The sequence below is a fragment of the Nocardia brasiliensis genome, assembly GCF_011801125.1.
Lineage (GTDB): Bacteria > Actinomycetota > Actinomycetes > Mycobacteriales > Mycobacteriaceae > Nocardia > Nocardia brasiliensis_C.
In genome coordinates, this window is record NZ_CP046171.1 from 341,293 (window position 1) to 398,963 (window position 57,671).

Annotated in this window: 47 protein-coding genes (2 of these 47 only partly in view); 19 read left to right on the forward strand and 28 right to left on the reverse strand. The window is 68.9% G+C overall.

The window, feature by feature from the left end:
• The 6 genes from F5X71_RS01620 to F5X71_RS01645 all read right to left on the reverse strand — a co-directional run.
• On the reverse strand, window positions 1-967 hold the 5' portion of the coding sequence (locus F5X71_RS01620; protein ID WP_167460335.1) for an ROK family transcriptional regulator. It extends 323 nt beyond the left edge of the window; the window shows 967 of its 1,290 coding nt (coding positions 1-967); the start codon lies at window positions 965-967; its stop codon lies beyond the left edge, outside the window.
• 380 nt (window positions 968-1,347) lie between these two features.
• Entirely contained in the window at window positions 1,348-2,055 is a 708-nt protein-coding gene (locus tag F5X71_RS01625; RefSeq protein WP_167460336.1) for a hypothetical protein, read from the reverse strand.
• Window positions 2,056-2,159: 104 nt separating this feature from the next.
• On the reverse strand, window positions 2,160-2,837 hold the full coding sequence (locus F5X71_RS01630; RefSeq protein WP_167460337.1) for a TetR/AcrR family transcriptional regulator: 678 nt from the start codon (window positions 2,835-2,837) through the stop codon (window positions 2,160-2,162).
• The gene (locus F5X71_RS01635; RefSeq protein WP_167460338.1) at window positions 2,834-5,116 is read right to left on the reverse strand and encodes an MMPL family transporter; all 2,283 of its coding nucleotides are present in this window, start codon (window positions 5,114-5,116) and stop codon (window positions 2,834-2,836) included. Before F5X71_RS01635 ends, F5X71_RS01630 begins: the two co-directional genes overlap by 4 nt.
• Window positions 5,117-5,202: 86 nt before the next feature.
• Complete coding sequence (locus F5X71_RS01640) at window positions 5,203-6,507, reverse strand: ammonium transporter (RefSeq protein ID WP_167460339.1); 1,305 nt, start codon at window positions 6,505-6,507, stop codon at window positions 5,203-5,205.
• Between the two features lie 152 nt (window positions 6,508-6,659).
• Entirely contained in the window at window positions 6,660-7,514 is an 855-nt protein-coding gene (locus F5X71_RS01645) for a hypothetical protein (RefSeq protein ID WP_238815677.1), read from the reverse strand.
• A 443-nt stretch (window positions 7,515-7,957) separates the two neighbouring features.
• Between F5X71_RS01645 and F5X71_RS36785 the strand changes: the two genes are divergently transcribed.
• From F5X71_RS36785 to F5X71_RS01665, 4 genes are all read left to right on the forward strand, one after another.
• Window positions 7,958-11,227: a DNA polymerase III subunit gamma and tau gene (locus F5X71_RS36785; protein ID WP_238815678.1), complete on the forward strand. Its 3,270-nt coding sequence runs from the start codon at window positions 7,958-7,960 to the stop codon at window positions 11,225-11,227.
• 291 nt (window positions 11,228-11,518) lie between these two features.
• Window positions 11,519-12,733 (forward strand): acetyl-CoA C-acetyltransferase, encoded by a 1,215-nt coding sequence (locus F5X71_RS01655; RefSeq protein WP_167460341.1) that lies wholly within the window; start codon window positions 11,519-11,521, stop codon window positions 12,731-12,733.
• A 60-nt stretch (window positions 12,734-12,793) separates the two neighbouring features.
• Window positions 12,794-14,929, forward strand: a complete 2,136-nt coding sequence (locus F5X71_RS01660) for a 3-hydroxyacyl-CoA dehydrogenase NAD-binding domain-containing protein (protein WP_167466124.1) — start codon at window positions 12,794-12,796, stop codon at window positions 14,927-14,929.
• Between the two features lie 184 nt (window positions 14,930-15,113).
• A complete protein-coding gene (locus tag F5X71_RS01665) occupies window positions 15,114-16,217 on the forward strand; it encodes an esterase-like activity of phytase family protein (RefSeq protein WP_238815679.1) in 1,104 nt (367 codons plus the stop codon).
• 27 nt (window positions 16,218-16,244) lie between these two features.
• Here F5X71_RS01665 and F5X71_RS01670 read toward each other — a convergent pair whose 3' ends face one another.
• Complete coding sequence (locus tag F5X71_RS01670) at window positions 16,245-16,700, reverse strand: MarR family winged helix-turn-helix transcriptional regulator (RefSeq protein ID WP_203218254.1); 456 nt, start codon at window positions 16,698-16,700, stop codon at window positions 16,245-16,247.
• Window positions 16,701-16,792: 92 nt separating this feature from the next.
• Between F5X71_RS01670 and F5X71_RS01675 the strand changes: the two genes are divergently transcribed.
• Window positions 16,793-17,254: an SgcJ/EcaC family oxidoreductase gene (locus tag F5X71_RS01675; protein ID WP_167460342.1), complete on the forward strand. Its 462-nt coding sequence runs from the start codon at window positions 16,793-16,795 to the stop codon at window positions 17,252-17,254.
• A 466-nt stretch (window positions 17,255-17,720) separates the two neighbouring features.
• A complete protein-coding gene (locus F5X71_RS01680) occupies window positions 17,721-21,278 on the forward strand; it encodes a serine/threonine-protein kinase (RefSeq protein ID WP_167460343.1) in 3,558 nt (1,185 codons plus the stop codon).
• A 20-nt stretch (window positions 21,279-21,298) separates the two neighbouring features.
• On the opposite strand, the gene F5X71_RS01685 is transcribed toward F5X71_RS01680, so the two are convergent.
• Together F5X71_RS01685 and F5X71_RS01690 are read right to left on the reverse strand one after the other, a co-directional pair.
• On the reverse strand, window positions 21,299-22,615 hold the full coding sequence (locus F5X71_RS01685) for a class I SAM-dependent methyltransferase (RefSeq protein ID WP_167460344.1): 1,317 nt from the start codon (window positions 22,613-22,615) through the stop codon (window positions 21,299-21,301).
• Window positions 22,612-24,045 (reverse strand): FAD-binding oxidoreductase, encoded by a 1,434-nt coding sequence (locus F5X71_RS01690; protein ID WP_167466127.1) that lies wholly within the window; start codon window positions 24,043-24,045, stop codon window positions 22,612-22,614. Before F5X71_RS01690 ends, F5X71_RS01685 begins: the two co-directional genes overlap by 4 nt.
• A 217-nt stretch (window positions 24,046-24,262) precedes the next feature.
• On the opposite strand from F5X71_RS01690, the gene F5X71_RS01695 reads away from it, so the two are divergent.
• Entirely contained in the window at window positions 24,263-24,697 is a 435-nt protein-coding gene (locus tag F5X71_RS01695) for an SRPBCC family protein (RefSeq protein WP_167460345.1), read from the forward strand.
• 65 nt (window positions 24,698-24,762) lie between these two features.
• Here the strand turns inward: F5X71_RS01695 and F5X71_RS01700 are convergent, their stop codons facing one another.
• The 7 genes from F5X71_RS01700 to F5X71_RS01730 form a co-directional block, all read right to left on the reverse strand.
• Complete coding sequence (locus tag F5X71_RS01700) at window positions 24,763-25,113, reverse strand: VOC family protein (RefSeq protein ID WP_167460346.1); 351 nt, start codon at window positions 25,111-25,113, stop codon at window positions 24,763-24,765.
• A 15-nt stretch (window positions 25,114-25,128) separates the two neighbouring features.
• The gene (locus F5X71_RS01705; protein WP_167460347.1) at window positions 25,129-25,944 is read right to left on the reverse strand and encodes a MerR family transcriptional regulator; all 816 of its coding nucleotides are present in this window, start codon (window positions 25,942-25,944) and stop codon (window positions 25,129-25,131) included.
• 218 nt (window positions 25,945-26,162) lie between these two features.
• Window positions 26,163-26,309: a hypothetical protein gene (locus F5X71_RS01710; RefSeq protein WP_167460348.1), complete on the reverse strand. Its 147-nt coding sequence runs from the start codon at window positions 26,307-26,309 to the stop codon at window positions 26,163-26,165.
• Window positions 26,293-26,847 (reverse strand): transposase family protein, encoded by a 555-nt coding sequence (locus tag F5X71_RS01715; protein WP_275106763.1) that lies wholly within the window; start codon window positions 26,845-26,847, stop codon window positions 26,293-26,295. The genes F5X71_RS01710 and F5X71_RS01715 overlap by 17 nt, the downstream gene beginning before the upstream one ends.
• Before the next feature lie 152 nt (window positions 26,848-26,999).
• Entirely contained in the window at window positions 27,000-27,431 is a 432-nt protein-coding gene (locus F5X71_RS01720; RefSeq protein ID WP_167460350.1) for a hypothetical protein, read from the reverse strand.
• 110 nt (window positions 27,432-27,541) lie between these two features.
• Window positions 27,542-28,033, reverse strand: a complete 492-nt coding sequence (locus F5X71_RS01725) for an SMI1/KNR4 family protein (protein ID WP_167460351.1) — start codon at window positions 28,031-28,033, stop codon at window positions 27,542-27,544.
• A 324-nt stretch (window positions 28,034-28,357) separates the two neighbouring features.
• Window positions 28,358-28,939 (reverse strand): hypothetical protein, encoded by a 582-nt coding sequence (locus F5X71_RS01730; RefSeq protein WP_167460352.1) that lies wholly within the window; start codon window positions 28,937-28,939, stop codon window positions 28,358-28,360.
• A gap of 187 nt (window positions 28,940-29,126) precedes the next feature.
• Here F5X71_RS01730 and F5X71_RS01735 point away from each other — a divergent pair, with 187 nt between their 5' ends.
• From F5X71_RS01735 to F5X71_RS01745, 3 genes are all read left to right on the forward strand, one after another.
• On the forward strand, window positions 29,127-29,456 hold the full coding sequence (locus tag F5X71_RS01735; RefSeq protein WP_167460353.1) for a YbaB/EbfC family nucleoid-associated protein: 330 nt from the start codon (window positions 29,127-29,129) through the stop codon (window positions 29,454-29,456).
• 41 nt (window positions 29,457-29,497) lie between these two features.
• The gene (recR, locus tag F5X71_RS01740) at window positions 29,498-30,106 is read left to right on the forward strand and encodes a recombination mediator RecR (protein WP_014981114.1); all 609 of its coding nucleotides are present in this window, start codon (window positions 29,498-29,500) and stop codon (window positions 30,104-30,106) included.
• 90 nt (window positions 30,107-30,196) lie between these two features.
• A complete protein-coding gene (locus F5X71_RS01745; protein ID WP_167460354.1) occupies window positions 30,197-30,814 on the forward strand; it encodes a LysE family translocator in 618 nt (205 codons plus the stop codon).
• On the opposite strand, the gene F5X71_RS01750 is transcribed toward F5X71_RS01745, so the two are convergent.
• Both F5X71_RS01750 and F5X71_RS01755 read right to left on the reverse strand, forming a co-directional pair.
• Window positions 30,815-31,459, reverse strand: coding sequence for a hypothetical protein (locus F5X71_RS01750; protein ID WP_167460355.1), 645 nt, complete (start codon window positions 31,457-31,459; stop codon window positions 30,815-30,817).
• A gap of 21 nt (window positions 31,460-31,480) precedes the next feature.
• Window positions 31,481-31,687: a hypothetical protein gene (locus F5X71_RS01755; RefSeq protein WP_167460356.1), complete on the reverse strand. Its 207-nt coding sequence runs from the start codon at window positions 31,685-31,687 to the stop codon at window positions 31,481-31,483.
• A gap of 172 nt (window positions 31,688-31,859) precedes the next feature.
• Between F5X71_RS01755 and F5X71_RS01760 the strand changes: the two genes are divergently transcribed.
• Genes F5X71_RS01760 through F5X71_RS01775 form a run of 4 tightly spaced genes read left to right on the forward strand, consistent with a single transcriptional unit; the run spans window position 31,860 to window position 40,485 of the window.
• Window positions 31,860-35,471 carry a DUF2126 domain-containing protein gene (locus F5X71_RS01760; RefSeq protein WP_167460357.1) on the forward strand — a complete coding sequence of 1,204 codons (3,612 nt, stop codon included), beginning with the start codon at window positions 31,860-31,862 and terminating at the stop codon, window positions 35,469-35,471.
• A gap of 38 nt (window positions 35,472-35,509) precedes the next feature.
• Window positions 35,510-38,476 (forward strand): circularly permuted type 2 ATP-grasp protein, encoded by a 2,967-nt coding sequence (locus tag F5X71_RS01765; RefSeq protein ID WP_167466128.1) that lies wholly within the window; start codon window positions 35,510-35,512, stop codon window positions 38,474-38,476.
• A complete protein-coding gene (locus tag F5X71_RS01770) occupies window positions 38,473-39,408 on the forward strand; it encodes a transglutaminase family protein (RefSeq protein ID WP_167460358.1) in 936 nt (311 codons plus the stop codon). The genes F5X71_RS01765 and F5X71_RS01770 overlap by 4 nt, the downstream gene beginning before the upstream one ends.
• A 6-nt stretch (window positions 39,409-39,414) precedes the next feature.
• A complete protein-coding gene (locus tag F5X71_RS01775) occupies window positions 39,415-40,485 on the forward strand; it encodes a zinc-binding metallopeptidase family protein (protein ID WP_167460359.1) in 1,071 nt (356 codons plus the stop codon).
• Between the two features lie 16 nt (window positions 40,486-40,501).
• Here F5X71_RS01775 and F5X71_RS01780 read toward each other — a convergent pair whose 3' ends face one another.
• The 8 genes from F5X71_RS01780 to F5X71_RS01815 form a co-directional block, all read right to left on the reverse strand.
• Entirely contained in the window at window positions 40,502-41,302 is an 801-nt protein-coding gene (locus F5X71_RS01780; protein WP_167460360.1) for an ABC transporter ATP-binding protein, read from the reverse strand.
• Window positions 41,299-42,354, reverse strand: coding sequence for an ABC transporter substrate-binding protein (locus tag F5X71_RS01785; RefSeq protein ID WP_238815680.1), 1,056 nt, complete (start codon window positions 42,352-42,354; stop codon window positions 41,299-41,301). Before F5X71_RS01785 ends, F5X71_RS01780 begins: the two co-directional genes overlap by 4 nt.
• Before the next feature lie 8 nt (window positions 42,355-42,362).
• Entirely contained in the window at window positions 42,363-43,250 is an 888-nt protein-coding gene (locus F5X71_RS01790) for an ABC transporter permease (RefSeq protein ID WP_167460362.1), read from the reverse strand.
• Window positions 43,251-43,378: 128 nt separating this feature from the next.
• Window positions 43,379-44,089: a type 1 glutamine amidotransferase gene (locus F5X71_RS01795; RefSeq protein ID WP_167460363.1), complete on the reverse strand. Its 711-nt coding sequence runs from the start codon at window positions 44,087-44,089 to the stop codon at window positions 43,379-43,381.
• Window positions 44,086-45,357, reverse strand: coding sequence for a MurT ligase domain-containing protein (locus F5X71_RS01800; protein ID WP_167460364.1), 1,272 nt, complete (start codon window positions 45,355-45,357; stop codon window positions 44,086-44,088). The genes F5X71_RS01795 and F5X71_RS01800 overlap by 4 nt, the downstream gene beginning before the upstream one ends.
• A gap of 66 nt (window positions 45,358-45,423) precedes the next feature.
• Window positions 45,424-46,059 carry a pyridoxamine 5'-phosphate oxidase family protein gene (locus F5X71_RS01805; RefSeq protein WP_167460365.1) on the reverse strand — a complete coding sequence of 212 codons (636 nt, stop codon included), beginning with the start codon at window positions 46,057-46,059 and terminating at the stop codon, window positions 45,424-45,426.
• A gap of 61 nt (window positions 46,060-46,120) precedes the next feature.
• Window positions 46,121-47,896, reverse strand: coding sequence for a hydroxysqualene dehydroxylase (locus F5X71_RS01810; protein WP_428981439.1), 1,776 nt, complete (start codon window positions 47,894-47,896; stop codon window positions 46,121-46,123).
• Between the two features lie 211 nt (window positions 47,897-48,107).
• The gene (locus F5X71_RS01815; RefSeq protein ID WP_238815682.1) at window positions 48,108-49,061 is read right to left on the reverse strand and encodes an EamA family transporter; all 954 of its coding nucleotides are present in this window, start codon (window positions 49,059-49,061) and stop codon (window positions 48,108-48,110) included.
• A 136-nt stretch (window positions 49,062-49,197) separates the two neighbouring features.
• On the opposite strand from F5X71_RS01815, the gene F5X71_RS01820 reads away from it, so the two are divergent.
• Window positions 49,198-50,118: a LysR family transcriptional regulator gene (locus F5X71_RS01820; protein WP_167466130.1), complete on the forward strand. Its 921-nt coding sequence runs from the start codon at window positions 49,198-49,200 to the stop codon at window positions 50,116-50,118.
• 365 nt (window positions 50,119-50,483) lie between these two features.
• Window positions 50,484-51,743 (forward strand): KasA/KasB family beta-ketoacyl-ACP synthase, encoded by a 1,260-nt coding sequence (locus F5X71_RS01825; RefSeq protein ID WP_167460368.1) that lies wholly within the window; start codon window positions 50,484-50,486, stop codon window positions 51,741-51,743.
• A gap of 61 nt (window positions 51,744-51,804) precedes the next feature.
• On the opposite strand, the gene F5X71_RS01830 is transcribed toward F5X71_RS01825, so the two are convergent.
• Complete coding sequence (locus F5X71_RS01830) at window positions 51,805-53,418, reverse strand: MinD/ParA family ATP-binding protein (protein WP_167460369.1); 1,614 nt, start codon at window positions 53,416-53,418, stop codon at window positions 51,805-51,807.
• 201 nt (window positions 53,419-53,619) lie between these two features.
• Here F5X71_RS01830 and F5X71_RS37360 point away from each other — a divergent pair, with 201 nt between their 5' ends.
• Window positions 53,620-53,742 carry a hypothetical protein gene (locus F5X71_RS37360; RefSeq protein ID WP_275106764.1) on the forward strand — a complete coding sequence of 41 codons (123 nt, stop codon included), beginning with the start codon at window positions 53,620-53,622 and terminating at the stop codon, window positions 53,740-53,742.
• Window positions 53,743-53,772: 30 nt separating this feature from the next.
• Here F5X71_RS37360 and leuA read toward each other — a convergent pair whose 3' ends face one another.
• Window positions 53,773-55,566 (reverse strand): 2-isopropylmalate synthase, encoded by a 1,794-nt coding sequence (gene leuA, locus F5X71_RS01835; RefSeq protein WP_167460370.1) that lies wholly within the window; start codon window positions 55,564-55,566, stop codon window positions 53,773-53,775.
• Between the two features lie 238 nt (window positions 55,567-55,804).
• Here leuA and F5X71_RS01840 point away from each other — a divergent pair, with 238 nt between their 5' ends.
• Both F5X71_RS01840 and F5X71_RS01845 read left to right on the forward strand, forming a co-directional pair.
• Complete coding sequence (locus F5X71_RS01840) at window positions 55,805-56,572, forward strand: sulfite exporter TauE/SafE family protein (RefSeq protein WP_167460371.1); 768 nt, start codon at window positions 55,805-55,807, stop codon at window positions 56,570-56,572.
• 84 nt (window positions 56,573-56,656) lie between these two features.
• Window positions 56,657-57,671: the 5' portion of an alpha/beta hydrolase gene (locus F5X71_RS01845; RefSeq protein ID WP_167460372.1), read on the forward strand. 611 nt of this gene lie beyond the right edge of the window; 1,015 of the gene's 1,626 nt are visible here — the first part of the coding sequence; it begins with the start codon at window positions 56,657-56,659; its stop codon lies beyond the right edge, outside the window.

The following is a 57,671-nucleotide window of genomic DNA, read 5'->3' on the forward strand; positions in this document are numbered from 1 at the left end:
ACAGGTCGGCGATGGTCGAGCCCGCGGTTCCGTTGTGCGCGGGGATGATTCCGCGCCCGACGGCCCGTGAGTGCAGCGCGCGATCGCCGACGGTGACCTCGAGGCAGCCGCGCCTGCCGCAGGTGCATTCGACATCGGAGCCGGTCGGCAAGTGCGCGATCGAGCCGGGACCGTTGCTCGGGGTGTGTACGCGACCATCCAAAGTCACTGCGACACCGGCGGTTTCCCGGACATAGAAGTAGAGGCTGCTGCCGCGCTCGGGGCCCGCGGCACGACCGGACCCCGCGTCGCGCGATTCGATGGTGGGCAGCAACAACTCCGAGGCCGCCATCGCCTCGACGTGCGGCGCCACCGACACCGGCAGTTCGAGCACCTCGCCGAGCACGGCACCGATCTGCGCGCCCTGCCATTCCAGCTTAGGGTGGTCGACCACACCGGTGACCGGGTCGACCCGGCCGCCGATGGCGACGCCCGCCCACAGCGGCTTGCGGCGATGCCACCGCTGCAGGAAGGCCTTGGCGCTGCGGGCCACCGTGGTGGTGGCGAATTCCTGACCGGTCTGCGGGGTGGCGATGGCGAGCCCGCCGAGGATGCGGCCGCGCAGATCGGCCGCCACGATCTTGGTCACCGCGGCGCCGATGTGCACGCCGAGGGTGAGATACGCCTCGTGATCGATCTCGAAGGGCACCCGGGGCCGGCCGACCGCGCCGGAGGCGGTCAGATCGGGCCGTTCGCGCAGCAGGCCGGCGGCGAGCAGCGCGGACACCTGACGGTTGACCGTCGCGATGCTCAAACCTGTTGTGCGCGCGGCATTGTCGCGGGAAACGGGACCGCCGGTCGCGGCCCGGAGTACCGCGGCCGCCGGGTTGTCACCGAGGCGCAGTTCGGGCGCGACGACGGGGCGCTGGATTCGAACACGACCGTTGGTGACCCTGGCGGTCGAGCGTTCGAGGGTAGGGAGGGACATAGTGCGGATTCCTTGCCGAGGTCCCGCGGCGAAGCGGGATGTGCCTACGTGGGCGACTGGGCAGTAAGCAGGCCGAAAAGGCCGCTCAGCTGCAGCAAGGGCGACAACACAGTTCGCGCGTCAAGGGCAGCCGGAGCCCGAGCGCGGCGGTCACATAGGTGACCCGCAGTGCGGTCGGTCGGCTGGCAGACATGTAAAAGAAATTAACACCGCGCACCACGACTCACCAAGCCTCAAACCGCCGTTGTGTTCTCCCACACACCGTTTTCGCAGGTCACATCGGTGCATCGCACAGTAGGGGTCGGCGTCGGTTGTCCGATACGAACAAACCCCGCTCAGCACGGGGCGGCTGGGTGGGGTCTGCGCGAAGGGGCTGTGGACTACTTCGGCGGGGCCACGAACGGCTGATTGATCGTGGTGAAGTACTGGATGGCCGCGCCGACGGCGACCGGAGCGGTCACGAAGATCTGTCCGGCGACCGTGCCGAGAGCGCCGACGGCGATGACGCCGCCGAGGCAGCCGATGGCGGCGGCGGGAATGAAGGGGCCGAACAGGCCGACGATGGTGGCCGAGGCCGCGGTGGCGCCGAGAATGCCGCCGAGCACGCAGCCGACGGCCGCGCCGCCGAGACCGCCGACGAGCGTGCCGATGGTGGCGCCGGCACTGATGGTGCTGGTCAGCCTGCTCCACGCGGCCTGTTCCCGGTCATATTCGGTCTTCCACGGCGCCTTGTCCTCGAACGGCAGGGCCACCGGCTTGTAGACGGCGTGCGCCTCGTCGATCTGCGGGGTGAGCGTCGCGGTGCGCTGCGAGATCTGGGCGGCGATCGGGAACTCGAAGTCGTCGATGCGCAGCGTCAGCGGGGTGGCGGCGACGGTGGTGCCATCGGCGGCCTTGACCTTGAAGGCCCCGTCCTCGACCACGAGCGAGCCGGCGTCGGTCTCGATGATCGACGACGTGTCGGTGGCACGGGCGGTGAAATTCACCGGCCCCTCGGCGGTTTCGGGCGCGGCGACGGCGGTGCCCGCGGCCACCCCGGTCGCCATGGTCACCAGTGCCGCGACGACGGCCAGCTTCCTCATCCTCATCTACTGCATTCCCTCGATCTCGATGTGCGTTTCAGAGGCAAAGCATCGAGGAGAAACCGCAGGAGAACGAGGAAATAACGCAGGCAGATTCCAACCAGGCGGCCTCAGCCCGCGTCGCGTTGCCCGGCCACCCAAGCCATCAGGTCGGCAGGCGCCGGATCATCGCCGATCAGGTCGACCACCACGTGGCCGACGCAGGCCGCGCGCAGCACCCGATTGGCCACCGCCTCGGTATCGCCCCACGGGATGAACGGTTTGGCGATCAGCAGCGAGGCGATGCCGTGTGCGGCCGCCCACAGGTCGAGCACCACCGGCAGGGTGTCGCCGGGCGCGAACACGCCCGCGTCCATGCAGTCCTGCACGGTCTGCGAAAAGTGTTGGAACGCACCGCTGGTCATCACCTGATCGATCGCGCTGCTCGACTCGGTGGGCAGGGTTGCCAGCCGGTACTGCTCGGGATGTTCGCGGGCGAAGCGGACGTAGGCCAGTCCCTGCTGCTGCATTCGGATGAGCGGTGGGTCGGTGGGATCGGTAGCGGCCACGATCGCGGCGTCCAGATTCTCGAAGACCCGCACGACGACGGCCTCGATGAGCTCGTCCTTGTCGGCGAAGTGCCGGTAGATCGATGGCGCGCTGACCCCGACCCGCTGGCCGATGGCCCGGATCGATACCGCGTCCGCGTGGCCGGTGCGGCTCAGCAATTCCGTTGCAGCGTCCAGGATCTCGGTGCGCAGCTGGGCGCCGGTACCGCGAGCCGAACGGGATCGGCCTGCACCGATCATTTGCGCCCGGCCAGCACGGGTTCGGCCGGGCCGGGATCGCTTTGCTCGCGTAGGCCGATCCGGGCGTGCAGCCGGGCCAGCGGCTTGGGCGCCCACCAGTTCGCGGTGCCCATCAGCTTCATCAGCGCGGGCGCGAGCATGGTGCGGATCAGGGTGGCGTCGGCGAGCACGGTCAAGGTCAGGCCGAGGCCCATCAACTGGATGAACGACACCTTCGAGGTGACCATCGCGCTCATCACGATGGCCATGAGAAGCGCTGCGGCCGTGTAGATCCGGCCGGTGCGCGCGATGCCGACCGCGAGCGCGTGCACGTTGTCCTTCGCGGTGCGCACGACGACGCCGTCGACGACCCGGCCGGTGGCCAGCCACTCCTCCCGGATCCGGGACAGCAGGAACACCTCGTAGTCCATCGACATGCCGAAGGCGAGGCAGAACATCAGAATCGGGGTCGTCGGCGTCAGATAGCCCACCGCGGTGAAACCGAGTAGCTCCGAAAGATGCCCGTCCTGGAAGATCCAGACCATCGCGCCGAACGCGGCGGCCAGCGAAAGCGTATTCAGGGCAAGGGCTTTCAGCGGCAGTAGCACGCTACCGGTGAACAGGAACAGCACGACGAAGGTGGCCAGCGCGATGAGGATGACCGCGGGCACCATCCGTTTGGTCAGCGAGTCGAGCGCGTCGGCGTTCACCGCGGCGGCGCCGCCGAACAGGGTCGGCCCGGGGGCGGGCACGTCACGCAGTTCGAGCAACTGCGCCTTGCCCGCCGGGGAGAACGGGTCCGGTCGGGTCGCGACGCTCAGGTATTCGCCGGTGGCGTTGGCCATTCCGGGCGGGCCCGCTGCCACGCGCGCGCCCTTGATGTAGATGCCCGCACTGGACAGCACCGCCGAGACGCCGTCCACCCGCGACAAGCCGGTGGCGTACGCGCCGATCGGCTCTGGCCCGCCGTGGAATCCGTCCAATACGATGGTGGTGTTGTTGCCGGAGTTGGCCGCCGGGAATTCCGCCCGCAGCACATCGCCGACCTGACGGCTCGGTGCCGAGGTCGGCAGCACCCGGTCGTCGGGGTAGCCGAATTTCACCGAAAGGAACGGTGATCCGAGCGCGAGGAACAGTGCGACCAGCAGCACGGCCACCGGCACCGAATGCCGGGTCACCCAGGTCACCGTGCGGTACCACAGGCTCTGTTGCGGGTCTTGGGCGTGCAGCGGGTCGGGTGCGGACCGACCGAACATGCGGCGCAACGGGATTCGAATGTCCAGCGCGTTCACCCGATGGCCGAGCAGCACGAGCGCGGCGGGCAGGATCACGATGGCCGCGGCCGCGGCGGCGGCGACCACCGCGACACCGGCATAGGCGAACGAGCGCAGGAAGTAGATGTCGAAGATGCTCAGTACGGACAGCGAAAGCGCCACGGTCAGCGCGGAATACAGCACCGTGCGGCCCGCGGTCCGCACCGCTCGGATGGTGGCGGGGATCGGGTCGAGGCCGTTGGCGAGTTCTTCGCGGTACCGGCTGACGATGAACAGGCTGTAGTCGATCGCCAACGCCAGGCCCATCGCGGTGGTCATGTTCAGCGCGTAGATGGAGACATCGGTGAACAGCGTGCACATCCGCAGGATGGCCAGGGTGGTGAGGATCGCGAAGATGCCGACCGCCAGCGGCAGCCCGGCGGCGATCACGCTGCCGAACACCAGCACCAGCACGATCAGCGAGATCGGGATCGCCACCCCCTCCGCCACGGCGAGGTCGTGGGTGATCTGCTTGTTCACATCGTGGAAGACCGACGCGATGCCGCTCTGCCGGACCGTGATGCCGTCGGTGCTGCCCGCGAGTTGTTCGGTGAGTTCGCCCGCGGTGCGCTGGGCCTCGGTGTCGTCGCCGGTCAGGTAGGCGAGCACGAGCGCTTCCTTGCCGCTGGTGCTGCGCAGCGCGGAGCCCACCGCGGGTGGCGCGGTCCAATACGACTGCACGCCTCTGACATCGGGACGGGCCCGCAGCGTGTCCACCAGCCGGGTGCCGACCGCACGGGTGACCGGTGCGTCGGCGCCCGCGTCGGAGCTGACCAGCAGGATGTAGTTCGGCGCGGCGCCGTCGAAGTTGTCCGCGAGCAGGCGGGTGACCTCGGAGGAGTCGGCGTCGGGCGAGGTGAAGCCCGCCGACTTCAGGTGCGCGGGCGCGGTCGCGCCGAACGCGCCGCAGGCGATCGCGAGCGCGGCCGCCGCGATCAGGATGGCGCGCGGATATCGAGTGACCAGCTGTGCGATCCGGACCAGCATGCGCGGCTCCCTTGCTCGGCGCAGTGAGCTAACGGCGTTAGCGTAACGCCGTTAGCCGCGCGTCGATAGAGCCTGCGTGCCGCAGATCAGTGATCCCGGTCACCCGCGTTGCCGTGGCCGAAGTGGCCACCCTCGCCGAACCGGCGCGGCGCGTGACCGTGCACGCCCTCGGCGTAGGCGGTCTCGGCGTGCAGCGCGAAGTCGATGCCCGCCGTCTCGTCCTCTTTGCTCACCCGGAAGCCCATGACCCGGTCGATCAGCTTGCCGAGCGCGAAGCTCACCAGGAAGGCGTAGGCCGCGACCGCGAGCACGCCGACCAGTTGCTTGCCGAGCTGGGCGAGGCCGCCGCCAAAGAAGAGCCCGTCGACGCCGCCGGTCATCACCTGGGTGGCGAGCAGGCCGATCAGCACCGTGCCCACGACGCCGCCGACGAAGTGCACGCCCACCACGTCGAGCGAATCGTCATAGCCCGCCTTGAATTTCCAGCCGACCGCGAACGAGCACAGCACGCCCGCCGCGAGCCCGACGAGCAACGCGCCGAGCGTGTTCACCGACCCGCAGGACGGGGTGATCGCGACCAGGCCTGCCACCACGCCGGAGGCCGCGCCGAAGGTCGTCGGCCTGCCGTCGCGCACCTGCTCGACCGCGAGCCAGCCGAGCATGCCCAGGCAGCCGGCCACCAGCGTGTTCAAGAAGACCGCTGCCGCAATCCCGTTCGCGGACAACGCGGACCCGGCGTTGAAGCCGAACCAGCCGAACCAGAGCAGGCCGGCGCCGAGCAGGACGAAGGGCAGGTTGTGCGGGCGCATCGCGTCGATCTTGAAGCCGACGCGCGGGCCGAGCACCAGGGCGAGCGCGAGTGCCGAAGCGCCGGAAGCGATTTCGACGACCAACCCGCCCGCGTAGTCCAGCGCGCCGAACGAGGCCAGCCAGCCGTCGGGCCCCCACACCCAGTGCGCGATCGGCGCGTACACCGCCAGCGCCCACACCGGCACGAAGACCATCCACGCGGCGAACTTCGCCCGATCCGCGATCGCGCCGCTGACCAGTGCCGCGGTCAGGATCGCGAAGGTCAGTTGGAAGGTGGCGAACAGCAGCTCCGGCACCGCGCCGTGCACGGTGCCCGGATCGATGTTCGCCATCGCGAAGTGGTCCAGGTCGCCGATCAGGCCGCCGCCCGCGTCGTCGCTGAACACCATGCTGTAGCCGAACAGCAGCCAGGCCACGGTGACCAGCGGGATCGCGATGAAGTTCATCATCAGCATGTTGAGCACGCCGGTAGAGCGCACCATGCCGCCGTAGAACAGCGCGAGCGCCGGGGTCATCAGCAGCACGAGGGCGGTGCTGACGAGCAGCCAGGCGGTGGCCGCGGGATCGAGGGGTGTCGGCACGGTAGCTCCTTCCACGCAGGATGCGTTGCAGGGAAACTACCGAACCTTCGTTACGGGATATGCGCTGGTCCGCGTAGTGCGAGCGATTCTGGACATGGGATGTTTCGCCCGGAATGTGGGATCGGGGCGTTTTCGCTACCTGCCGGTAGGGCTCAGCAGGCGCGGGCTTTGCGCGCGATCGCCCGCAGGCCGCGCTTGCCGGGAATGGGCAGCTCGTCCTCCAGTGCGACCCAGTCCGCGGTGGTCAGCCAGAGCTCCTGGGCACGGGCGTCGGCGGTGTTGTGGAAGACCCGGCGGCCGCGATCGTCGCGCAGCTCCTGGGCGACGGTGGACCAGCGCGGCGGGCGGCCGTGCTCGGTCCGGTAGTCGGCGAGGTAGCTCGCGACGGCGGTGCCGATGGTGTTGACCGGCCGCAGCGACACCCGGTTGCCGTACTGATCGGCGTGGAAACGCCGGCCCGCGCACAGCGATCCCGGGTTGGCGTTGGAGGCGATCCAGCCCGCCCGCTGCGCGCGCTCGATCAACCACAGATGTTTGACGGCCGTGGGGGCGATATCGCCGATCCTGGACCGGATCAGGGCCATGACCTCGTCGGAGCACAGTACGTCACGCCGTGTCGGGCCGATGCCGTGTGCGCGCCAGTGCGCGTCGGCCAGCACGGCCAGCGCCCGGCCGAAATCGTCGATGCTGCGCTGGGCGCGACGGCCGAGACGCTCGATGCGCTCGGCCTCGCGGCGCATCTCGTTCTGCGCGGTGAGCGTGCGGATCGCGGCCATCGTCGGCACCTGGCCGCGTTCGAGCAGCTCCAGGATGGCGGTGGAGGTGGCGGGATCGGCCGCGGCGGTCACCGGGAGCGAGTCGCGTTTGATCGCGAAGTCCTGGGGGCTGATCGCGCGACTCAACAGGTCGACAGCGGAGCGATTGCCGGCGAAATCGGTGCTGGACAGCAGCGCGGCGGCGATGTCGTCGGGCGACACGGTGAGAAGTTCCTCCGATGGACGTGGCACTCGGTGGCACTGGAACTTTTGGGTGCTGAGCTGGTGCACTTCGGTTGTGCCCCGGTCGGGATGAGGGACCGGCCGGGGCAACCAACCTGATGAAGGTTTGGCTACCGAAGTTGCCGACTGCCACGGTAGCCAGACGATTGCGTCGATGTCATCCCCGTTGACGCTTTCGTTATCTCCATAAACCTGCGGCAAACCGGGGTATGAGTTTTATTTTCTGCTCTACTTGGGGGAATTGGGCGGCAGTTTCCCCGCTCCGACCGGAGTCGCTTCCGTGATTGCCGGTACGTTGCCCATACTGTCGCGGGTCGACGGGGTGTAATGGGGGACTCGGAATCATGTGAGTTGAATCACAGTTGTTGTGCGGTCTTGCCGGGTTTCCACCGCGCCGCACACCACGACGAGCGCGAATGTTCTTTGTCGGTGCACGCCGGTAACCTCTGCCCGTGGCTCTGTACCGGAAGTACCGACCGGCAACGTTCGCTGAGGTAGTGGGTCAGGAGCACGTCACCGACCCGCTGAGCACCGCCCTCGACACCGGGCGGATCAGTCATGCCTATCTGTTCTCCGGCCCGCGCGGCTGCGGTAAGACCTCCTCGGCCCGCATCCTCGCGCGCTCGCTGAACTGCGCGGACGGTCCGACCTCCACCCCGTGCGGCACCTGCCCGTCCTGTATCGCGCTCGGGCCGGGCGGTCCGGGCAATCTGGACGTGATCGAGCTCGACGCCGCCAGCCACGGCGGTGTCGACGACACCAGGGAACTACGCGACCGCGCCTTCTATGCCCCCGCCGAATCCCGATACCGGGTGTTCATCGTCGACGAGGCGCACATGGTCACCACGGCGGGCTTCAACGCGCTGCTGAAGATCGTCGAGGAGCCGCCCGCTCACCTCATCTTCATCTTCGCCACCACCGAGCCGGACAAGGTGCTGCCCACCATCCGCTCGCGCACCCACCACTATCCGTTCCGGTTGCTGCCGCCCGCCACCATGCGCGGGCTGCTCGGCAAGATCTGCGACCAGGAGCAGGTGCCGGTCGAAGAAGCGGTGTACCCGTTGGTGATTCGCGCGGGTGGCGGTTCACCCCGCGACAGCCTCAGCGTGCTCGACCAGCTGCTGGCCGGCGCGGGCCCCGAGGGCGTCACCTACTCCAGGGCGGTCTCGCTGCTCGGCGTCACCGACGTCGCGCTGATCGACGACGCGATCGGCGCGCTCGCCGGCGACGACGGTGCCGCGCTGTTCGGCACGGTGGATCGGGTGGTGGAGGCCGGTCACGATCCGCGCCGCTTCGCCGTCGACCTGCTCGAGCGTCTGCGTGACCTGATCCTGATGCGCGCAGTCCCCGACGCGGTGGACCGCGGCCTGGTCTCCGGACCCGGCGATGTGCTCGACCGCATGCGCGAGCAAGCCGAACGGCTCGGTCCCGCCACCCTGACCCGCTACGCCGAACTCCTGCACGAGGCGCTCGGCGAGATGCGCGGCGCCACCTCCCCGCGCCTGCTGCTCGAGGTCGTCTGCGCCCGCATGCTGCTGCCCTCGGTCTCCGACGCCGAATCGGCCACCCTGCAACGTCTCGAACGCCTCGAGCGCGGCTTCGCCGGCGGCGCCGTCCCGCCCGCCGCACCCGCCACCAGCGCTGCCCCCGCCGCAGCGGCAACCCCGGCCCCCGCGCCCGCCGCTGCCGCCGACCCGAACCGCCGCCGCGGCGCCGAGGCCCTCGCGGCCATCCGCCGCGAAGCCGCGGGCAAGGGCGGTACCGCGGGCGGACGCGGTGAGCCCGTCGGCGCGCCTGCCGCGGCACCGGCGCGGGGTGCAGTGGGCGCGCACGCCGCCGGGCCGGGCGACAGCGGTGCTTCCGGCAGCCCGGCATCGAGTGGTGCCCTACACCAGGAGGCCGCAGGCTCGCGAGACGTAGCGTCCACCCAGGCCTCCGCTGGTGCGAGCGGCGATGCGGCGCTCGGTGACGCGGCCGCACACGGTTCCGCTGCCGGTGTGGCACAGGGGCTTCCCGGTGGTGTTCCAGCGGGATCGGCCGCGGCGTCCGACTCGGCGACCGCAAGCGCGACGCCCGGCCGAGATGCGGATTCCCGTGGTGCCCAAGGGGAGCCCGGCACGGCGAGTGGTGGCCGACAGGCCGCCGCACCCGCTCCGGCCCAGCGGGGCGAGGCGGCAGCTCAGCAGGTTGCGGGTTCCGCTGCTGGGGCTGCGACAGTGCGTCCCGGGCAACCGGACGATCGGGCCAGCGCAGGCGAGGCTGCGCCGCGTCAGGCAGTCGGCGGCGACAGCGGTGCGGCTGCGGGTGCTGGTGCCGAACCTGAAGTGGTGCAGTCGGTTTCCTCGTCGGCGCCCTCGAGTTCAGCGCAGTCCGCGGCGGTGCGGACATCCGGGGTGGCGCAGCCGGAATCGGTGCGGTCCGGAGTGGCGCAGTCCTCTGCTGAGGTGCCTGGATCGGCGCAGTCGCCCGCGGCGGAGGCGCAGTCCGCGTCGGTGCCGTCCGCTGTGGAAGCGCAGTCCGATGCGGCAGCGAAGTCCGAACTGGCGCAGCCTCTTTCGTCGCAGCCTGACCAGGCGCCTGCCGCAGCGCATGGCCAACCGGTGCGGTCCGGAGCGGTGCGGGACCCTGCGGCGGTGCAACCTGAATCGGTGCGGTCGCATGCGCAGGCGCGGTCCTCCGCTGCGGCGGAGCCGGAGCAGGCCCAGCCTCCTGTGGTGACGCAGCCTGAGGCGGTGCAACCCGCTGCGGCGGTGCAGGCGGGCCAAGTGCGGTCTGACGCCGCGACGCAGGCTGAGTCGGCGCAACGTGCCGCGATCGCGCAACCGGACCAGGCGCAGCCAGCTGCCGCGGGGCAGGTCGAATCGACGCAGCCGGCTGTTGTGGCGCCGGTCGAACAGGCGCAGCCTCCTGTTGCGGCGCAGGTCGAATCGGTGCAACCCCCCGCAGCGGCGCAGGTCGACCAGGTGCAGCCAGCTGCCGCGGTGCAGGCTGAGTCCGGGCAGGAGGGGGATCTGCTGCGGGAGGTGGAGGCCGCTTGGGGGGATATTCGGGCGAAGGTGCGGGAGTTCGGGGCGGCGGTGCAGGCGATGCTGGCCGGGGCCTCCGTGGCGCGGATCGAGGGCGAGGTCATCGTGTTCGCGCATCAGCACGCGCCGCTGGCCCAGCGGCTGTCCGATCCGCGCAACGTGACGGCGGTGCGTTCCGCGGTGCGTGCGGTGCTGGGACGGGAGCTGGATGTGCGCTGGGAGGCCGGGGGCGCCGCGAGCAGGCCCGCGGCCGCGCAGCGGGCATCGACACAGGCGAAGCCGCAGCGGGCGGCGGGTCAACCGGCCGGGCGCGAAGCGGGCAACGCGGGTGGCCGCGGGCCGGACGCGCCGCCGCCGCCGCGGTTCTCGCGGCCGAGCCAGGCCAAGAACGCCGCCGTTAACAAGCCGCGGGCCTTCGGTGACGACGATATTCCGCCGCCGGACTACCCGGATCTACCGGATGATCCCGGCCCTTTTGACGGTGCGCCGGCCGAGTCGGCGCAGCCCTCGGCCGGAAGCGACGCGGGTAGCGGCTGGTCCGCGGACCGGCCCGTGCCGGTGGATACACCCGAGGACGAAGAGGAGATGATCCGCGCCGCCGCGGTGCCGGTGGCGCCCGAGGATCGGCGCGACCCGGACGAGGTCGCCCTCGAATTGCTGAAGAGTGAGCTGGGGGCCACACGCCTGAGTGGTTGACAACCACCGCCGTCACGACGTTAAGTTAACCGGAGTTCGCACGCCACGCTAAGATGAACGGGTGGCCGTGAGCTCCGGTACGACGAGGTTCTATGGTATGCCCAGGCGTATGGGCGATCGGAACCTGCGTCCGCCGTCGCATGCCGCGTTTTGTACAGCGTCAGGACGGTCGGTCGCAGGACCGGTCGGCGAGGTTACCCGCGCCTACGCCGCATAGCGCGGGGTAGGCGCACAGAGCGCTCGGGCGGACCACGTCCGGCCGCCGCACCTTTAAGGAAGGAACACTCCGATATGACCACAGAGGCCTACATTTACGAGGCCATCCGCACTCCGCGCGGCCGCGGCAAGAAGAACGGCTCGCTGCATTCGGTCAAGCCGATCGACTTGACTGTTGGTCTCATCCAGGAGCTGCGCGGCCGTTTCCCCAACCTCGACGAGGCGCGGATCTCCGACCTCATCCTCGGTGTCGTCAGCCCGGTCGGTGACCAGGGCATGGACATCGCCCGCACCGCGGTGACCGTGGCGGGCCTGCCCGACACCGTCGGCGGCTTCCAGCTGAACCGCTTCTGTGCCTCCGGCCTCGAGGCCGTCAACCTGGCCGCGCAGAAGGTGCGCTCGGGCTTCGACGATCTGGTGCTCGCCGGCGGTGTCGAGTCCATGTCGCGCGTCGCGATGGGCTCCGACGGTGGCGCGTGGGCGCTGGACCCGGCCACCAACTACGACACCTACTTTGTGCCGCAGGGTGTTTCGGCCGACCTGATCGCCACCATCGAGGGCTTCAGCCGCGACGACGTGGACGCCTACGCGGTGCGCTCGCAGGAGCTGGCCGCCAAGGCCACCACCGGCGGCTACTTTGCGAAGTCGATCGTCCCGGTCAAGGACCAGAACGGCATCGTCGTGCTGGACAAGGACGAGCACATGCGTCCCGGCACCACCGCCGAGGATCTGGGCAAGCTGAACCCGTCCTTCGCCGTGATCGGTGAGATGGGTGGCTTCGACGCGGTCGCGCTGCAGAAGTACTACTTCGTCGAGAAGATCAACCACGTGCACCACGGCGGCAACAGCTCCGGCATCGTCGACGGTGCCGCGTTGGTGCTGGTCGGCAGCGAGGAGGCGGGCAAGGCCTCCGGTCTGACCCCGCGTGCCCGGGTCGTCGCTACCGCGACCAGCGGCGCCGACTCGACCATCATGCTCACCGGCCCCACCCCGGCCGCCAAGAAGGCGCTGGCCAAGGCGGGTCTGACCATCGAAGACATGGACCTGGTCGAGATCAACGAGGCGTTCGCCTCCGTGGTGCTGAAGTTCCAGAAGGACCTGAACGTCCCGGACGAGAAGCTGAACGTCAACGGTGGCGCGATCGCCATGGGCCACCCGCTGGGCGCCACCGGCGCGATGATCACCGGCACCATGGTCGACGAGCTGGAGCGCCGCAACGGCCGCTACGCCCTGATCACTCTGTGCATCGGCGGCGGCATGGGCGTGGCGACCATCATCGAGCGCGTCTAATCCCAACCGGCAGCTGAAAGTACAAGGAGACACAGAGCTGTGACCAGCACCGAAACCAACATGATCGGTTGGGAGCAGGATTCGGACGGCATCGTCGTGCTGACGATGGACGACCCGAACCAGGGCGCCAACACGATGAACGAGCTGTACAAGTCGTCGATGACCGCGACCGTCGAGCGCCTCGAGGCCGAGAAGGACAGCATCACCGGCGTGGTGATCACCTCGGCGAAGAAGACCTTCTTCGCGGGCGGCGACCTCAAGAACATGATGAAGGTCGGCCCGGACGACGGCCAGGGCGTCATGGACGAGCTCAGCACCATCAAGGGCGCGCTGCGCCGCCTGGAGACCCTGGGCAAGCCGGTCGTGGCCGCCATCAACGGCGCGGCGCTCGGCGGCGGCCTGGAGATCGCGCTGGCCTGTCACTACCGGATCGCGGCCGACGTGCCGGGTTCGCAGATCGGCCTGCCCGAGGTCACCCTCGGCCTGCTGCCCGCCGGTGGCGGCGTGATCCGCACCGTGCGCATGCTCGGTCTGCAGAACGCCCTGATGCAGGTGCTGCTGCAGGGTCAGCGCAACAAGCCGGCCAAGGCCAAGGAGATCGGCCTGGTCAACGAGCTCGTCGGCACCGTGGACGAGCTGGTTCCGGCCGCCAAGGCGTGGATCAAGGCCAACCCGGACAAGGGCGTGCAGCCCTGGGACGTCAAGGGCTTCAAGATCCCCGGCGGCACCCCGTCCAGCCCGGCCTTCGCGGCCAACCTGCCCGCTTTCCCGGCGAACCTGCGCAAGCAGCTCAAGGGCGCGAACATGCCGGCCCCGCGGGCGATCATGGCCGCCGCGGTCGAGGGTTCGCAGGTCGACATCGACAACGCGTCGCTGATCGAGTCGCGCTACTTCGTGCACCTGCTCACCGGGCCGGTCGCGAAGAACATGATCCAGGCGTTCTTCTTCGACCTGCAGTCCATCAACAACGGTGGCTCGCGGCCGAAGGACGTGCCGAAGAAGGAGATCAAGAAGGTCGGCGTGCTCGGCGCGGGCATGATGGGCGCGGGCATCGCCTACGTCTCGGCCAAGGCCGGCTACCAGGTCGTGCTCAAGGACGTCACCATCGAGGCGGCCGAGCGTGGCAAGAACTACTCGGAGAAGATCGAGGCCAAGGCCCTTTCCCGCGGCAAGACCACCGAGGAGAAGTCCAAGGCGCTGCTCGATCGGATCACCCCGACCGCCGACGCCAAGGACTTCGACGGCGTCGACTTCGTGATCGAGGCCGTCTTCGAGAACACCGAGCTCAAGCACAAGGTGTTCCAGGAGATCGAGGACATCGTCACCCCCGACGCGCTGCTCGGCTCGAACACCTCGACCCTGCCGATCACCGGCCTGGCCAAGGGCGTCAAGCGCGAAGAGGACTTCATCGGTATCCACTTCTTCTCGCCGGTCGACAAGATGCCGCTGGTGGAGATCATCAAGGGCGAGAAGACCTCGCCCGAGGCGCTGGCGCGGGTGTTCGACTACACCCTCGCGATCAAGAAGACCCCGATCGTCGTCAACGACAGCCGTGGCTTCTTCACCTCGCGCGTGATCGGCACCTTCGTCAACGAGGCGATCGCCATGCTCACCGAGGGCATCGAGCCCGCGACCATCGAGCAGGCCGGCCTGCAGGCGGGCTACCCGGCCGCGCCGCTGCAGCTCTCGGATGAGCTGAACATGAAGCTCATGCAGAAGATCGCCAAGGAGACCATCGAGGCCGCCGAGCACGGCGACACCACGATGGGCAAGAAGCGCCACCCGGCCCAGGATGTCATCGACTACATGGTCGGTGCGGGTCGTCCGGGTCGTCTGGAGAAGGCGGGCTTCTACGAGTACGACGAGAACGGCAAGCGCACCGGTCTGTGGCCCGGCCTGCGTGAGCACTTCAAGACCACGGCGGATTTCACTGTGCCGCTGCAGGATCTGATCGACCGCATGCTGTTCGCGGAGGCGATCGAGACCCAGAAGTGCTTCGACGAGGGCGTGCTGGAGACCACCGCCGACGCGAACATCGGCTCGATCTTCGGCATCGGCTTCCCGGCCTGGACCGGTGGTGTGCACCAGTTCATCGTCGGTTACCCGGGTGGCCAGGCGGCGTTCGTGGAGCGTGCCGACTACCTCGCCAAGACCTACGGCGAGCGTTTCGAGGTTCCGGCCTCGCTGCGTAAGTAGCACCAATGCCGAAGCCCGCCACCGCGACTCGCGGTGGCGGGCTTCGCTGTCTTCGGGGCTTGACCGGCCGCCACCGCCGGTACGCACGCGAAATCGGAGATCCGCAAGCGGCAGGCGAGATCGGATCGTGCCGGTTTGTGCGGTGTTCACCCGCCGGTACCGTGCGCTGGCTAGCGTGATGCGGGTGCGACTACGGGTGATGCGTGGGCAGACATTGGTGATCGCGACTCTCGCGATGGCGCTGGGTGCGGCGCCTGCCGCGACGGCGGAACCGGACACGGCCGCCGTGCGGCTGCTCGGCGAGCAGGTCGTGCCGAACGATCTGATCTTCCAGGGCACCGCCGTCGGCGGCCTGTCCGGGATCGACTTCGACTCGCGCACCGGCGATTACGTGCTGATCAGCGACGACCGCTCGGAGCGTGATCCGGCACGGTTCTACACCGCGCGTTTCACGGTCGGCGCCGACGGGCTCGGCCCGGTGACGTTCACCGGCACCCGCCCGCTGTTGACCGCGAACGGCGCGCCCTACGCGCCGAAGTCGTTGGACCCGGAGGAGATTCGGGTCGACCCGTGGACCGGCAACTACGTCTGGACGCAAGAGGGGGAGCGTACGGCCACCGTGCTCGCCGATCCCTCGGTGCGCATCGCCCGCCCCGACGGTTCCTTCGCGGGCGAGCTGCCGATCCCGGACAACGAACGGATGCAACCGAATTCGGGCCCGCGCCAGAACAGCGTGCTGGAGGGGGCGAGCTTCGCCGCCGGTGGCACGCTGTTGGTGACCTCGGTGGAGGCCCCGCTGCTGCAGGACGGCCCGGAGCCGACGACGACCTCGGGCGCGCCCGCCCGGCTCACCGTGCAGGCCAGGACCGGCACGGTGCTCGCCCAGTACGCGTACCCACTGGAGCCGGTGTTCGCCGAGTCCACCCCGGTCCCCGGGCGAGGTGGCAACGGCATCGCGTCGATCCTGGCGGCCGATCCCTATGATCCGTCGCGAATCCTGGTGCTGGAGCGGGCCTATGTGGCCGGCGTCGGCAACAAGATCCGGATCTACGAGGCCGACCTCGGCGGCGCGACCAACGTGCTCGACGCCCCGATCGGCGATGCGCGCCCGGTGACCAAGCGGCTGCTGGTCGACCTGGCCGATGTCGGCCTGTCCGCACTCGACAACGTCGAGGGCATGACCTGGGGCCCGCGCCTGCCGTCCGGGGAACGCACGCTGATCCTGGTCAGCGACAACAACTTCGCGCCCAGCCAGATCACCCAGTTCATCGCGCTCGCCGTCCGCTGAGCTCGGCGGTAGGCGCGAGCGCCTGCCTCAGCTGCTCGGTGGACGCAGCTCCTCGGTGGCCTCGCGGAATGCCGTTGCGGCACGGTCGAAGTAGTCGAAGAGCACCGCGCGCTGTTCGTCGGTGTAGCCGCCGATGATCTCGCCGACCCGGCGGCGGGCGGGCGCGAGGACCTCATCCAATTCCGCAGGCGTGCCGACCAATTCGACGAGCACCTTGCGCCGGTCGCCTGCCACCGGAACGCGGCGTACGTATCCCGCGTCTTCCAGGCGGTCGATGAGCCGGGTCGTCGGGCCGGTGGTCAGGCCGCTGCGGGTGCCGAGTTCGCCCGGCGTCATCGGTCCGGCCAATTCCAGGATGTTCAGCGCGTACAGGTCGGTCGCGCCCAGGTCGACCGCCCGGGCACCGGCCTGCCCGTGCAGCATGACGGCGCTCAGGTAGCGCCGGTAGATCTCGTGCGCCGCCCGCTCGGGGTGTGTTGACACGGGTTACCTCCACCATTAATCTCGTCCTCAAAGAAGAGACTTCTTCAAAGAAGAAAGCTCTCTAGAGAAGAAATCTAGCACGGAGATCACCCATGAGCAGCAGCTACGCCGTGGCACCGCACGCGGAAATCCAGGCTCTCTTCGTAGAACTTGCCCAGGCATGGGGTCGCGGCGACGCCGACGCCTACGGTGCGGCGTTCACCGAGGACGCGACCTACACCGCCTGGTTCGGTACCCTCTACCAGGGCCGCGCGGACATCGTCGAGTCGCACCGAGCCCTGTTCGGCAGCTTCCTGAAGGGCACCGAAATGGCTGTCGACATCGTCGGCATCCGTTGTTACGGAGCCGACTTCGCGATCGTCAACAGCCGGGGTGACCTCTACAAGGGCGGCGCGAAGGCGCCGCGGCGCCTGGGCAAGGCGCAGACCTACACGCTGGTCCGCCAGGACAACCGCTGGCGTGTCGCCGCCTTCCACAACACCAAGCGCAAGAAATTGATGGAGCGCTTTACCTTTCGCTACAGCCCGGCCGCCCGTCCCGCCGCCCGACGCTGACCCGCGGCCCGCGATCTGCTCGACGAACGCCCGCCCGCCTGGAACAACGGTGACGCGGATGCCTACGGGGTGGGGTGACCGGTCGCGGCGACATCTATAAGGCGACGCGTAGGGGTCCGCGCAGAGCCGACCAAAAACTCAGACGTACACACGCTGGCGCGACAGCAGCGTGGTCGGCAGATCGCGGCATTTCACAACACCAAGCGTCAGAATGTAATGGAGCGGATCTTGTTTCTGTCGGCATCGGACGCCAGGCCGGCCACCCAACGCTGACCTGGGCGGAATTATCCGAAGGGTGGTGGTGGAAATCATCTCGATTCGAAACTTCTGCCGACCGGTGCCGGGCCGCGCTACGTTGGAGTATGCGCAGACATATCGGACACCAGGGGTTTTCTCGTGGTGTCCGCGGTCGGCGCGCCAGTTGGTCGCCGGTGACGCCGATTCGATGTGAGTTCGAGGTGGTCACATGAATCCACGGACGCGTTCAGCAGAGGTCGGTCCCGACTCGACCCCTGCCGACTCGGATACCCAGCGGCACCCGCTGCTCGGCATCGCCGACGAGCTGGAGGCGATGGGCCTGTCCGAGGCGAAGGAGATCGGCCGGGGCGGCTTCGGCGTGGTGTACCGCTGTGTCCAGCGGGCGCTCGAACGCGTCGTCGCGGTGAAGGTGCTCTCCTCGGAGATCGAGGTGGAAAGCCGCGAGCGATTCCTGCGCGAGGAACAGGCCATGGGCCGGTTGTCCGGCCACCCGAACATCGTCGACATCCTGCAGGTCGATGTGACGCCGAGCGGTCTGCCGTTCATCGTGATGCCCTACTGCACCCGCGGTTCGCTGGAACAGGTCATCCGCGATCAGGGCCCGCTCACCTGGGCCGATTCGCTGCGCGCCGGGGTGAAACTCGCGGGCGCGATCGAGAGCGCGCACCGGGCCCAGATCCTGCACCGTGACGTGAAACCGGCCAACGTGCTGCTCAGCGGTTACGGCGAACCGCAGCTGACCGACTTCGGGATCGCCCGCATCCCCGGCGGCTTCCAGACCTCCAGCAGCATGATCACGGGCTCGCCCGCGTTCACCGCGCCGGAGGTGCTCAAGGGCGACGATCCGACCATCCGTTCCGACGTCTACGGACTGGGCGCGACGCTGTTCGCGTTGCTGACCGGGCATGCGGCGTTCGAGCGGCAGGCGGGGGAGAAGGTGGTCGCGCAGTTCCTGCGGATCACCACTCAGCCCGTGCCCGATCTGCGGGAGCACGACATTCCCGCCGATGTGGCCGAGGTGATCCAGCACGCGATGGCGACCGATCCCGATGATCGGCCGACGACGGCCTACGACTTCGGGCAGCTGCTGCGGTCGGTGCAGCGCGACCACGACCATATGCCCGACGAGATGGCGTTGCTGGAGACCGTCGCCGCGCCGGAACCGATCGATCGCGACGGGGAGACCTCGTCGTCGCGTCCCGCGGTGACCGCCCGGCGCAGTTGGCCGTTGACGTTGCGGCCCGCGTTGTCCCAGCACACCGGCGGACGGCAGCAGGGCGCGGGGGCGACCCTGCCGCCCACCGCAACGACCAAATTCCGGCCGCCGACCCCGGCCAGGGAACCCGTGGCCCGGCCACGGCTGCTGGACGTGTTGCGGGCCGGTGGCAGGCGCAGGCTTGCGGTGATTCACGCGCCGGCGGGCTTCGGCAAGAGCACGGTGGCGGCGCAGTGGCGCAGCGACCTGACCGAGCGTGGCATCCAGGTCGCCTGGCTCGGGGTCGACCAGGGCGACGACAACGAGATCTGGTTTCTGGCCCATCTGATCCAGGCGATCCGCCGGGTCCGTCCGGATCTGGGCAACGGACTGGACCAGGTACTGGAGGAAAGACCAGCCGACGCGGCCGCTTTCGTGATCTCCACGCTCATCGACGAGATCCATGCCGGCGGCAGCACTCTCGTGGTGGTGGTGGACGACTGGCATCGGGTCACCGACGCGGGCGCGCATCGGGCGATGGACACGTTGCTGGCCAACGGGTGTCACCATCTGCGCTTCGTAGTGACCAGCCGGGAGCAGTCGGGCCTGCCGACCAGCCGGATGCGGGTGCACGACGAGCTGGTCGAGATCGGTTCCGCCGCACTGCGTCTGACCGCCGAGGAGACCAAGGAGATCCTGGTGCGGCGGCACGGGTTCGTGCTCACCGACGGCCAGGTCGCCGAGATCCACCGGGCCACCGACGGCTGGCCCGCCGCCATTCAGCTGGTCAGCCTGTCGCTGCGCGGCAAGACCGACCCGGCGCAGCTGCTCGCGCAGTTGTCCGAGGGCAATCACGGCATTCGCGAGTACCTCGCCGAAAACGTCCTGGACACACTGGAACCCAGGATGCTCGACTTCCTGATGTCGATCGCGGTGACCGAGCGGGTGTGCGCCTCGCTGGCCGCGGCGCTGTCCGACGACGCCGATGCCGGACAACTGCTGGAGCAGGCCGAGCAGCGGGAGCTGTTCGTGCGCCGGATCGAGCACGACCCGGAATGGTTCCGGATGCAGCCGTTGTTCGCCGAGCATCTGCGGGCCCGATTGGAACGCGCGCAGCCGGGGAAGTCGAAATCCCTGCACCGCAAGGCCTCTCGCTGGTACGCCGAGCATCAGCTGCTGCGCAAGTCGGTGGATCACGCGCTCGCGGCCACCGATCTCAAGATGGCGCTCGACCTGCTCGAGGTCGGCGGCATGGACCTGATCGACCGCTCCCGCCTGGCGACGCTGCTCGGCACGGTCTCGAAACTGCCGATGCAGCAGGTGGCTTCGCGGTCCAAGCTGTTGATGGCGGTGGCGCGGGCGAATGTGAACCTGCAGCAGTCCGGCGCGGCGCGCACCGCGCTGGGACGACTGTCGAATCTGCTCGCGCGCGGCGGGTCCACCGATGAGGACCTCACGCAGCAGCGCTGCCAGGCCGCCGTGCTCGGCGCCGCGGATCAGATCGCGAGGGACCGCACCGAGGGGGTGCTCGATCGGGTCGCGGACTGCCTGCAGACCCCGGAGAACCTGCCCGCCTGGACGGTGTCGACCGCGGCGAATCTGACCTCGTTCGTGCGGTTGTGCGAGTTCGACTTCGACGGCGCGCGGGAGATCCAGGACTGGGCCGCGCCCTACCACGCGCGGTCCAAGGATCCGCTCGGCGCCGTGTTCGGGATGTGCGGGCGCGGCGCGGCCGCCTACGAGCAGCTCGACATCGCCACCGCGACACAGTGTTTCCAGCAGGCGTGGGAGCTGGCCAAGACCCGCTCCGGCCCGCGCTCGCACGCGGTGCGGGTCGCGGCGGCGCTGCTCGGCGAAGTGAACTATCGCCGTGGCGATCTGGACGCCGCCGACCGGCTGCTCGACGAGAGCCATCAGCTGGTCGCCCGGGTCGGCCCGGTGGACTTTCTCATCGCGACCTTCGTGATCGGTGCGCGGGTCAAAGCGGTGCGTGGCGATCTGTTCACGGCCGCGGCCCGGCTCGACGAGGGCGAGCGCATCGCCGCCGACAACCGGCTGACCCGGCTCGGTGCGCATATCCGCGCCGAGCGCATGCGGCTCGGTCTCGGGCCGGAGCGCGACGACGGTTCGTCCGCGCAAGCTCCGGTGGGCGCGCTGCATCCGGGGCATCGGATGACCGGTGCCGCCGTGCTCGCGGCCGAGGCCGAGGAGATCGCGGCCATCCGCACGCTGCTGGCCGAGGGCAGCCTGGGCTCGGACGATCGTGCGGTACGCCGAGCGCGCGCCCTGCACGCCCGCATGGCCGACAAGCACCGCCCCCGTGCGGAATTGGACGCCTCGCTGCTGCTCGCCGAATGCCTGGCCGCGTCCGGCTGGGTCGGCGAGGCGACCGGCCTGCTGCTGCCCGCGGCCGCGACCTGCGCCGAACTGGGTTGGACCAGGCCGCTGCTCGACGCGGGCCCCGGCGTCGTCGCCATCCTCGGGGTGCTACGCGCCGAAATGCCCTCCGCCGCGGCGCATACCGGAGACATAGAACTGCCCGCCCTGTTCCTGGACGAACTCCTGGACTAGAGCGGGCAGTTTCGCGTGTCCTAGGCCTGCCACCAGGGGCGCAGCGGAACCGTCCAGGTGCCGTCCTCGGGCAGCTTGACCCCGAGCACCTGGTGCAGCTGAACCACGTTGCGCTGGAAGCCGAGTCGGCAGCCTGCCATGTACAGGCCCCACACCTTCGCGGTGCCCTCGCCGACCTCGGCGACGCAGGCGTCCCAGTTGCGTACCAGGTTCTTGCACCATTCGTGCAGGGTGAGCGCGTAGTGCTCGCGCAGGTTCTCCTCGTGCAGCACCTCGAGCCCGACGTTCTGGATCTCGGAGATGATCCGGCCGGAGCCGATCAGCTCGCCGTCCGGGAACACGTAGCGGTCGATGAAGTCGCCCGCCTTGGTGGTCCTGGTGTTGTCCGGCCGGGTGATGCAGTGGTTCAGGAACAGGCCGCCGTCGCGCAGCTTGCTCTGGATGTAGTCGAAGTAGAACGGGTAGTTGTGCACGCCGATGTGCTCGGTGAGGCCGATCGAGGACACCGCGTCGAAGCCGGATTCCGGGATGTCGCGGTAGTCGGAGTGGCGCACCTCGGCCAGCTCGGACAGGCCTTCCTCGGCGATCTTCGCCTGGGCCCATTCGGCCTGCTCGGCCGAGAGCGTCGCACCGATCACCTTGACGCCGCGCTTGGCCGCGTAGCGCACCATGCCGCCCCAGCCGCAGCCGATGTCGAGCAGCCGGTCGCCTTCCTTCAGCCGCAGCTTCTCGAAGACCAGGCGGTACTTGTTCTCCTGCGCCTGCTCGAGGGTCTGTTCCTCGTTGTCGTAACACGCACAGGTGTAGGTCATCGAGGGGCCGAGCACGTACTCGTAGAAGGCGTTCGAGACGTCGTAGTGGTGGTGGATGGCCTCGGCGTCGCGAGTCTTGGAGTGCCGCAGGCCTTCCAGCGCGATTCGCCGCCAGCGCGGCAGCGTCTCCTGCGGTGGCGGCGCGATCGGCTTGAGCCGCTCCCAGCCGAGCGAGCGGGCGATGGCGAGCAGGGCCAGCGCGGACGGACGCCGGAACTTCAGGCTGTCCATCGCCTCGAGGATGTCGTACGGGTCACCGGGATGTACGCCCTCGGCGGTCATGTCGCCCGCGATGTAGGCGCGGGCCATGCCGAGATCGCCGGGCGCGGTCGCCAGGTAGTTGATGCCGCGCGGTGTCTTGATGTCGAGTTGGTACTTCGAGTCCGCAGGCCCCGCCGTGCTGCCGTCGTAGGCGGTCAGCCGGATCGGAACCTCGCCCTCGACCAGCGTCTCGAAGATCTCGGCAATGCTGAGTTTGGTCCCGAGATCGGCTAAGACGTCAGAACGGTCCTTGAATGTCGTCATTTGCGTTGCACCGCCTTCGAATACAAATCCAGCAGCCGCTGGTCCGGGTCGTAGCGCTTCTTCAGTTCTGTGTAGGTATTGCCGCCGTACAGCGCCGCGAACTCATCTTTGTCGTAATAGGAATCCGAGTACAGCGACTTATGTCCGTCGAAGTCGGTCACGGTGCGCTCGATCGCCCGGTTGGCCGCGCCCTCCGGCGCGCCGGGCACCGTGGGCACGGCCGACCAGAATCCGACATTGACGTAGGTCCGGTTCGGCTCCAGCGGGTACAGGGGCCAGGTGCGCTCGGTGCTGCCCGAGGTGTCGCCGGTGTCGCGCAGGCGCAGCGGGCACAACCAGATCGGCTCGATCGGGATCTCGCGCAGGAACCATTCCACGAAGTCGGCGGTGCGTTCCACCGGTACCTCGATGTCCTGGACCACCCGCTCGCGCGGCGGGTTGCCCTTGCGGGCCTCCAGCTTGTCGGCGATGTCGTACTTGTGGTCGAGCGCGATGAGCTTCCAGTAGAAGCTGCTGCGCCGATAGCGTTTCGGCCAGAACCGGCGGATTCGCGGGTTCTGCGTGCCGAAGGCGCGCGAGCACCAGAACCAGTCGGTGTCCCAGCGCCAGAGGTAGTCGTGGATGGTCAGCCGGTCGCGCTTGGGGACAGCGTCGTCGTGCTGGATGGACCGGTAGTAGATGTCCATGTCGGTGTAGTCGCTGACCGGGCCGGGTTCGTCGGTCTGCCTGCCCAGGGTCAGATAGCTCTCCTCGGCGGTGAACACGACCCCGTCGAGATAGTCCACCCGCTCACCGGCGTAGGACTTCTCGGTGACGATGTCGGCCAGCGTGCGCTCCAGCTCGCGCAGGTCGTGAAAACGCAGGTGGCGCAGGGCCACGAAGGGCTGCACGGTCTCCAGCTCGATCTTCAGCCGGACCGAATAGCCGAGCGTGCCGTAGGAGTTGGGGAAGCCGCGGAACAGCTCGGCGTGCTCGTTGTCCGGCGTGGCGGTGATGATCTCGCCCGCACCGGTCAGGATGTCCATCTCCAGCACGGACTCGTGCGGCAGGCCGTTGCGGAACGAGGTGGACTCGATGCCCAGGCCGGTCACCGCGCCGCCCAGGGTGATCGTCTTGAGCTGCGGCACCACGAACGGCGCGAGGCCGTAGGGCAGGGTCGCCGCGACGAGGTCCTCGTAGGTGGTCATCCCCGCCACGTCGGCCGTCTTCGCGACCGGATCGACGGCGATGACACCGGCGAGACCCGAGACATCGAGGCCGGGCGCGGGGTTCTTGGCTCTGGCCCGGAAGAGATTGGAGGTTTTCTTCGCTAAACGGACATTTGCGTTCCGGGGAATAGCGCGGTAACTCGCCAGGAGTCGTTCGACTCCGGCGCGGTGCGCGGTAAACCCGGATTCGCGTGCGACCGGCACGCGTCCGGCCTTGCCCATCAGACTCACTGCCACCCCTCGACGCTAGTACTCACCTCATTGTCAGACCACCGCGAGGGCGGGGTCTCGGGAGAAATGTCACGCATATGTTGCGAACCGGAATATTCGACCCGGGTAGAGAAGTTCGCCACACGGCTGTACCGGTATACGGCGTGGCGGCCACTACAGGGCAGGATGGTGACCGGTCGAGTTACCGTACCCGGACAAGGAGCTCATTGTGGGACAGGTCAGCGCCAGCAGTTCGATCGCCGTTGCGGCGGACCCGCAGCGCACCCTCGAAGCCATCGCGGACTACGAGACGGTGCGGCCGCGCATTCTGTCCTCGCACTACCGCGATTACAAGGTGGTCGAGGGCGGCAAAGGCGCGGGCACCGTCGCCGAGTGGACGCTGCAGGCGACCGAGAAGCGTTCGCGCAACGTGCACGCCGTCGTGACGGTGTCCGATTCGATTGTCACCGAGCGTGATTCGAACTCCACCCTGGTCACCACCTGGACGGTGACCCCGGACGGCGCGGGCTCGCAGGTCACCCAGCGCACCACCTGGCAGGGCGCGGGCGGGATCAAGGGCATCTTCGAGGGGATCTTCGCGCCGTTGGGCTTGAAGAAGATTCAGGCCGAGGTGCTGGGCAACCTGCAGAAGGAACTCGCCTGACCTAGTCGTACACACCAACGGAGCCCGGCAACCCCTCAGGTGCCGGGCTCCGCTGTCGTTCGGGGCTACTGGACGCCGATATCGAAGAGGTTGCCTTCGGGATCGGCCAGCGTGCTCCACTGCTGGCCGTACTCGTCGAAGTCGCCGATGTGCTTGGCGCCGAGTCCGATCGCGCGTTCGACCTGCCCTGACTTGTCCGCGGTGAGCAGATCCAGGTGGATGACGTTCTTGCCCGGCGTCTTGTCCGGCACCCGGAGGAACATCAGCATCGGCGAGCGGCCCGCCGCGCGGCCGACGGTGGCGAACTCGGCCGAGGCGTCCGCGTCGACCGGCACTTCCAGCAGTTCGGACCAGAAGCCCGCGAGGGCCGCGGCGTCGGTGCAGTCGATGGTGACGCTCGCTAGCGACAGTGTCATGGGGTTCTCACTTTCTCAGAGCAGGCCGATCGGCCAGCAGACCTCGGTGCGGTAGGTGTTCGGGTCGTCGGTGCTTTCCGGGCAGATCAGGTAGCGCTCGCGGATCGGCTCGGCCAGCGACTCGTCGTGTTCGGCGACGTGGCTGCCGAGCGCGCCGTAGGTGCGGTCGAAGTCGTCGAACGGCCCGTCGTGGCGGGCGACGGCGAAGCGCCGTGCGGGTAGTTCGATGCGGGAGACCCCCTCGGGCAGCGCGATCTCGGTGCCCACCGGGATGGGGACGAAGGCGACCACCGCACCGATGTCGTTCTCGAAGAACTCCATCGAATAGGTCGCACCGTCGACGCCGTCCGGCGCGACCCCGGCCGCCGCAAGCGTGCGGTGCAGCAAGGTGAACGACGCCTCGCACCACGGGCCGATCCCCGCCCTGGTGACCACCTCGGCGACCGCGAGCGCCGGGAACGCGGGTATCGCTCGGTATTCGACCGCCGGCGCAGCGGTGGGCGTCAGCAGCGCGCGCAGCGACGCCACCACGTCCCGAGTCCGGGCCAGTTCGGCTTCCATCCGCTCGAGATGCGCGCGCAGCGCGGCGTTGCGGGTGTCCTCGTCGACGGCGTCGAGCACCGCCTTGATCTCGGGCAACGGCATATCGAGCTGGCGTAGCCTGCGAATCAGATGAGCCTGCGGCACCTGCTCGATCGAATAGCGCCGATACCCGGAGCCTGCGTCGATCGAGACCGGCGCCAACAACTCGATGTCGTGGTAGTACCGCAGCGTCTTCACGGTCAGGTACGTCAGCCGGGCGAACTCCCCGATCGACACGGTCGCTGTCATGTCCCCAGCGAACACCCTCCCGTAACTGTAATGTCAACACATTCAGCTGCCAAGGCGTGTTGTGGCTGGTCAGTGCTCGTTAGGACAGCGCTGATCCAATACCGGACCCAGCTGCGGGCTTCGTAGCTCGTGCGCTGATCGCGTGGTCGTCTGTCTCTCGCGGATAAGTTGGGCCCCAGAACCCCCACCAGGGTTGAGCCAGGGCTGCGGCATTCTCGTTAGGCGGTCAGTGACCAGCGGTTTTCCGGGGTCAACGGGTGCAGGCCCCGCATCGGGTCGAACGCGGTCTCGCGACACGCTTCGGCGATATCGACCGCGTCATCGAGCCGATGGAGGTTCAGGGCGGTGTTACGAATGGCTGCCATGACCTGCGGCGTGCCGCCGGTGCGGACCGCGGAGAAGTCGTCGTGGGGCAACCAAGCGGACTGCGGCCGCGCCCATGCGTTTGGCCAGTCGTAGCGTCTTCCCGTCGACGGCGACCGCGACCGCGACCAACGAGGTTGCGGCGGTAGCGAGCGCGGCGACAGTGAAGTAGGCGCCCAGGCACCGGTCGAGGTCGGCGGGGTCGAGCAGGGCGAACCCACGCCGGAATGTCTTGTCCCTGGGCCGGTATCGCTTGGCGAGGCCGAGCGCGGCCAGGACTTCCGGTGAGGCGTTGCGGGCCCAGCTGGCGTAGCCGGTGAAGCCGCGCATACCGGCGGCGGTGGCCAGGATCGCCATGGCCGGCAGCATGGCCATCGGGTAGCGCAGGCCGCGAGGATCGCGGGGATCGGGGACTGTCCGAAGAACGTTCAGCAATCCGCTGTCTAAGGTCGCTGCGGGCAAGGGGGTTTCGGTGACATGCCGGTCTAGGGTGTCGGGGATCAGGGATGTCGGCGATACTGTGCCGGCGGGCGCGGGCACTCCGGGAACGATTCTGGTGTAGGAACCCTCATCGATATCTGAAAGTGCCTGTGCCCGCTCACATTCGGATCGGCGTGTCGCTTGTGTGCTGTCACCACAGGTCAGCTGCGGTCAGACGAGAACGCCGTAGCCCTGAGGGTTGAGCGTTCGCATTATTGGTTCAAGGGACGTATCGCACACACACGCCAGCGATCTGTATTCTTCAAGCCAAAGAGTACGGGTCGACCTTTTTTGTCGGGATCTTTGTCGTCCCCGAGGTATCGAATGTAGGCAACCAGCGTTACGCCGCGATCGGTGAGATCAGTTGTTTCAGTTCCCCAGAACAGCGCGAGTCCTCGCCTGTCGACATCGTTCTTCGCTTGTTCAGCGAACTCTCGGGGAGACTGCTGAGCGAATTCATCATGCAGGCCATCGCAACTGAAATTCAGCACGTCCGACTGGTCGCCCCTTTCGTACGCATCGAGTAGGGCGACAATCACTGATTGCGCCTTGGTTGCGAAATCGTCATCAGCTGTCGAGACCTCTTGCTGAGGGAATTGCTCGGCATCATTGGTGCTACGGTGCGTGAGTCGTATGGTCGTCAAGCAAACGATCAACAGTATGACGGCGGTCGAGACTGCTCCGATCCAGAAGACTGCCCGATTCCGTTTTCTACCATTCCGAGGGGTCGGTGCCGACCCCGCAGCCTCGGCGCTCATGTCAGCATCGCCACTTCGCGATCGAGGAACTCATGCAGATCGACGTATGTCCTGGTATTTCCGGACATGTATTGAAAGATCGTCAGCACGGGGCTCTCGCCGTTTGCATACCCGCCCGCTGCGACGATGTTGTATGAGTACGGTGAATTGAACAGGGGAATCATGTGATTGCGTAGCGGATATTCCGTTGATGCGGATGGCTTGATATCGTAGCGATCGGGGTCGCTCATACTCTTGTCTCCGAACATGCCTATGGACTCTTCGAGTTCGTGCCGCGCGGACAGCCAATGCTCATCATTGGTCCCGATCACTTCGGTTCCGAACAGTGTTTCACTTTTGTTGAATAGCTCCCATCCGTTCACGGCGTGGAGCAGTTCAACGTACTGCTTGGGAAGGTGGAATCCCAATCTTTCCTCAGCTGCATCGATATCGGCTGCGGTAGCGCCTGGGTTCGGCTGCGTTTCGCTGTGCTGGCGAAAAAAATTCACGTATTCGGACCATGTGGTGCAGACGATGCCAATCTCCTCCAGGGGTAAGGACTAGCTTTCCCGAAGCCGCTAGAGCGACGGCGAGGGCGTCGAAGATGCGATAGCTAATAGGTGGCGAATATGTGCTGATGAGCGTGGACGGCTGCGCCGGTCTGGCTGATTTTCCCTGTTCGCGCCTCAATGCCATGCCAGAACCCCCCGGAATGCACAGCTAATGCACGCTGTGCAGTAAGCAATATATGAGGTCATAGTGCACTAATGGCAACAGATTGGCAACCGGGGAGATCGAGCGCTGACTCTCGTTGCAAAGTTCGCGCGCGTTGGTCAGGTGAGGACGAAGGTGAGGAGCAGGGTGGTTTGCAGGCCGCCGCGCCACCAGGAGTAGCCGAACCAGACGCCGGGGGTGACCTCGCGGATCTCGTCGTAGACCTGAGGGGTTGGGGAGGGGGCGTAGTCCAGGGCCCAGGTGGGGTTGCCGTCGAGCAGGGCGGGGGCGGAGTAGACGTAGGCGGGCCAGGCTTCGTAGCCTGCACCGGTGACCCGGTTGGTCAGGGTGCCGCCGTCGGGGCCGGTGTAGAAGATCTTGCCGATCCAGAACGCCGACGAAATGCCTTGGATGGACGGCGGTCTGGTCACCCAGCCGTCTTTCACGCCCATCGGCGCCGCACCGCGCGGCGCGTCCCGGAAGATCGCGTCTTGCTGCTCGGGGCCGCAGCGCAGGCGCAGCGCGTCGATGGTGGCGGCCCGGTTGCCCGGATCGAGCACACAGCCGCCGCCGTAGTCGGCGGCCGCCGCGGTGACACCGGGATCGGCGCCGGCTGCCGGAGCACAGACGCCGAGGAAAATGGCGGGAACGCCCAGCGAGAGCACGAGCGTGCTCAGCAGGCGTGCTCGGATAGCGTGCATAGCTTTCTCCAGAACTGCCGCACCGGTCTCCCGACCTACCTTCGATATTAGGTAGATCTTGATCGGGTGAAGGTGGAACTACCCAACCTGTTACCAGTCATGCGCCCCGGTCGGCGCCGCCCACAGGGGCGGTGCCGCGTCCAGGCACTAGGCTGATCAATGACACTTTCTTCAGAGAGGACATGCCGTGCAGCCCGGTGGTCAGTTCGACATGCAGCAGCTACTCGCCCAGGCGCAACAGATGCAGCAGGCGGTGATGCAGGCCCAGGCCGAGCTCGCCGAGGCCGAAGTGGAAGGTCAGGCGGGCAACGGGCTGGTCAAGGTGACCGTCAAGGCGACCGGTGAGATCGTCTCGCTCACCATCGATCCCAAGGCGGTGGACCCGGAGGACGTGGACACCCTGCAGGACCTGGTGATCGGCGCGGTGAACAGCGCGATGGCCACGGCACAGCAGCTCGCCGCCGAACGCCTCGGCCCCCTCGCCGGCGGCGGTATGCCAGGGTTGCCGAACTTCTGACCACCACTACCAGTGCCGTAGAGGCGAAGAGGACGTAGCCGTTGTACGAGGGTCCGGTTCAGGATCTGATCGATGAGCTGGGCAAGCTGCCCGGTGTCGGTCCGAAGAGCGCGCAGCGCATCGCTTTTCATCTGTTGCAGGTGGAGCCGCCGGAGATCGACCGGCTACAGGCCGCCCTGCAGAAGGTGCGCGACGGCGTGCAGTTCTGCGTGTCCTGCGGCACGGTCTCCGACGGCGAGCTGTGCCGCATCTGCGCCGACCCGCGCCGCGACCGCACCATGATCTGCGTGGTCGAGGAGCCGAAGGACGTGCAGGCCATCGAGCGCACGCGCGAGTTCCGCGGCCGCTACCACGTGCTCGGCGGCGCGCTCGACCCGCTCAGCGGGATCGGCCCGGATCAGCTGCGCATCCGGGAACTGTTGGCGCGCATCGGCAATCAGCAGGACGGCGTCGACGTCAGCGAGGTGATCATCGCGACCGACCCGAACACCGAGGGCGAGGCGACGGCCACCTATCTGGTGCGCATGCTGCGCGACTTCCCCGGGCTCAGCGTGACCAGGCTGGCCTCCGGCCTGCCGATGGGCGGTGACCTGGAGTTCGCGGACGAGCTGACCCTCGGGCGCGCCCTGTCGGGACGCCGCGCGCTCTAGATTCGACGGGTGATTCAGCCCGCGACCTGCCGGTCCAGCCCCGAATCACCGGGGGTTGCGCTCGGTTCGCCGCGGGTTACTGTGTCGGAAATGAGCATCGAATTCCTGCTGACCACGCTCGTCATCGTGGTCACCCCGGGCACCGGCGCCTTGTTCACGCTGGCCGCCGGTCTGTCCCGGGGCGCGCGGGCCGGCGTGGTCGCGGCCTTCGGCTGCACGCTGGGCACGGTCCCGCACATGCTCGCCGCGATCACCGGCCTGGCCGCGCTGCTCAACGCGAGCGCCATGGCCTTCCAGACGTTGAAGTACCTGGGTGTCGCGTACCTGGTCTACATGGCGTGGAGCACGTTCCGGGACAAGGGCGCGCTGGCCGTCCCCGAGGAGCACGAGCCGCAGGCGCAGTCGGCGCGCAAGGTGATCGTGTCGGCGGTGCTGCTCAACATCCTCAATCCGAAGCTGACCATCTTCTCCTTCGCGTTCCTGCCGCAGTTCGTGCCAAGCGGCTCACCGAACGCGTTGGCGCGCATGCTCGAATTGAGCGGCATCTTCATGCTCGCCACGTTCGTGGTGTTCGCGATCTACGGTGTCTGCGCGGCCGCGCTGCGTGCCCACGTCATCACCCGCCCGGTGGTGATCACCTGGATGCGCCGGGTGTTCGGCGCGTCGTTCATCGCGCTGGCGGGGCGTCTCGCGGTGCAGAACCAGTAATCAGAGTTCCACGCGCGACCAGGGCAGGGTCTGCAACCGGTCCCGATTGCCGGTGGCCCAGTCCCAGATCAGGGCGGAGACGGTGGCGGCGTCGAGCACCGTGGTGCCGAAGTGCTTCTCGGGCGAGCCGTCTCGATATTCGAGGGTGAACGCGCCGGTCTTCTCTCGGTAGGTCTGCATGTAGACCTGGTCGTCGCGCTCCACCACCAGGTAGGGGTTCGGCGGTGCCAGCTCGGAAACCCATTGGTCGGCCAGGGGTTTCGTCAAATAGGGGAATTCGCCCGCGCCGCCGTGGGTGACCGTGGCAGGCACGTGCCCGGCCGGGTCGATCAGCCACGCCAGCTGCGGGTCGTAGACCGCGTAGTCGAGCGGGGTCGCGACCGAGAAGAGCAACTGCCGCACGAAGCCGATCGCGTCGTAGGGGCAGCTGACCTGCAGAGCCGCGCCGGTCGCGGCGCCGCCCACCGGGGCGTTGCTGAGGAAGTTGTCGTCGGCGGGCAGCTCGTCGTTGCGTTTGTTCAGCTCGGTCGCGATCTGCGCGACCACCTCCGACTCGTGCACCCCCTGCTGGGTGCTCAGGTAAGCGTCGACCTCGGGGATCGATGACGCGACACCGGACGGCAACAAGACGTGGTCATAGCTCACCCGAATAGGGTACGGGTCTGGTCAGGCCCGGCGACGGGCTACGTCGGGCTCCGCGCAGGGGCACCCGCCCGCCACGTCGCCGCAATCGACGACGAAGGTGTGCCGGGCGTAGTCGAGATCGACGCAGCCGTCCTTGGTGCATTCGGTGCGCCGGGTGGCATGGACGACCAGGGTGCCGTGACAGTGGTCGATCGCGGATTCGCAGCATGAACAGTCCAGCTCGCGCATGATTACCTCGCAGCGGGGACGAAGGGCTGAGATCGGTCCGTCATTTCGTGTGTAGCACTCCTGCGGGTCGGGCCGGGGGAGGCCGGCGCCGTGTGTCGCGTGGTGGCCTCGGTGCGGCGACTCTCGGGAAACTCCACGTCCATGCCGTGCTCAGGTGTGGTGAACTTGCTGCATGGGCATCAAGGTGTCGCTCGAACACCGGACCGTCTACACCTTCGACCGGCTGGTCGAGGTGCATCCGCACGTCGTGCGCCTGCGTCCGGCTCCGCACTCCCGCACCAAGGTCGAAGCCTACTCGATGCGGGTGACCCCGGCCGCGCATTTCTGTAATTGGCAGCAGGACGCCTTCGGCAATTTCCTTGCGCGGCTGGTCTTTCCGGAGCCCGCCCGGGAACTGTCGGTGACCGTCGGGCTGATCGCGGACCTCGAGGCGATCAACCCGTTCGACTTCTTCATCGAGGAGTACGCCGAGCATTTCCCGTTCCGCTACGGCGCGGATCTGCTCGCCGACCTGGAGCCGTATCTGCGGCCGGTGGACGAGGCGGGGCCGGGCTCTGGCCCCGGTGCCGGGGTGCGCGACTGGGTGCGGGCGCACGCCGGCACCGCGCGGCCGCGCACCATCGACTTCTTGGTCACCGTCAACCAGGCCTTACGGCACGACGTCGGCTACACCGTGCGGATGGAGCCGGGCGTGCAGACCCCCGATCACACGCTGCGGGCCGCGCTCGGCTCGTGTCGCGATTCGGCCTGGCTGCTGGTCTCGATCCTGCGCGAGCTGGGGCTCGCCGCGCGGTTCGTGTCCGGCTATCTGGTGCAGCTCGCCCAGGACGTGCCGTCGCTGGACGGACCGTCGGGCCCGCAGGCCGACTTCACCGACTTGCACGCCTGGACCGAGGTGTATCTGCCCGGTGCCGGCTGGGTCGGGCTCGACCCGACCTCCGGCCTGTTCGCGGGGGAGGGACACATCCCGCTCGCCGCGACGCCGCACCCGGTCTCCTCCGCACCCATCACCGGGGCGACCGGGCCGACCGGCGCCACCATGGACTTCAGCAACACCGTCCGGCGCATCCACGAGGATCCGCGGGTCACGTTGCCCTACACCGCATCCCAGTGGGCGCGGATCGCGGCCTCCGGTGCCGCGCTGGACGCGCGGATGGCCGCCGACGACGTGGGGCTGACCGTCGGCGGCGAACCCACCTTCGTCTCCATCGACGACCAGACCGCGCCCGAATGGACCACCGAGGCCGACGGCGCGCACAAGCGCGAGCGCGCGGTGGATCTCGCCGAGCGACTGCGGCGGATCTACGCGCCGACCGGACTCACCCAGTACCGGCAGGGCAAGTGGTACCCGGGAGAACCGTTGCCGCGCTGGGAGATCGCGGTGGCGTGGCGCGCGGACGGGACACCGCTGTGGACCCGCCACGACCTGCTAGCCGACCCGTGGACGCCCCTGTCCACCGCCTGGCCGCAGCCGGACCCACCGGCCCCCGGCGGCGCCCCGGCCTCCGGGACAGGCGCCGTCGCCTTGGCGAACGACGCTGTGACCGACCATGTTTCGGAGAACGGCGCGAGCCGGGCGACGGTCGGTGTGGCGGGGCGAGCCGACGTAGCCGCGTCGTCGGTCGAGCCTGGCACGGACGTTACCTCCGGTGCTCAGGTGTCGGAGGTGCAGCCTGCCAACGCGCAGGCCGGATTGCGTGCGCGTGCGCACGGGCCTGCGCCCGCCGACGCTGCGCGTGCGCTCGTCGCGCACATCGCGGCCGGTCTTGGGTTGCCGGAGACTCAGGTGCGGCCCGCGTACGAGGATCCGCTGCTGCGGCTCGCCAAGAAAATGCGTGCGCCGCAAGGGGTTCCGGCGGACGAGCAGGAGGATATCGACCCCGGCGCGGACTCGCCGCAGGCCAGGGCGCAACTGCTGGCGCGGCTCGACGCCGAGGTCACCGAGCCCGCCGCGTACGTGCTGTCGCTGTATCGCCGCGCGGACGGCGCGGGCTGGGCAAGTGCCGACTGGCGGTTGCGCCGCGGCGTGCGCGCGGACCAGCCCGCCGGTCGAATCGTGTTGACGGAAGGCGATTCTCCGGCCGGTCTGCGCCTGCCACTGGACGCGGTGTCCTGGCATCCGCCGCACCCGCGACCCGACGCCGATCCGCTGTTCGTCGGTCCGCGTGCGCCTGCGCCGCCCGAGCCGCCCGCGCAGGTGCGGTCCGCCGACTGGGAACCGACCACCGCGCTGGTCGGCGAGGTGCGCGACGGACGGCTGCACGTATTCCTGCCGCCCACCGAACAATTCGACGATTTCGTCGACCTGATCCGGCGGGTCGAAACCGCGGTGACCGAGCTCGACCGCCCGGTGGTGCTCGAGGGATACCCGCCGCCCACCGACTCCCGGCTGCGGACCTTCTCGGTGACACCCGATCCGGGCGTGATCGAGGTCAACGTGCAGCCGACGGTCTCGTTCGCCGAACAGTCCGAGCTGTTGTCGACGCTGTACGAGCAAGCGCGCCTGGCCCGGCTGAGCACCGAGTCGTTCGACGTGGACGGCACGCACGGCGGCACCGGCGGCGGTAACCACATCACGCTGGGCGGCACGACGCCCGCGCGCTCGCCGCTGCTGCGCAGGCCGGATCTGCTGGTGTCGATGCTCACCTATTGGCAGCGGCATCCCGCGCTGTCGTATCTGTTCGCCGGGCGGTTCGTCGGGCCGACCTCGCAGGCGCCCCGGGTGGACGAAGGCCGTGCGGAGGCGCTGTACGAGCTGGAGATCGCGTTCGCCGAGATCGCGCGGCTCACCCCGCCCGGCGCGCGATTCCACGCGCCGTGGCACGTCGATCGCGCGCTGCGACACCTGCTCACCGATCTCACCGGCAACACCCACCGCGCCGAGTTCTGCATCGACAAGCTCTACAGTCCCGAAACGGCAAGGGGCAGGCTGGGTTTGGTGGAGCTGCGCGGCTTCGAGATGCCGCCGCACTATCAGATGGCGATGGTGCAGTCGCTGCTGGTGCGCGGGCTGGTCGCCCGCTTCTGGTCCGAGCCGTTGCGCGCCCCGCTCATTCGGCACGGCGCGAATCTGCACGGCCGGTATCTGCTGCCGCATTTCGTGCTCGCCGATATCGCCGAGGTCGCCGCCGACCTGCGGGCGTACGGCATCGATTTCGACCTCAGCTGGCTGGATCCGTTCGCCGAGTTCCGTTTCCCGCGAATCGGCACGGTCGTGCTCGGCGATATCGAACTGGAACTGCGCGGCGCCATCGAGCCGTGGCACACCCTCGGCGAGCAGACCACGGCCGCGGGCACCGCGCGCTATGTCGACTCGTCGGTGGAGCGGCTGCAGGTGCGGGTGGTCGGCGCCGATCGCGGCCGCTTCGTGGTGACCTGCAACGGCATGCCGCTGCCGCTGCTGGCCACCGAGAAGGCCGGTGTGCAGGTGGCGGGGGTGCGGTATCGGGCATGGCAGCCGCCGAACGCGCTGCATCCCTCGCTCACCGTCGACGTGCCGCTGGTTTTCGACCTCATCGATGCCGAGACCGGGTTGTCGCATGGCGGCTGCACCTACCACGTGGCGCACCCCGGCGGCATGGCCTACGACGAGCCCCCGGTGAACGCGGTGGCCGCGCAATCGCGCCGCAATCGGCGCTTCGAGGCGGCCGGGCACACCACCGCACGCGTGGACCCCGGGGAACTACGTGCGAAAATGGCAGCACAGACCATGGACAGCGGCGTGGCGGGCCTGCTCGACCTGCGCCGTGCGCGGACCGTCTGGGGCTTGGTCGGCGACCGGTAGGCACGTCTGGCAGGGGAAGCGAGGTCGGCGCGGTGACAATGCGCGAAGCCGAATCGTCGTCGCGGGACGGGCGGCGGGCGAGCAGCGTCGCGCCCGGCGTGCGCGAGCAGGTGGCCGAGCAATTCGAGCGCTACCGCACCGGCGGCGGGCAGATCGCGCCGTACGACGAATGCGGCAGACCCACCGAGGGCTATTACGACGAGCTGGTCGACGGTGGCGGCCGGGTGCGCCGCATGTGGTCGGAGCTGTCCGCGGACTTCGTCGAGCTCGGTACCACCGGCCTCGGCAGGCTGGACAGCCGGGTGCGCAGGCTGATCGAGGACGACGGCATCACCTACACCGAGGTCACCGGTTCGGGCGAGCAGGCGGTGACCACGCCGTGGCGATTGGATCCGATCCCGCTGCTCGTCTCCGCCGAGGACTGGTCCCGGCTCGAAGCGGGCCTGGTGCAGCGCTCGCGGCTGCTCGACGAGGTGCTCACCGACGTCTACGGCCCGCGCCGGATGCTCACCAACGGCCTGCTGCCGCCCGAGGTGGTCTTCGGCTACGGCGGTTATGTCCGTGCCGCCCATGGCATCACGGTGCCGGGACGGCATCAGCTGTTCCTGCACGCCTGCGACATCAGCCGGTGGAGCGACGGCCGGTTCCGGGTCACCGCCGATTGGGCGCAGGCGCCCTCCGGCGCGGGCTATGCGCTCGCCGATCGCCGCGTGGTGTCGACGGCGATCCCGGAGGCCTTCGAGCATTCCAATCCCCGACCGCTCACCCCGTTCGCCAGGGCGATGCGACTGATGCTGATCGAATCCGCGCCGGAGGGCGAGGCCGACGACCCCGTGGTCGTCGTGCTGAGTCCCGGTGTGCATTCCGAAACCGCTTACGACCAAGCCAATCTCGCGTCCATGCTGGGCTTTCCACTGGTGGAGAGCGCGGATCTGGTGGTGCGCGACGGTGCGCTGTGGATGCGCTCGCTCGGCACATTGCGCCGGGTCGACGTGGTGCTGCGGCGCGTGGACGCCGAGTTCTCCGATCCGCTCGACCTGCGCCCGGACTCGCGGCTGGGCGTGGTGGGCTTGGTCGAGGTATTGCGCAGGGGCGCGGTGACCGTGGTGAACACCCTGGGCAGCGGTCTGCTGGAGAACCCGGCGCTGACCGGCTTCCTGCCGCGGCTGTCCAGGGCGCTGCTCGGGGAGGATCTGCTGCTGGAGAGCGCGCCGAGCTACTGGGGCGGCGACGACAAGGAACGCGCCCATCTGACGAACAACTTGCACCGCTTGATCATTCGCTCCGCCGAGGACGGCTCGACGATCATCGGGCCCGCGCTGTCGATCCGGCAGCGCGCCGACCTGCGCGCGCGGATCGAGGCCACCGGCTGGCAGTGGGTCGGTCAAGAGCCCGCGCAGTTCTCGGTCGCGCCCGCGGTGGAGGGCTACGGCGGACTGACCCCCGCGCCGGTCGGCATGCGGTTGTTCTCGATGGCCCACCGCGGCGGTTACACGGCGATGGCGGGTGGCCTCGGCCAGCTGCATCAGCGCACTGTGCCCGATCGCGTGGTGATCAAGGTTGCCGCGAAGGACATCTGGGTGCGGGCCGCGCAGGCGCCGGTGCCCGCGGTCGGCACCGAGGCCCCGCACGAGGAGCGGGTCGCGCGGCGGCTGCCGATCGTGGCGGCGATCAGCTCGCCGCGCGTGCTCAACGACCTGTTCTGGATGGGGCGTTACAGCGAGCGCGCCGAGTCCGCGGCACGGCTGCTGATGGCCACGCACGAGCGCTACCAGGACTTCCGCTACCGACCCTGGTTGGAGGGTGCGGAGGCGGTGCCGGTCCTGATGGCCGCGCTGGCGCGGGCGACGGCGACCGTCGCGCCTGCAGCGGTGTTGTCCGGCCCGGCACCGGACGACGACCCGCAGCAGGCGCCCGACTCCGATACGGACGCCGAACACGGTGTTACGCAATCGAGTTCGGTGGGTAGCCAGAGTCAGACCATGCGCGCCCAGCCGGGAGCGATGGCGGCCGCGCAGCGCGGCTCCGGGCAGTCGCAGTCCCACGGTGCGCCCGACGCCACGGATCACGTTGCTTCCCAAGCGGATTCCGATAAGCTCAGCGGCGCGACGGAGGTGCGCACGGCGCGGGCGGCGGCCGAGGCGGGGGCTTCGGACTCCGGGGACCCGGTCGGCATGCCGGTGCGGCATGCCGTGGCAGGCGCGTCGCGGGAGGGACACGACTACCTGGTGGCGTTGACCATCGACCGAGAACTGCCCGGCTCGTTGGCCTTTGCCGTCGACCGCTATGCGAACGCCGCGCGGGCCGTGCGCGACCAGCTCTCCAACGATACCTGGATGATCCTCAGTGCGGTGGACCGGGCGATGGCCGAGTACCGCGCCTTCGGCGAGGACCGCGAATCCGCGCTGTCGGCGGTGCATTCGCTCACGCTGGCCGGGCTGCTCTCGCTGTCCGGGATCGGCGCCGAGTCGCTGGTGCGCGACTCCGGTTGGTACGTCATGGATATCGGCAAACGGATCGAGCGCGGACTCGCGCTGACCGCGTTGATGTCGGCGGCGCTGACCGGGACCTATCCGGAGGAGGCCGAGCGGGTGGTCACCGAGTCGGTGCTGCGCGCCGCCGAATCGCAGGTGAGTTACCGACGGCGGCACCGTGATTCGGTCCGCATCGCGGCCGTCGCCGGGCTGCTGCTCTTCGACACCAGCAATCCGCGGTCGCTGGCCTATCAGCTGGACCGGCTCGACGCGGACCTGCGGTCGCTGCCCGGCGCCTCGGGATCGTCGCGGCCGCAGCGGCTGCTCGCCGACGCACAGCGCATGCTGCGCCGGGTCGATCCGGACGATCTGGAGGTCACCGACGACGAGGGCAGGCGCACCGAGCTTGCCGAACTGCTCGACGGCGTGCATCTGCGCCTGCGCAAGCTGGCCGAATCATTCGAAACCGCGAAGCTGTCGCTGCCCGTCGGCTTCCAGCCGCTGTGGGGTAGCACGCGGGTGGTCGGATGAGCGAACGCACGCTCGACCCGGCCGAGCGCAACGGTGCGGCCCGCCGGTATCGCGTCGCCCATCGCACCACCTACCGCTACTCCGACGAGGTCACCAGTTCCTACGGCCGCGCCTATCTGACGCCGCGGGAATTCCCTGGGCAACGGCTGCTTTCGCACGAGGTGTCGATCGATCCGGTGCCCTCGGACCAGTCCATCGGCTCGGACGTGTACGGCAACACCACGTCGTATTTCCATGTCACGGCCGAACATCGGACTCTGGTGGTGACCGGCGAATCGCTGGTCGAGGTCGACCCGCCGGGCGACACCGCGGCGGGCACGGCGAGCATGCCGTGGGAAAGCGCGCGGCCGACCGCGGCGACGGGACCGCTGGCCGTGGAGTTCACCCTCGACCTGCGGCCGCCCGAGATCACCCCGGAGGTCACGGCGTACGCGGCCGAATCGCTGACCCCCGGTCGCCCGCTGCTCGCGGCGGTGGCCGAGTTGAACAGCCGCATTCACGCGGACTTCGCGTACAAGTCGGGTTCGACCACGGTCTCCACCAAGGTCGCCGACGTGTTCGCGGCCCGAACGGGCGTCTGCCAGGACTTCGCCCGTGTAGGTGTGGCCTGTCTGCGCTCGCACGGCTTGGCCGCCCGCTACGTCTCGGGCTACCTGGCCACCGACCCGCCGCCCGGCAAGGAGCGCATGGTCGGCGCCGACGCCACCCACGCCTGGGCCGCCGTGTGGGTGCCGAGCGCCGACGCCCACGATCGAACCGGTCGGTGGATCGACTTCGACCCGACCAACGACCAATTCGGGGACGAACGCTATGTCACGGTGGCTTGGGGGCGCGATTACGCCGATGTGCCGCCGCTGCGTGGCATCATTTATACCGACGCCAAAGAGAGCACAATTACCGTCTCGGTCGACGTCTCTCCGGTGGAGGTGTGAGCCAGCGTGCGTGATTTCGCCTGTCCCCATTGCGGCCAGCAGCTGGCCTTCGAGAACTCGGTGTGCCTGTCGTGTTCCAGCCCACTGGGTTTCAGCCTCGACACGCTCAGCCTGGTGGTGATCGGCGATCCGCCGGGCGAGGCGACGGTGGACGCGGCCGCCGGTGTGGTCGACGCGAGCCGGTTCCGGCTGTGCGACAACCTGCATGTGGCGCAGTGCAATTGGCTGGTCGAGGTGCCTGCCGAGGCGGCGGTCGACGGCGCGGCGAACGGCAACGGACAGCCCGTGCTCTGCGCGTCGTGCCAGCTGACCCGCACCCGTCCGAATGATCTCGACGCCGCGGGGCTGGCCGCGTTCGCCGAGGCCGAGGCGGCCAAGCGCAGGTTGATCGTCGAACTGACCGAGCTCGGCCTGCCGATCGTCGGCCGCGACCAGGATTCGGCCCGCGGGCTGGCCTTCGACCTGCTCTCCAGCGTGCACAAACAGGTGATCACCGGCCACCAGGACGGCGTGATCACGCTGGATCTGGCCGAGGCCAACGACCCGCACCGCGAACAGCTACGCATCGAGATGGACGAGCCGTATCGCACGCTGCTCGGGCACTTCCGGCACGAGATCGGCCACTACTACTTCATGGTTCTGGTCGACGACGACGAGGCACGTCGGCGCTTCGGTGACCTGTTCGGCGATCCCGACGCCGACTACCAGGCGGCGTTGGACCGGCACTATGCCGAAGGCGCGCCGCCCAATTGGGAGTCCGACTACGTCTCCTCCTATGCCACCATGCACCCCGCCGAGGACTGGGCCGAGACCTTCGCGCACTACCTGCACATCCGCGACACCCTCGATACCGCGGCGGCGTTCGGGATCGCCCCCGCGGGCGCCAGCCTGGACCGCCCGCAGGTGGGCCGCTCGGGGTTCGACAAGATCATCGATCTGTGGCTGCCGCTGGCCTGGTCGCTCAACATGGTCAACCGCTCGATGGGGCACCCAGACCTCTACCCGTTCGTGCTCCCGGAGCGCGTGCTCGACAAGATGCGCCTGGTCCACGAACTGTGCGCTCGGTCAGGGGCATAGCCCTTCTGCGGCAACGTTATTCGTGTGCGGCGTAGATGTGCGCCGAGACCTCGTCGCGCATCGTGGTGAAGCCGGGCCGCTCGCGCAGTTCCGCGAAGCTCGGCTCGACGAGCCCGGCCTTGAACGAGGTCGGCTCGTCGTAGATCACCCGGCCCGGCCTGGTGCCCATGACCAGCACCCGGGTGCCGAGCAGGAGTGCCTCATCGATGCTGTGCGTGACGAACAGGACCGTCTTGCGCCGCTCGCGCCACAGCGTCAGCAGCTCACCCTGGAGCTTCTCCCTGGTCAACGCGTCCAACGCGCCGAACGGCTCGTCCATCAGGATGATCCGCGGATCGTTGATCAACACCCGGGCGATCTGCGCGCGCTGCTGTTGCCCGCCGGACAGCTCGTAGGGCCGGCGACCACCCAGGTGGTCGAGGCCGACCAGGGTGAGCATCCGCTGCGCCTCGGCGCCGCGGGCGGCCCGTGGCACGCCGCGGACCTTCGGGCCGAACTCGACGTTCTGCCGTACCGAGAGCCATGGGTAGAGATTGGGTTGCTGGAAGACGACGCCACGGTCGGGAGCGGGCCCGGTGACCGGACGGTCGCCGATCAGGACGCGGCCCTCGGTCGGTTCGAGGAAGCCGGCGAGCAGGTTCAGCAGCGTGGACTTGCCGCAGCCGGAAGGTCCGACAACACAGACGAATTCGCCGGGGTCCAGGGTCAGGTCGGTCGGGGCGAGCACCTGGGTCGGGCCATCGTCGCCGCGGTAGGACTTGCTCACCCCGGCGAGGGTGACCCGGTGGCGGGCCGCGGTGTCGGCGCGCACCGTCACGAGCCGGCCGCCTTCGCCGCGTCGACGTAAATGCCCGCGCGGTAAGCGGTTTCGTCGCCGACCGCGTCGATGCCGCCCTGGCTCAGCAGGAATTCGGCCGTCTTGCGCAGATCCGCGCCGAAGCCGCCGCCGAGATACCTCGCGTCGGCCTGCTCGGCCGCGCCGAGATAGGTGTATCCGGCCAACTGCGGGCCGACCAGCTTCGGATCGATACCGAGCTGCGCGCCGATCGACACGGCCGCGTCCTCGGGCGCGGTCCGCACCTGTTGGACGGCGTAGTCCTGGAGCTTCGCCCAGACCGCCGCGAAGCGCGCGTGCTCGTCCAGGAATTTCCGGCTCGCCACCGCCAGATCGAAGGTGGGTGCGCCCGCCGCCGCGGTCTCGGCACTGGAGGTCACGATGTGCCCGCCGGAGTCGAGCAGCTTCGACAGGGTCGGGTCCCACACCCACGCCGCATCGATCTGGCCGCCGGTCCACGCGCCGGGAATCGCGTCGGGTTTGAGGTTGATCAGCTGCACGTCCGCGGCCAGCCCGGCCCGGTCCAGCGCGGCGAGCAGGCTGTAGTGGGCGGTGCTGCCGAACGGCGTCGCGACGCGCTTGCCGCGCAACCCGGCCAGGTCGGTGACCGCCGCGTCCCTGGCGACCAGCGACTCGGACTTGCCGATGACATCGTGGATCCACAGCACCCGCACCGGCAGGTCGAGCGGCGCGGACAGCGCCTTGGTCGCGGGCGCCGAGCCGAGCGTGCCGATATCGAGGCTGCCCGCGCCGAACGCCTGCACCACGTCGGCACCCGAAGCGAACTGGCTCCAGGTGACTTTCGCGTTCGGCAGGCAGGCGGCGAGCAGCCCACGGTCCTTCACGAGCAGGTCGGCGTTGGGAATCGCCTGGTAGCCGATCCTGGCCTCGGTGGTGACGCCGGGGTCGACCGGGAACGGGCAACTCGCCTGCGCGCCAGCGGCTCCGGTGTCGCCGCGCCCGGATTCGACGCACCCGGCCGTCGCCGCGAGGACGGCCGCGAGGGCCAGACCGATCGTAACGGCACGGCGCACAGCGGATTTCATACCTTGCCTTTCCACGGAACTGCTTTGGCACCAAGGAACTTGATGACCGAGTCGAGCACGAGAGCGGCGGCGCCGATCACGATGATGCACGCGATTGTCAGCGGCGTATTCAATTGCGTGCCTGCGATATACGCGAGGCCGCCGATGCCGGGGATGCCGTTGTTCAGCTCGGCGGCGACCACGGTAGTCCAGGCGAACGCGGTGGCGATCCGGATGCCGCCGATCACCTCGGGCAGCGTCGCGGGCAGCACCACCCGCGAAATGACCTGTGCCCGTCCGGCGCCCAGCGCGCGGGCGGCGTTCCGATAGTCCTGCTTGACCCCGGTGACACCGGTGAGCGTGGCGATCGCGATGGGTGGGAAGGCCGCGAGGAACAGCAGCCAGATCTTCGACACGTCGCCGATGCCGAACCAGACGATCAGCAGGCCGATATAGCCGAGCGGCGGCAGGGAACGCAGGAAGTTGAGGATCGGCTCGGTGATCAAGCGCACCGGCGCGAGCATGCCCATCACGAAGCCGACCAGCGGCCCGGTCACGATCGCAAGGCCGACGCCGGCGCCGATCCGCTGCAGGCTGGCGAGCAGGTGTTCCCACAGGTAGTAGTTCTGTTCGCCGATTACCGTGCGGTCGACGCCCGCTGCGATCTGGTGGCGGGAGTTGGCCCGCACGAACGCGTCCCACACCGCGCGCGGCGCGGGCAGATACAGCGGGTCGACCAACCCCGACGCCGTGATCGCCACCCAGAGCCCGAGCACCAGGGCGAGTGCGGCGAGGCGGGCCAGCATTGGCCCGGCCACCCGAAAGGAGCGCTGCGGTCGACGGACCGGCGCGTCGGGCGCCTCGGCTCGGGCCGTCGGCGTTTCCGGCGTGCTGATCGCGGTCATCGGGCCCTGCCCGGACTGCCGATTTCGGGCACGACACTCTCCTCACGATTCGCCGCTGAGCACGGCGAATGTCGAGGCTAGCCGGGTGCGCCCGCAGCGGGGAGAGTTAGGAACGCCGTGAACATAACTCAGGCGCGCAGGCGCTCCCTGCGCAGCTGCTCGACCTCGGGCAGCTCCAGCGGAGCCAGTTCCGAGACACCGAGCGCCCGCATCAGCAGCAGATCCGCGAGTTCCGGGTTACGGGCCAGCGCGGGGCCGTGCATATAGGTGCCGAGCACCGAACCCTGCACCACGCCCTCGAGGCCGTCGCCGACCCCGTTGCCGACGCCGCGGGTGACCCGGGCCAGCCCGCTCGCGTCACCGCCGAGTTTCGTACCGCCACGGTGGTTTTCGAATCCGGTCAGTGCCGCGGTGAGGCCGGGCAGCAGCGGTGTCGTGGTGACCTCGCCGATCGCGCGCTCGGACTGCGGTGCGGTGGTCACATCGATCATGCCGACGCCGTCGACGCGCTCGCCCGACGAGGTCTCGTACCACTGGCCGAGCACCTGGATCGCGGCGCAGATGGCAAGCACCGGAGCGCCTTTCGCGGCGGCCTGCTGCAGGCCCGGGTAGCGCTGCAGGTGCCGGGTGGCCAGGCGCTGCGCGGAATCCTCCGCGCCGCCGAGGGTGTAGATGTCCAGCGAATCGGGCACCGGGTCGGCCAGGGTGATCTCGACGATCTCGGCGGCATAGCCGCGCAGCCGCAGCCGCTGGCGCAACACCAGCGCGTTGCCGCCGTCGCCGTAGGTGCCCATCACGTCGGGCAGTACCAGCCCGATCCGTACTGTCGATTCGGTCATGCCGTCCGTCCGTCGAGGTCGCGGTTGAGATCACGGAACGCGGTGTAGTTCGCCAGCACCTCGACGTGCCCGGCGGGGCAGGAAGCGATGGCGCGCACCGGATTCGACACCGTGGTGTGTTCGACGCCCGCGTAGGTGAGGCGCACCGCGAGGTCGGTGGCCCGCTCGCCCGAGGCGACCACCTGCACCCCTTCGAAGTGTTCGAACCGCACATCCCACAGCCAGGACAGATCCTCGCCGTCGGGCACCTGTCCGTTCACCGCGATGACGAGCCCGGCCGCGGCCGGTTCGATCATCGAGAGCGCCTCCTGCCAGCCCGCCGGATTCTTGGCCAGCAGCAGTCGGGCGGCATGGTCGCCGACCTGCACCGTCCGGTAGCGGCCCGCGATCTCGCGCACCGTGCCGGTGGCGGTGACGGCGTCGGCGGCGCCGGCGCCGAGCGCGACCGCCGCGGCCACCGCCTGCGCGGCGTTGCCGCGATTGGCCCGGCCGGGCAGGGCCAGCTCGAGCGGCAGCCGCACCCCGTCGGGGCCGACCAGGTCGTTGCCCTCGAGCCACCAATCCGGTTCTGGCCGTGCGAAATCCGCGCCGGTGCTGCGCCAGTGCTTGCCCGCCTCGCCGCCCCTGGCGCCGGCGGGCGCGTCTTCCCAGACGATGGGCTCACCGCTGCGCGGGCAGCTGGTGGCATCCATCGACCAGCCGCTGCCCGCGGCCACCCACACCACGTTCGGGTGGTCGTAGGCGATCGAGGTCACCAGCACGTCGTCGCAGTTCGCGATCACCACGGTGGCAGGGTGGCGGGCCAGGCCCGCGCGCAGCTTGCGCTCGATCATGTTGATCTCGCCGACCCGGTCCAGCTGGTCGCGGCTCAGGTTGAGCAGCACGACCGCGGCCGGATTCAGCGAGTCGGTCACGTGCGGCAGATGCAGCTCGTCCACCTCGATCGCGGCCAGCGGCGCGCCGCGGTGCACGCTGAGCGCGGCGACGATGCCCGCGTCCATGTTCGCGCCGTCGGCCTGGGTGGCCACCGCGCCGAGCGTGCCGAGCGCCGCCGTGGTCATCCTGGTCGTGGTCGACTTGCCGTTGGTGCCGGTGATCAGCACCGTGCGCTTGCCACGGCCGAGCTGGTCCATGATCGTCTTGTCGATCTGCAGCGCGATGAGCCCGCCGATCATCGATCCCTTGCCGCGTCCCGCCTTCTGCGAGGCCCACGACGCTGCCGCCGCGGCCCGCAGCGCGATTCGCCCGCGCACCGAAATGTCTGCCACGCCGCGAGTCTAATGTCGGCCCGCCCCGGCGGCCGCGCCAGCCGCCAACCGGGGCGACCCGCGGCGTCAGCCCTGGTAGAGCTTGGCGTTGTAGTTCGCGGGCGCGTAGTGCTGTTCGAGTTCCTCGATCGTCGCGGTGACCTCGCTCTGCACCTCTTTGACGAGGCGGGGCCAGCTGGGCAGGCCGTCGTCGGACCACCGCTCGGGCTGCCAGAGATTGCTGCGCAGGAACGCTTTGGCGCAGTGGAAGTAGATCTGCTCGATCGAGACCTCGACGGCCAGGATCGGGCGGTGGCCGCGCACCACCATGTCGTCGAAGTACGGTGCGTCGCGCACCAGCCTGGCACGGCCGTTGATCCGCAGGGTCTGCGGCCTGCCCGGAATGATGAACAGCAGCCCGACATGCGGATTGGTGAGGATGTTCAGGTAGCCGTCGGCCCGTCTATTGCCCGGCCGCTCCGGGATCGCGAGGGTCCGGTCGTCGAGGACCTTGACGAAGCCCGCCGGGTCGCCCTTCGGTGAGGCGTCGCAGGTGCCCTCGGCGTCACTGGTGCTCATCACCAGAAACGGCGTCGCGGCGATCCAGTCCCGGTCCCTCGGGTGCAGCGCGACGCGCTCCTTGTTCGCCGCGAGCGGCGTGACCTCGCCGAGTAGTCGCCGCAGTTCGGCCGGGTCGGTGATCTGTTCGCTGATTTCGCTCACACCTGATTCAAGCACTCGCACGGATGCGGCGATGCCCTTCGACCCCAGCGAGATCGATCCCTCAGATCTGCACGTCGAACAGATTCGGCTGGCCCGCCGCGTAGCGGTCGGCGTCGATGCGGCGCAACGGTTCCAGCTCGGGTGCGCGGTACAGGGTGTACATCCGGCAGCGTTCGGCGTTCGAGCCCGACACCTCGAGCAGGGCGTTCACCGCGGCCCGCGCCGACTCGTTGGCGCCCTCCATGGTCGCGAGATCGACATTGGTGCGTACGTAATCGCCTGCCAGGAACAGGTTTTCGAGTGCACCGTGCGGTTCCGGCCGGTGCGCCCACGAACCCGCGGTGTTGATCAGCAGCGGATCGGCGTTGGCGTTGCGGCCTTTGTCCGGCTGCCAGGTGATGCCGGGGTCGAGGAACCACGAGTGCAGGTCGGCCTCGCGCAGCACCTCGCCGCGATCGTCGAGGTGTGCGGCCAGCTGCGCCCAGACCTCGCGGACGATCTCCTCGTGCGTGCACTCCTTTGCGGGCTTGCCGAAGAGCGGGCCCGGTGTGTTCCAGTCGGAGATGTCGACCGAGAGGCAGTCCTGCACCGTGCCGTCGCCGAACTCGCTGAGCTTGCGCGTCCACAGCTGATTCTGGGTGATGGAGGTCAGTGCCCACGGCGCGTCGATATAGGCGGTGTGGCCGCGCGAGATCTCGGCAGGCCTGCGCAGATAGAACTGGATGCCGTTCATCCAGTCGGTGACCAGGTTGTCCATCGCGCTCAGCTCGGGACGGATCTCGAGCACCTCGGGCGACCAGAGCATGCGGGCCCGCTCCGCGGACATGGCGACGACGAAGTAGTCCGCCGAGACGCTGTGCGGCGTGCCGCTCGCGTCGACGACGCGCGCCGCGGCGATCCGCCCGTCGCGCAATTCCAGCTCGCGCACCTCGGACCCGAGCACGAATCGCACACCCAGCGTGCGCAATCGGTCCAGCCAGGGCTCGATCCAGACGGCATTGGTCGGCCCGTTCAGCACCCGGTCCATGCCGCCGTCGTTGCCGATCTCGAGCGGATTGCCGAGGAACTGCTCGCCCATGTTGCCGATGGTGCGGACGCTGGCGACGTTCTCCTTGGCGGCGACCATGATGCTGGTCAGCGTGCGCGAGAGCAGCGCGCGGAACTCGTGCGAGCGCGCGTGGTTGCCGACGTAGTCGTGCCAGGAGGTGTTGTCCCACTGATGGTCTCGACGGGCATCGCAGCTGCTGTTGAAAACCAGCAGGCGATCGGCGAAGTACATGCCTTCGACGGGTGGCATCTTCAGTGCGGTCGCCAGCGCGGCGCCGAGGGTCTCGCGGAAGGCGTCCGGGCTGAACGGGCCGCGCGCGCGGAAGCCGAGCGGTAATCGGAAATCGTCGCCACCGCTGCGGGCGAACCGTGCCTCGGGGACCGCGACCAGGTTGTTCCACACACCGTTCGGGTTGTCGCCGAACGGGATCCGGCGCATCGTGTCTGGCACGTGCTGATAGAAGCCGGGGAAGAAGCGAAAGCCGTGCTCGCCGGGCAATTCCGGCCGAGAACCGGAGGCGGTGCCGGGGACCGGCACGCTGCGCGCCTTACCGCCCCAGGCGCGTCTTTCGAAAATCGTGACCTCGAAACCACGTTCGATCAGTTCGTGCGCGGCGGTCAAACCCGCGACGCCGCCGCCGAGTACCACGACCCGCCTGCCGCCCGGACTACCAGCGGCAGGCCCCGGTCTGAGCGCGCCGGTCAGCAGTGCCCCCGCTGTCGCCACCCCTGCCGTCACCGTGCCGCGAAGTACGTTCCTGCGCGATACGGTCCACCGATTTACTGCCATGCGCCGCTCTGTGCCTAGCCTCGGAACCTTTATTACATATTGTCATTACTGTAAAGCGGCAGGTCCCGAACCGGCGTACCCGCCCCCGCGCCTCGCCCGAGGAACGCTCGATTCGGACAATGGCTGAGAGCATAGCGATTTCGGCGCAGGCGCAGGCGAACCAGAGTCGACGATTATCCGAACCCTATGGAGAGCAGGGGTTTCGAGGGGGTCACGCCTTGATCAGTGACGGCCGAGATTGATCGGTGGCCGCGTCGGGGGACGCGGCCTGGCCGGTGGCGGTCGCGGTGCGCTTGCCGGAGGTGGCGGCGAACGCGCCCGCGATGACGATCACGCCACCGACCAGGGACAGGGGGGTGGGGGTTTCGTCGAGAAACGCCCAGGCAGCGGCGATCCCGACGACGGGAACCAGCAGGGTCAGCGGCGCGACGACGCCCGCCGGGTAGCGGCTCATCAGATAGGTCCACATGCCGCTGCCGACGACGGTGGCGAGCACCGCGATATAGCCCAGCGCCACCAGGGCGGGCCAACCGGCCGTCGAGAAGGAGCCGGTCAACGCACGCAGGCCGGTGCCGGGCCCCTCGGTGGCGGCCGAGAGCGCGAACAGCGGCAGCGGCGGGACCACCGCCAGCCACAGCGTCAGGTGCAGGGTGTTCAGGCCGGGCGACTCGACTGTCGCCTGGCGCGCACCGATATTGCCGAAGGCCCACCCGAGGCCGCCCGCCAGGGTCAGCAGCACCGGCAGCAGGGTCGCGTGCTCGAGCCGATCCCAGCTGATCACGCCCATGCCCGCCATCGCGACCAGGATGCCCGCGATCTGGATCGGCCGGATCCGTTCCCGCAGGAACAACGCGCCGAGCAGCACCGTGAACGGCGCGGAGGATTGCAGCACCAGCGAGGCGAGCCCGGTCGGCATGCCCGCCCGCATCGCGGTGAACAGGAAGGCGAACTGCAGGATGCCGAAGCCGGCGCCGTACAGCAGCAGCCAGCGCAGTCGCACCCGAGGGCGCGGCACGAACAGCACGACCGGAATCGCGATGACCGCGAACCGGAGCGCGGCGAAGAAGAACGGCGGAAAGTGATCGAGTCCCACCCGAATGGCGAGAAAGTTCAGTCCCCAGAGCAGTACGACGGTCAAGCCGAGCAGTCGATCACGAGCGGTCACGTCGTCCATCGTGCGTTCAGCGAACCATCAGAACAATCGAATAAATACGGATCATTGATGTAGTTTTGCTTCATGATCATTGCCAGGCGCTTGCTCGTCGGAGGCGTCGATGGTTGAGCACCCGTCCGGGCCGCCGATGTCGCTGGACCGGTTGCGGGTGCTGTGCGAATTCGCCGACCGGGGGACCATCGCCGCCGTCGCCACCGCGCTCTCGATGACGCCGTCGGCGGTCTCCCAGCAGCTCAAGGTGCTGGCCAGGGAGGCGGGCGTCGCCTTGCTCGAACCCGACGGCCGCCGCGTCCGGCTCACCGACGCGGGGCAGGCGCTGGTGGTGCGCGCCGACGAGGTGCTCGCGGCGATGGATCGCGCCGTCGCGGAGATGGCGCACTATCGCGGTTCCCCGCGCGGCCGGGTGCGCGTGGCTGTATTCCCCTCGGGCGGAGCGCTTTTACTGCCGCTGGTGCTGTCCGCGATGAGCGACAGCGGCGTCGACGTGGTCGCCACCGACTGGGACCTGCCGCCCGCCGAGCTGCCACGGCTACTCGCCGACAACGACGTGGTGCTCACCCATCGCGACGAGCGCGCCGTCCCCGTCGCCGACTCGCGCATCTCGGTGCACATGCTGATGCGCGAACCCATCGATGTCGTTGTCGCGCCGACCCATCGGCTCGCCGGACGCACCTCGGTCACCCCGGCGGAGCTCGCGGACGAGACCTGGCTCAGCGTCAAGGGCGGGTTCCCGATCGACGACGTGCTGCGCTCGATCGCCACGGTCACCGGGGTGCGGCCGCGAATAGCACAGCGCCTCAACGAATTCCATCTCATCGAGACGGTCGTCGCGGCCGGGTACGCGGTGGCGCTGATGCCGCGCTACGCGGTATCGCACCCCGACCTGTCGGTGCTGCGCCTCACCGGCGTGCGCGCCGCGCGCGTCTACGAACTGGCCACGCGCCGCCGGACCGAGCACCGTCCGGCGATCGCGGCCGTGCTCACCGCGTTCCGGGACGCGGTCGCCACCGTCACAGCCGGTTCCGCGGCGCCGCCGCGGCTGCGCTGAATTGTTGCGGCTGCGCTGGGCTGTTGCGGCTGCGCTGAGCAGGGTCGGTGCGAATTGTCGAGTTCGCACAGGCGCTTTCGTGGCCGCTCGGGTCGTGCTCGGTGAACGCACTGGTACGCGCCGATGCGCGCCGAGCTTAAAGGTAGAACTTGCCCACGTCGTTGGTAACTTCGCACAACTCCCGCGCCCCGGTGTGAGTGTTCCGCACATGACGCGCCGCCGTTCGGCCAAATAGATTGCAGGACAGGCTATCCGACCCGTGGCAGCGGCGGATGGCTTGCTGTCGAGGCCGCCCCGCCACCGGATCGGACGCTGGTCTCGTGGCATCTCAGCGGTTCGGTTATCGGAAAGGACACGCGACAGCAATGCGCGATATCACCGAGTTCTCCACTCGCAACGGCGGATTCCGCAGCGTGGTGGTGACCGCGGTCGAGGTTTCCTCCGCGCTCGGCGCCGACGCCGAGTCCACCTGGAAGGGACTCCTCGCGGGCGAGAGCGGGGTGCGAAAGCTCGAAGATCCGGAGGTCGACAGCGGCAAGCTACCGATCGACATCGGGGCGAAGTTCAAGGTCGACCCGACGATCGAGCTGGATCGGGTCAAGAAGCGGCGCATGTCCTACGTCCAGCAGGTGGCCTACGTCATGGGCAAACGGATCTGGGCGACGCTCGGCGCGCCCGAGGTGGACAAGGACCGGCTCGGCGTCTCGATCGGCACCGGTGTCGGCGGTGCCGAGGTGATCGTCGACTCGAGCGACGTCCTGCGTGATCAGGGCTACCGCAAGGTGTCCCCGTTCGCGATTCCGATGGCGATGCCGAACGGGCCCGCCGCGGTGCTCGGCCTCGAACTCGGCGCGCGGGCCGGCGTGGTCACTCCGGTCTCGGCCTGCTCGTCGGGCTGTGAGGCGCTGGTGCACGCGTGGCGCTCGATCGTCCTCGGCGAGGCCGACATGATCGTCGCGGGCGGCGTCGAGGGGCGCATCAATGCCCTTGCGCTGGCCGGGTTCACGAACATGCGCGCGTTGAGTTCGCGGATCGAGGAACCCGAGCGCGCCTCGCGTCCGTTCGACCGGGACCGGGACGGGTTCGTCTTCGGTGAGTCGGCGGCGTTGCTGGTGCTGGAGGCGGAGGAACACGCCATGGCGCGTGGCGCACGGCCGATCGCCCGGCTGCTCGGCGCAGGCCTGACCGCCGACGGCTACCACCTGGTGGCGCCGGACCCGGACGGCCGGGGCAACGCGCGTGCCATGCGCCGGGCGCTGGAGACCGCGGGGGTCGACGGCGCCGAGGTGGATCACGTCAACGCGCACGCCACCGGTACGCCGTTCGGCGACGTGGCCGAGGCCAAAGGGGTTGCGGCGGCGATCGGTAACCATCCGTCGATCTACGCGCCCAAGTCGGCGCTGGGTCATTCGGTCGGCGCGGTGGGTGCCCTGGAGGCGGCGATCTCGGTGCTCACCCTGCGTGACGGCGCGATACCGCCGACGCTCAACCTGGACCATCAGGATGCCGAGATCGATCTCGACATCGTCAGCGGCGCAACCAGATACACCGACGTGCAGTACGTGATGAACAATTCCTACGGCTTCGGCGGGCACAACTCGGCGGTACTGTTCGGCAAGTACTGACCCGGTGCGAACGACTGCGGCCCGGCAGAACAAGTGCCGGGCCGCAACGTTTTTCAGGCTTTCAGTGCCCCATCGGGCCGGGGTGGTGGTACTGCTGGGCGCCGACGTAGCCGAAGTCGTCGGCGACCATCGCGGCCAGCTCCAGCAGGGCCCGCCGGGTCGGCTTGCTCACCAGTTCCAGGTCGATCTCCGCGCCCTCGGCAAGGTGATCGTCGAAGGGCACCACCTGCACCGCGCGGGTGCGGTCGAGGAAGAGCTTGCGCAGCTGATCCAGGTCGACGGTGGAGGCGCCGCGCCGAGACGCGTTGACCACCACCACGGTTCGTTCGACGAGCTTGCCGTAGCCGTGGTGATCGAGCCAGTCGAGCGTGGCCGATGCGCTGCGCGCGCCGTCGATCGCGGGCGAGGTGACCAGCACGAGCGAGCTCGCCATGTCGAGCACGCCCGCCATGGCCGAGTGCATCAGTCCGGTGCCGCAGTCGGTCAGGATGATGTTGTAGAACGACTGCAGGATGCTGATCGCCTTGCGGTAGTCGGCCTCGCTGAAGGCCTCAGAAACCGCCGGATCCTGTTCGCTGGCAAGCACTTCCAATCGGCTCGGCGCCTGCGAGGTGTGCGCGCGGACATCCGAGTACCTGCTGATGTGCTGGTCCTCGAGCAGGTTGCGCACGGTGGAGCGGGTCTGGCGCGGCACCCGGTGCGCGAGCGTACCGAGGTCGGGGTTGGCGTCGATCGCGATCACCCGGTCGCCGCGCAGCGAGGCGAACGTCGACCCGAGACCGACCGTGGTGGTGGTCTTGCCGACACCGCCCTTGAGCGAGAGGATCGCGATCCGGTAGTCGCCGCGCACCGGCTGATTCACCCGGTCGACGAGGTCGCGGTAGACCACGTCGGCCGCGGACTCACCCGGGTTGAGCATGCCGCCGGTGGCCTTGTGCACCGCCCGGCGCCAGCCGCTGCGCGGGGCCCGCCTTGCCCGCTTGAGCAGGTTCAGGTCGTTGACCGAATGACCGGGCTGACCCGGCGCGGGCACGTGCTGCGGCTGGAACGGCTGCGCGGGCTGATGCGGATTCGGTACCCCCTGCGGCCCGCCCTGCCAGCTCGGCGCGGGCTGCTGGCCCATCGGCTGCGGCGGCGGGGGCTGCTGCTGGTAGACCGGCGGCGGCTGATGCGACACCGGCGGTGGCGGCGGCGCCCAGCTGTAGATCGGGGCGGCCTGCTGCTCGGGCGCCTGCGCTTCCTGCTGGTCGGGCACGCGGCGGACCAGGCCGTCGGGGCCGATCTCCTGCCGGTACTCGCCGTAGCCGGGGTTCGGCGCCTCGGCGATCTGATGGCTGCCGCTGTGTCCGGGGGCGGGCTGGAACGCGCCGGTCTGGTATGGCTCATACGTGCCAGTGGGCGCGAACGGACCCGGGTTCGGCGGGGCGTAGCCGCCGTATTGCTCGGCCGGGCCGGGCGGCGGGAAACCCTCGGGCGGACCGTAGGGCTGCTGCGGCGCCGACGCCTGCGGGTACGACACGGTCTGGTCGGTCGAGCCGCTGAACTCGGGCTGCGCGGGATCCTGCTCCGGCTGGTCCGGCGTCTCCGCCTCGGCCGTCGGCACGTCCACGTCACCGGTCTGCTCCGGCGACTGCTCGGCGGATTTCTCCGACTCCGTGGCGTCGGCCGTGTCCACCGATTGACTCTGCAGCCAGGGCGGTGAGGTCGGGTTGTGGTCGTTAGTTGTCACAGTTCCCCCATCTGCTCGGGACTTCGAGCAGAGAGCTCGGCGCTTGAGTGCGAAACCAACGCTAGCACGGGGTTCGCGGGCTCGCGTCGCCGTGTGCGGCCTCCAGCATTCGCTTGCAAACGCACTATGGACGGCGGACGCGCCCGGATGACACGCCGCCGATATCTGGTCTCCGACAGCAAGATCGAGAGCCGGGCGCCACGGTCGATCAACGACCGTCGCGCCCGGCTCTCACCGTACTCGACCTGCGCGATCAGCGTGCTCGGTTGACCGGAGGACACTGCGGCGCAGGCGGAATCGTCAGTGCGCGCGGTTCACCGCGGAGACCACCGCGCGCAGCGACGCCGTGGTGATCGAGGTGGCGATGCCGACGCCCCACACCACCTTGTCGCCGATCGCGCACTCCACGTAGGCGGCGGCCTGCGCGTCGTCGCCCGCCGACATCGCGTGCTCGGAGTAGTCCAGCACCCGGACGTCGAAGCCGACGGTCGCGATCGCGTCGATGAACGCCGCGAGCGGGCCGTTGCCGGTGCCGGTGATCTCCTGCTCGACGCCGTCGACCTTGACCACCACCGCGATGGTGTCGGTGCCGCCGTCGGTCTCCGAGGCGGTGACCTTCTGCCGGATCCGCTCCAGCGGCCGGATCGGGCTCAGGTACTCGGCGGCGAAGACGTCCCACATCTCCTTCGGCGTGACCTCACCGCCCTCGCCGTCGGTGATCCGCTGGACCGCCTGGGAGAACTCGATCTGCAGCCGCCGCGGCAGCGCCAGCCCGTGATCGGTCTTCATGATGTAGGCGACGCCGCCCTTGCCGGACTGCGAGTTCACCCGGATGACGGCCTCGTAGGTGCGCCCGACGTCCTTCGGGTCGATCGGCAGGTACGGCACCGCCCAGACGATGTCGTCGACATCGGCGTCGGCGTCGTCGGCCGCGACCTTCATCGCGTCCAGGCCCTTGTTGATGGCGTCCTGGTGGCTGCCGGAGAACGCGGTGTAGACCAGGTCGCCGCCGTACGGGTGGCGCTCGGCGACCGGCAGCTGGTTGCAGTATTCGACGGTGCGGCGGATCTCGTCGATATCGGAGAAGTTGATCTGCGGGTCGACGCCGCGGGAGAACAGATTCATGCCCAGGGTGACCAGGCAGACGTTGCCGGTGCGCTCGCCGTTGCCGAACAGGCAGCCCTCGATGCGATCCGCGCCCGCCTGGTAACCCAGTTCGGCGGCGGCCACGGCGGTGCCGCGGTCGTTGTGCGGGTGCAGCGACAGCACGATCGATTCGCGCCGGGCCAGGTTGCGGCTCATCCACTCGATCGAGTCGGCGTAGACGTTCGGCGTGGCCATCTCGACGGTCGCGGGCAGGTTGATGATCAGCGGCTTGGCCGGGGTGGGCGCGATGATCTCCGAGACCGCGTCGCACACCTCCTTGGCGTACTCCAGTTCGGTGCCGGTGTAGGACTCCGGGCTGTATTCATAGCGCCAGTTGGTGTCCGGGTATTGCTTCTCGATCTGCAGGCACAGCTTCGCCGCGTCGGTCGCGATCTTCTTGACCGCCGCGCGGTCGGCGCGGAAGACCACCTTGCGCTGCAGGATCGAGGTGGAGTTGTAGAAGTGGACGATCACGTTCTGCGCGCCCGAGCAGGCCTCGAAGGTGCGCTCGATCAGTTCGGCGCGGCACTGGGTCAGCACCTGGATGGTGACGTCGTCCGGGATCGCGCCGTCCTCGATGATCTCGCGGACGAAGTCGAAATCGGTCTGGCTGGCCGAGGGGAAGCCGACCTCGATCTCCTTGTAGCCCATGCGCACCAGCAGGTCGAACATGCGGCGCTTGCGGGCCGGGCTCATCGGGTCGATCAGGGCCTGATTGCCGTCGCGCAGATCGACCGCGCACCAGCCGGGCGCGACATCGATGATCTTGTCCGGCCAGGTGCGGTCGGGCACCGTGACGGGCTCGACCTCCTCGGCGAACGGGCGGTACCGGAAGGTCGGCATCGAGGAGTTCTTCTGCGCGTTCCAGGCGGGCTGGTCGGCAGGCGCCGGCTTGGACGGCGGGGTGATGGTGCGGGTGCCGGATACGAAGGCGTCAGCGGGTGACATTGCGATTTCTCCGAGGGGGTGTGGTGTTTCCCAAAGGTTTGGGTCGACCGGCGCGGCAAAACCCCGCGACGGGAGCCGGTCCAATCAGAACCCGTCGCGGCGGCCGAGAAGAAGTGCCCGCTGCATGATGTCGGGGAGTTTACCGGGTGGTGATACCGAGGCGAAAGCCCGGTCCCGTCGTCGGGTCATCTGACGTCGGCGCTAGCGTTCCGCGCAGAAGCAAGGAACGGATTCTTCAATGACATGGCTCGAACAGCTCGCGGTCTTCGGCGCGGGCATCGCGGCGGGCGGGATCAATACGATCGTCGGGTCGGGCACCCTGATCACCTTCCCCGTGCTGCTCGGCTTCGGCTTGCCCCCGGTGACCGCGAACGTCTCCAACACCATCGGCCTGGTTCCCGGCGCGATCAGTGGTGTGCACGGCTATCGCCGTGAACTGGCTGGTCAGCGCGATCGGCTGCTGCGTCTGGGCACCGCGTCGCTGCTCGGCGGCATCACCGGCGCTGTCCTGCTGCTGACGCTGCCCGCGGACGCGTTCAAGGCGATCGTGCCGGTGCTGATTCTGCTGGCGCTGGTGCTCGTCGTGGTGCAGCCGCGGCTGTCGCGCTGGGTCAAGCAGCGGCGCGCGGACAGCGACGGTCCCGCGCCGGAGCACGGCGGCCCGGCGCTGTTCGTCGCGGTCTTCGCCACCGGCATCTACGGCGGCTACTTCGGCGCCGCGCAGGGCGTGCTGCTGCTCGGTTTGCTAGGTGTGCTCGTGCACGACGACATCCAGCGGCTCAACGGCGTGAAGAACGTGCTCGCGTTGCTCGTCAACGGGGTGTCCGCGCTGATCTTCATCGTGATCGCGGAGGTGGACTGGCAGGCGGTCGGGTTGATCGCGCTCGGTTCGATCATCGGCGGTCAGCTCGGTGCGAAGATGGGCAGACGAATGCCGCCGAACGTCCTGCGCGCGGTGATCGTCGTGGTCGGCGCCATCGCGGTGGTCCGGCTGTTGATGTCTTAGGAGGTGGCTGTTGCGGACAACTCAGGGTGCAATTCATCCCTGCGGGGGACGACGGTCGTGCTCGCGCCGCACAAGATAAACGGTATGCGTGGGTGGAGGATCGTCGTTGCCGGTGCGCTCGCCCTGATGGCGGCGCCGCTGAGCGGCTGCGGCACCCCGGCCGCGCATGAACAGGCCGTCGCCGACCTGGCGGGGCAGGCCGACGCCGCGGCGACCCCGCGGCTGGAGTGGGCGCCGTGCCAGGACAAGGCGTTGAGCAAGCTGCAATGCGCGAGCGCGAGCGTTCCGCTCGATTACGCGCAGCCGCAGGGCGAGACCATCGAACTCGCGCTCGTGCGCCAACCCGCGACCGATCAGTCGCGCCGCATCGGCACCCTGTTCACCGCGGCAGGCGGCCCCGGTGGTTCGGGCCTGCAGTGGGCGAGCCGGGGCGAGATGTTCCCCGGCGAGATCGCGCGCCGCTTCGATGTGGTGACCTTCGACCAGCGCGGCGTCGGCCGCAGCGCGCCGGTCCGCTGTTTCGCGAGTCCTGAAGAGCAGCAACGTGTCTGGAACGGGGCCTGGATTCCGCCGCTGACCCCCGAGCAGCAGACGCAGCAGGCGCGCTTCAGCGCGGACCTGGCCGCGGGCTGCGCCGCGCACAGCGCCGCCCTACTGCCGCACCTGACCACCGTCGACGCCGCACGCGACCTCGATCTGCTGCGGCGGGCGGTCGGTGACCGCCAGCTCACCTTCGAAGGCGGTTCGTACGCAAGCTATCTCGGAGAGGTGTACGGCGCGCTCTTCGGCGACCGGGTGCGCGCGCTGAGCCTCGGTTCGATGATCGACCCGGACGCCTACACCTCCGATCCCCGCGCCCAGATCGTCACTTCCGCGGCGGGCACCGAGGAGGTGCTCGCGGAGTTCTTCCGGCTGTGCGAACGGGCCGGTCAGCCGCGCTGTGCCTTCGCGGGCGCGGGGACGCCGGCCACCGCGGACCCGGTCGGCCAGATCCGCACCGACCAGGAACCGACCGGCGGTGACTATCTGCGCGCCAGGGACAGCGCGCTGCTGGCGCGCTTGCGGCAGGCGCCGATCGTGGTCGGCGCGGGGGAGCGGG

What these genes read in the sequence shown, in the direction of transcription:
- F5X71_RS01625 (WP_167460336.1), bottom strand. Translation starts at nt 2,055, where the DNA reads ATGAGGATGAGGAAGCTGGCCGTCGTCGCGGCACTGGTGACCATGGCG.
- F5X71_RS01630 (WP_167460337.1), bottom strand. Translation starts at nt 2,837, where the DNA reads ATGATCGGTGCAGGCCGATCCCGTTCGGCTCGCGGTACCGGCGCCCAG.
- F5X71_RS01635 (WP_167460338.1), bottom strand. Translation starts at nt 5,116, where the DNA reads ATGCTGGTCCGGATCGCACAGCTGGTCACTCGATATCCGCGCGCCATC.
- F5X71_RS01655 (WP_167460341.1), top strand. Translation starts at nt 11,519, where the DNA reads ATGACCACAGAGGCCTACATTTACGAGGCCATCCGCACTCCGCGCGGC.
- F5X71_RS01660 (WP_167466124.1), top strand. Translation starts at nt 12,794, where the DNA reads ATGATCGGTTGGGAGCAGGATTCGGACGGCATCGTCGTGCTGACGATG.
- F5X71_RS01675 (WP_167460342.1), top strand. Translation starts at nt 16,793, where the DNA reads ATGAGCAGCAGCTACGCCGTGGCACCGCACGCGGAAATCCAGGCTCTC.
- F5X71_RS01680 (WP_167460343.1), top strand. Translation starts at nt 17,721, where the DNA reads ATGAATCCACGGACGCGTTCAGCAGAGGTCGGTCCCGACTCGACCCCT.
- F5X71_RS01685 (WP_167460344.1), bottom strand. Translation starts at nt 22,615, where the DNA reads ATGACGACATTCAAGGACCGTTCTGACGTCTTAGCCGATCTCGGGACC.
- F5X71_RS01690 (WP_167466127.1), bottom strand. Translation starts at nt 24,045, where the DNA reads ATGGGCAAGGCCGGACGCGTGCCGGTCGCACGCGAATCCGGGTTTACC.
- F5X71_RS01700 (WP_167460346.1), bottom strand. Translation starts at nt 25,113, where the DNA reads ATGACACTGTCGCTAGCGAGCGTCACCATCGACTGCACCGACGCCGCG.
- F5X71_RS01705 (WP_167460347.1), bottom strand. Translation starts at nt 25,944, where the DNA reads ATGACAGCGACCGTGTCGATCGGGGAGTTCGCCCGGCTGACGTACCTG.
- F5X71_RS01710 (WP_167460348.1), bottom strand. Translation starts at nt 26,309, where the DNA reads ATGGCAGCCATTCGTAACACCGCCCTGAACCTCCATCGGCTCGATGAC.
- F5X71_RS01730 (WP_167460352.1), bottom strand. Translation starts at nt 28,939, where the DNA reads ATGCACGCTATCCGAGCACGCCTGCTGAGCACGCTCGTGCTCTCGCTG.
- F5X71_RS01745 (WP_167460354.1), top strand. Translation starts at nt 30,197, where the DNA reads ATGAGCATCGAATTCCTGCTGACCACGCTCGTCATCGTGGTCACCCCG.
- F5X71_RS01755 (WP_167460356.1), bottom strand. Translation starts at nt 31,687, where the DNA reads ATGCGCGAGCTGGACTGTTCATGCTGCGAATCCGCGATCGACCACTGT.
- F5X71_RS01760 (WP_167460357.1), top strand. Translation starts at nt 31,860, where the DNA reads ATGGGCATCAAGGTGTCGCTCGAACACCGGACCGTCTACACCTTCGAC.
- F5X71_RS01765 (WP_167466128.1), top strand. Translation starts at nt 35,510, where the DNA reads ATGCGCGAAGCCGAATCGTCGTCGCGGGACGGGCGGCGGGCGAGCAGC.
- F5X71_RS01770 (WP_167460358.1), top strand. Translation starts at nt 38,473, where the DNA reads ATGAGCGAACGCACGCTCGACCCGGCCGAGCGCAACGGTGCGGCCCGC.
- F5X71_RS01790 (WP_167460362.1), bottom strand. Translation starts at nt 43,250, where the DNA reads ATGACCGCGATCAGCACGCCGGAAACGCCGACGGCCCGAGCCGAGGCG.
- F5X71_RS01795 (WP_167460363.1), bottom strand. Translation starts at nt 44,089, where the DNA reads ATGACCGAATCGACAGTACGGATCGGGCTGGTACTGCCCGACGTGATG.
- F5X71_RS01810 (WP_428981439.1), bottom strand. Translation starts at nt 47,896, where the DNA reads ATGGCAGTAAATCGGTGGACCGTATCGCGCAGGAACGTACTTCGCGGC.
- F5X71_RS01820 (WP_167466130.1), top strand. Translation starts at nt 49,198, where the DNA reads ATGTCGCTGGACCGGTTGCGGGTGCTGTGCGAATTCGCCGACCGGGGG.
- F5X71_RS01825 (WP_167460368.1), top strand. Translation starts at nt 50,484, where the DNA reads ATGCGCGATATCACCGAGTTCTCCACTCGCAACGGCGGATTCCGCAGC.
- F5X71_RS37360 (WP_275106764.1), top strand. Translation starts at nt 53,620, where the DNA reads ATGACACGCCGCCGATATCTGGTCTCCGACAGCAAGATCGAGAGCCGG.
- leuA (WP_167460370.1), bottom strand. Translation starts at nt 55,566, where the DNA reads ATGTCACCCGCTGACGCCTTCGTATCCGGCACCCGCACCATCACCCCG.
- F5X71_RS01840 (WP_167460371.1), top strand. Translation starts at nt 55,805, where the DNA reads ATGACATGGCTCGAACAGCTCGCGGTCTTCGGCGCGGGCATCGCGGCG.